General features: G+C 44.7%; 37 protein-coding genes (1 of these 37 running past the window's edge). 15 read left to right on the top strand and 22 right to left on the bottom strand.

Annotated elements, in window-relative coordinates:
• The 3 genes in view from BN161_RS10050 to BN161_RS10040 are tightly spaced (at most 52 nt apart) and all read right to left on the bottom strand, a layout consistent with a single transcriptional unit that may run on beyond the window.
• A protein-coding gene (locus BN161_RS10050) for a SusC/RagA family TonB-linked outer membrane protein (RefSeq protein WP_044265536.1) crosses the window boundary here: on the bottom strand, positions 1-611 show its start. The gene continues 2,584 nt to the left of window position 1, outside the view; only the first 611 of its 3,195 coding nucleotides appear in the window; the start codon lies at positions 609-611; its stop codon lies off the left edge, out of view.
• 42 nt (positions 612-653) lie between these two features.
• Complete coding sequence (locus BN161_RS10045; RefSeq protein ID WP_044265534.1) at positions 654-2,051, bottom strand: DUF5125 domain-containing protein; 1,398 nt, start codon at positions 2,049-2,051, stop codon at positions 654-656.
• Positions 2,052-2,103: 52 nt separating this feature from the next.
• Complete coding sequence (locus tag BN161_RS10040) at positions 2,104-3,528, bottom strand: glycoside hydrolase family 30 protein (protein ID WP_044265533.1); 1,425 nt, start codon at positions 3,526-3,528, stop codon at positions 2,104-2,106.
• Between the two features lie 263 nt (positions 3,529-3,791).
• On the opposite strand from BN161_RS10040, the gene BN161_RS10035 reads away from it, so the two are divergent.
• Positions 3,792-6,668 (top strand): ligand-binding sensor domain-containing protein, encoded by a 2,877-nt coding sequence (locus BN161_RS10035; RefSeq protein WP_044265531.1) that lies wholly within the window; start codon positions 3,792-3,794, stop codon positions 6,666-6,668.
• A 27-nt stretch (positions 6,669-6,695) separates the two neighbouring features.
• On the opposite strand, the gene BN161_RS10030 is transcribed toward BN161_RS10035, so the two are convergent.
• The 4 genes from BN161_RS10030 to dapB form a co-directional block, all read right to left on the bottom strand.
• Entirely contained in the window at positions 6,696-7,337 is a 642-nt protein-coding gene (locus BN161_RS10030; RefSeq protein ID WP_025831235.1) for a WbqC family protein, read from the bottom strand.
• Between the two features lie 32 nt (positions 7,338-7,369).
• On the bottom strand, positions 7,370-8,302 hold the full coding sequence (gene lepB, locus BN161_RS10025; RefSeq protein WP_044265553.1) for a signal peptidase I: 933 nt from the start codon (positions 8,300-8,302) through the stop codon (positions 7,370-7,372).
• Positions 8,303-8,316: 14 nt separating this feature from the next.
• Positions 8,317-9,789, bottom strand: a complete 1,473-nt coding sequence (locus BN161_RS10020; RefSeq protein ID WP_044265526.1) for a S26 family signal peptidase — start codon at positions 9,787-9,789, stop codon at positions 8,317-8,319.
• A gap of 83 nt (positions 9,790-9,872) precedes the next feature.
• On the bottom strand, positions 9,873-10,634 hold the full coding sequence (dapB, locus tag BN161_RS10015; protein ID WP_044265524.1) for a 4-hydroxy-tetrahydrodipicolinate reductase: 762 nt from the start codon (positions 10,632-10,634) through the stop codon (positions 9,873-9,875).
• A 96-nt stretch (positions 10,635-10,730) separates the two neighbouring features.
• Here dapB and BN161_RS10010 point away from each other — a divergent pair, with 96 nt between their 5' ends.
• From BN161_RS10010 to BN161_RS09990, 5 genes are all read left to right on the top strand, one after another.
• Positions 10,731-12,005, top strand: a complete 1,275-nt coding sequence (locus BN161_RS10010; protein WP_044265521.1) for a DUF2851 family protein — start codon at positions 10,731-10,733, stop codon at positions 12,003-12,005.
• A 341-nt stretch (positions 12,006-12,346) separates the two neighbouring features.
• On the top strand, positions 12,347-12,862 hold the full coding sequence (locus tag BN161_RS10005; protein ID WP_044265518.1) for a hypothetical protein: 516 nt from the start codon (positions 12,347-12,349) through the stop codon (positions 12,860-12,862).
• Positions 12,863-12,986: 124 nt separating this feature from the next.
• Positions 12,987-13,688, top strand: coding sequence for a DUF6250 domain-containing protein (locus BN161_RS10000; protein WP_044265516.1), 702 nt, complete (start codon positions 12,987-12,989; stop codon positions 13,686-13,688).
• A gap of 10 nt (positions 13,689-13,698) precedes the next feature.
• Positions 13,699-16,785: a chondroitinase family polysaccharide lyase gene (locus tag BN161_RS09995; RefSeq protein ID WP_044265514.1), complete on the top strand. Its 3,087-nt coding sequence runs from the start codon at positions 13,699-13,701 to the stop codon at positions 16,783-16,785.
• Positions 16,786-16,814: 29 nt separating this feature from the next.
• On the top strand, positions 16,815-18,182 hold the full coding sequence (locus BN161_RS09990) for a sulfatase family protein (RefSeq protein WP_044265512.1): 1,368 nt from the start codon (positions 16,815-16,817) through the stop codon (positions 18,180-18,182).
• Positions 18,183-18,191: 9 nt separating this feature from the next.
• Here the strand turns inward: BN161_RS09990 and BN161_RS09985 are convergent, their stop codons facing one another.
• Both BN161_RS09985 and BN161_RS09980 read right to left on the bottom strand, forming a co-directional pair.
• Positions 18,192-19,133, bottom strand: a complete 942-nt coding sequence (locus BN161_RS09985; RefSeq protein WP_044265510.1) for a tRNA-dihydrouridine synthase family protein — start codon at positions 19,131-19,133, stop codon at positions 18,192-18,194.
• Positions 19,134-19,167: 34 nt separating this feature from the next.
• On the bottom strand, positions 19,168-20,295 hold the full coding sequence (locus BN161_RS09980; RefSeq protein ID WP_044265508.1) for a glycoside hydrolase family protein: 1,128 nt from the start codon (positions 20,293-20,295) through the stop codon (positions 19,168-19,170).
• 339 nt (positions 20,296-20,634) lie between these two features.
• On the opposite strand from BN161_RS09980, the gene BN161_RS09975 reads away from it, so the two are divergent.
• Positions 20,635-23,112 (top strand): polysaccharide lyase family 8 super-sandwich domain-containing protein, encoded by a 2,478-nt coding sequence (locus tag BN161_RS09975; RefSeq protein WP_044265506.1) that lies wholly within the window; start codon positions 20,635-20,637, stop codon positions 23,110-23,112.
• A gap of 85 nt (positions 23,113-23,197) precedes the next feature.
• On the opposite strand, the gene BN161_RS09970 is transcribed toward BN161_RS09975, so the two are convergent.
• The 7 genes from BN161_RS09970 to BN161_RS09940 form a co-directional block, all read right to left on the bottom strand.
• On the bottom strand, positions 23,198-25,450 hold the full coding sequence (locus BN161_RS09970; RefSeq protein ID WP_044265504.1) for a glycosyl hydrolase family 95 catalytic domain-containing protein: 2,253 nt from the start codon (positions 25,448-25,450) through the stop codon (positions 23,198-23,200).
• A 12-nt stretch (positions 25,451-25,462) separates the two neighbouring features.
• Complete coding sequence (locus BN161_RS09965) at positions 25,463-28,357, bottom strand: chondroitinase family polysaccharide lyase (RefSeq protein WP_394332289.1); 2,895 nt, start codon at positions 28,355-28,357, stop codon at positions 25,463-25,465.
• Positions 28,358-28,486: 129 nt separating this feature from the next.
• A complete protein-coding gene (locus tag BN161_RS09960; protein ID WP_044265500.1) occupies positions 28,487-29,476 on the bottom strand; it encodes a DUF5017 domain-containing protein in 990 nt (329 codons plus the stop codon).
• Positions 29,477-29,518: 42 nt separating this feature from the next.
• Positions 29,519-31,213 (bottom strand): RagB/SusD family nutrient uptake outer membrane protein, encoded by a 1,695-nt coding sequence (locus tag BN161_RS09955; RefSeq protein ID WP_044265498.1) that lies wholly within the window; start codon positions 31,211-31,213, stop codon positions 29,519-29,521.
• 22 nt (positions 31,214-31,235) lie between these two features.
• Positions 31,236-34,394 carry a SusC/RagA family TonB-linked outer membrane protein gene (locus tag BN161_RS09950; RefSeq protein WP_044265496.1) on the bottom strand — a complete coding sequence of 1,053 codons (3,159 nt, stop codon included), beginning with the start codon at positions 34,392-34,394 and terminating at the stop codon, positions 31,236-31,238.
• A 165-nt stretch (positions 34,395-34,559) separates the two neighbouring features.
• Positions 34,560-36,119 carry a sulfatase-like hydrolase/transferase gene (locus BN161_RS09945; RefSeq protein ID WP_044265494.1) on the bottom strand — a complete coding sequence of 520 codons (1,560 nt, stop codon included), beginning with the start codon at positions 36,117-36,119 and terminating at the stop codon, positions 34,560-34,562.
• A gap of 246 nt (positions 36,120-36,365) precedes the next feature.
• Positions 36,366-40,439, bottom strand: coding sequence for a hybrid sensor histidine kinase/response regulator transcription factor (locus tag BN161_RS09940; protein ID WP_044265492.1), 4,074 nt, complete (start codon positions 40,437-40,439; stop codon positions 36,366-36,368).
• Positions 40,440-40,635: 196 nt separating this feature from the next.
• Between BN161_RS09940 and BN161_RS09935 the strand changes: the two genes are divergently transcribed.
• Both BN161_RS09935 and BN161_RS09930 read left to right on the top strand, forming a co-directional pair.
• Positions 40,636-41,721, top strand: coding sequence for a phosphotransferase enzyme family protein (locus BN161_RS09935; protein ID WP_044265489.1), 1,086 nt, complete (start codon positions 40,636-40,638; stop codon positions 41,719-41,721).
• Positions 41,722-42,077: 356 nt separating this feature from the next.
• The gene (locus BN161_RS09930; RefSeq protein ID WP_209441895.1) at positions 42,078-42,776 is read left to right on the top strand and encodes a carbohydrate-binding family 9-like protein; all 699 of its coding nucleotides are present in this window, start codon (positions 42,078-42,080) and stop codon (positions 42,774-42,776) included.
• Here the strand turns inward: BN161_RS09930 and BN161_RS09925 are convergent, their stop codons facing one another.
• Positions 42,777-43,628, bottom strand: a complete 852-nt coding sequence (locus tag BN161_RS09925) for a DNA/RNA non-specific endonuclease (RefSeq protein WP_044265485.1) — start codon at positions 43,626-43,628, stop codon at positions 42,777-42,779.
• 252 nt (positions 43,629-43,880) lie between these two features.
• On the opposite strand from BN161_RS09925, the gene BN161_RS09920 reads away from it, so the two are divergent.
• From BN161_RS09920 to BN161_RS09910, 3 genes are all read left to right on the top strand, one after another.
• Positions 43,881-44,714 carry a hypothetical protein gene (locus BN161_RS09920; protein ID WP_044265482.1) on the top strand — a complete coding sequence of 278 codons (834 nt, stop codon included), beginning with the start codon at positions 43,881-43,883 and terminating at the stop codon, positions 44,712-44,714.
• 232 nt (positions 44,715-44,946) lie between these two features.
• Entirely contained in the window at positions 44,947-45,324 is a 378-nt protein-coding gene (locus tag BN161_RS09915; RefSeq protein ID WP_125910790.1) for a hypothetical protein, read from the top strand.
• Positions 45,290-45,787, top strand: coding sequence for a hypothetical protein (locus tag BN161_RS09910; RefSeq protein WP_044265479.1), 498 nt, complete (start codon positions 45,290-45,292; stop codon positions 45,785-45,787). The genes BN161_RS09915 and BN161_RS09910 overlap by 35 nt, the downstream gene beginning before the upstream one ends.
• 121 nt (positions 45,788-45,908) lie before the next feature.
• On the opposite strand, the gene lpxA is transcribed toward BN161_RS09910, so the two are convergent.
• The 4 genes from lpxA to BN161_RS09890 form a co-directional block, all read right to left on the bottom strand.
• On the bottom strand, positions 45,909-46,676 hold the full coding sequence (gene lpxA / locus BN161_RS09905; RefSeq protein WP_044265551.1) for an acyl-ACP--UDP-N-acetylglucosamine O-acyltransferase: 768 nt from the start codon (positions 46,674-46,676) through the stop codon (positions 45,909-45,911).
• Between the two features lie 87 nt (positions 46,677-46,763).
• Positions 46,764-48,155, bottom strand: coding sequence for a TolC family protein (locus tag BN161_RS09900; protein ID WP_044265549.1), 1,392 nt, complete (start codon positions 48,153-48,155; stop codon positions 46,764-46,766).
• A 58-nt stretch (positions 48,156-48,213) separates the two neighbouring features.
• Entirely contained in the window at positions 48,214-51,426 is a 3,213-nt protein-coding gene (locus tag BN161_RS09895; protein ID WP_044265477.1) for an efflux RND transporter permease subunit, read from the bottom strand.
• Positions 51,427-51,513: 87 nt separating this feature from the next.
• Positions 51,514-52,686 carry an efflux RND transporter periplasmic adaptor subunit gene (locus tag BN161_RS09890; protein ID WP_044265475.1) on the bottom strand — a complete coding sequence of 391 codons (1,173 nt, stop codon included), beginning with the start codon at positions 52,684-52,686 and terminating at the stop codon, positions 51,514-51,516.
• Between the two features lie 766 nt (positions 52,687-53,452).
• Here BN161_RS09890 and BN161_RS09885 point away from each other — a divergent pair.
• Both BN161_RS09885 and BN161_RS09880 read left to right on the top strand, forming a co-directional pair.
• Positions 53,453-55,375, top strand: coding sequence for an Ig-like domain-containing protein (locus tag BN161_RS09885; RefSeq protein WP_044265473.1), 1,923 nt, complete (start codon positions 53,453-53,455; stop codon positions 55,373-55,375).
• 43 nt (positions 55,376-55,418) lie between these two features.
• Positions 55,419-56,201, top strand: coding sequence for a DUF3108 domain-containing protein (locus tag BN161_RS09880; RefSeq protein WP_449374815.1), 783 nt, complete (start codon positions 55,419-55,421; stop codon positions 56,199-56,201).
• A gap of 89 nt (positions 56,202-56,290) precedes the next feature.
• On the opposite strand, the gene BN161_RS09875 is transcribed toward BN161_RS09880, so the two are convergent.
• Positions 56,291-56,695, bottom strand: a complete 405-nt coding sequence (locus BN161_RS09875) for a PaaI family thioesterase (protein WP_044265469.1) — start codon at positions 56,693-56,695, stop codon at positions 56,291-56,293.
• A gap of 155 nt (positions 56,696-56,850) precedes the next feature.
• Between BN161_RS09875 and BN161_RS09870 the strand changes: the two genes are divergently transcribed.
• Positions 56,851-57,671: glycoside hydrolase family 88 protein (locus BN161_RS09870; protein ID WP_044265467.1), on the top strand; the 821-nt coding region annotated here is incomplete at its 3' end.

The raw sequence follows: 57,671 nt of genomic DNA, 5'->3' as shown, positions 1-57,671 counted from the left end.
GGCACACCGTCTACCAGTACCAGCGGGTCTGTTCCACCGGCATACGAGCTGATACCGCGGATAAAGAACTGAGCATCGTCCCAACCCGGTTCACCCGAACGCTGTACGGCAATCAGACCGGATAGCTTACCAGCGATGTTGTTGGTAAGGTTGGCGCTCTTTACGCTCAATTGAGCCGGTCCTACGGTTGACATGGAGCTTACTACACTCTCTTTCTTTTGCTTACCGTAACCCACAACCACTACTTCTTCCGTAGCGATGGCATCCATCTCCATTCGGAGGTTAAAAGTGGTTTCATCGGCTTTCACTCTGTGATCTACACTAACGAATCCGATATAGCTGAATTCCAGTACTTCGCCGGGAGCTGCTTCGATGGAGTATCGCCCCTCGACGTCACTGATGACACCGCGGTTGGTGGTACCTTGCACCCTGACGGTGGCACCAATAATGGGGTCACCATTGGAATCGGTCAACAAACCGCTGATGCGTTGTTTTTGTTGCTGTACGGCTTCAATACCGTTGGCTTCGTCAGCAGCGCTGGCACGTAGAGTGGCAGGTTGTGCTACCAAACCAAGGGCAAACATAGCTGCTATATAATATCTTTTTTTCATATATCTATACTTAATTGTTTATCTATACTTTAAGAAAGTTGGTCATTCGCCCATTTCGTATAAGGGGAGTTCGTCTAAGGCTTTTATCCAGAGTCCGTTCGGATTGGTGCTGGTTTCTACAGTCATCACCATGTATTTGCCGGATGGCCAAGTATCGTTGGCGTTGAAGTTACCGTCACTGGCGTATTTGATATAGTTGCCACCTTCTTTTGCACTATATGCTCCGGGGCCTTTCCATTCCAATCCCCATCCTTTCTGTCCGAAGAACTTGAAGTTGACGCCATTTACGTTTTGTCCTACAAGCATTATCAGTTCATACTTGGTGTCGGTGAGCGGAACCAGGTTGAATGCTTTGCCCGTGTTCCAGTTAATGTTGTTCTGAGCGTATGATGGGAATCCTATCTTATCGTTACCAATCACCCACATGGCAGTGGCATTCTGTGTGCTTGATGAAGAAGCGTTTTCCAACTGTTCCATCATGATTGCTTTCATACCTTTATCCAGCGTGAGTTTGTACTTACCGTCTCTTCCGCGGAAGTGGAGCAGAGTTTCGTCTCCATCTACGAGGTCGAACCAGGTGGGGTTCTTCCAAAGTTCGGCATACTCTTCTTTGATGCCGCTGATTTTGATGATGTCGTCCTTCTTGAATTCGGTTTCAACATAGAATACATTGCCCGATCCGTCGAATTCCATAAACTTGTTCTGTGTGTCGAAGCGTATACCGAATTTCGGGAATGGGGCACCTTCAAAAGTCAGGGTGTTGAATGTGATTTCATACTTGCCGTCTTCATCATAGCCTGTGGTTTCGAAGCCAATACCTTTGGGGGCATTGAGGGCTATCTTGCCATTGTCCATACCGAATTGCAATTTGTTGCCTTGCAGGTAGGGGTTGTCTGTCCCGTCAGAATAGGCCGGTGCTATGATAGATGCTTCCATGTCGGCCGGGAAAGCTTCACGTGCTTTGTATTCATACTCTTTGCCGGGAACAGGAGTCATGGTGTATTCTTTGCCATTGGCAGCCACCAACTTTAATGTTTGGTACTTGGGTCGTTCGATGGCAACGGTCATTTCTTTGCTGTCGTTGCTGAAACGCTCGTTCTGGATGCGCAAGATAACCTTTGCATCTCCGTCGGGTGTGTTTCTCTGGTAGGGGGCCAGTACTTTTCCGCTGTACTTTCCATCAGCTTTCAGGCTGTAGAAGGCTTCGGATACCATTTCTTCTCCATAGTAGAGTTGAACCTTGGCCTGGTTGATTTTCACGCCTCCGCTTTTCACCTCGAAGTCGAAGGTGATGCTATCGCCCATGTAAGCTTTTTCACTGCCTACAAAGGATACGATAGTCGAGCTGCCGTGATCATCGAACTGGTCAATCTCATCTTTGCACGATGTCATGCCGATAAGGCTGAGTGCCATCATGCCGAGCAAAAATCGATTTCTCATAATCTATAAATTTAAAATTAAAAAAAAGTGATGTATTATATTTAAGTCTCTGTTATTTCCATTTGAAAGAGTTTACCGAGCGTGGCTGCAAGTTGCAGTTTGCCGAGTGCTTCTTGCCTGCGGCGTCGGGGGCGGTGAGCACGATACTCTTGGCCGAACTGCTTTTGTTGATGATGACAAAGGCATAGCTTCCATCTGTATTCTTGAAGGCGCTGTAGGCAATGTCATTGTCGGTATATCCGCTTGTCCCGATTCGTACAGCATCGGGCTTTACCACTGCTGAGAGGTGACAGATCATGTAGTAGTGCGAATTCATGTAAATGGTCTTCAAGTCGCTCATGTTCAGGTCTACGGCTCCGAAGCAGATTTGGCATCCGCCGGGACGGTTGGGTTGCCCGCCGTTGTTGCTGGGTACGGCTCCGTTGAAGTCTGTCTCCAGCATCAGGTTCCAGATGGTCACTGCGCTGCAATAATTGTTGATGGTGCCTATACCGATGCTTTCCATATTGGAAAGGAGGGTTTTGGTCAGGTCGTGGCCGTTATTCCAAGTGCCGATGGAAGATTCTGTAAAGATCAGGTCTTTCTCGGGGGCACGCTGGTAGACGTTGAGCAGTTCGCTGCGGTTGCCTCCATAGTCATGGTAGGCGGCTCCGGCCAGATACTTGGCAGCTTCGGGATCGTTGTATATCTGGTAGGGATAACCGTTCTGGTCGCCTTTGTTGTCGTAGTTGTAGTTGTGGTCGTAGGCGTAGATTCTGGTGGAAAGTCCGGCTGCCTGGAATGCTTGTACCCACTTCACGAAGTAGGTGGCATAGTCGGCGTAGTATTCGGGTTTCAACTGCCCGGCGGTGTATTCCCGGTTTTGGTAGACAGGGTATTTCTGATAGTCTTTCATCCATAGGGGGCAGGTCCAGGGTGAAGCCAGTATGCGGATATTCGGATTGATGGCTATGATTTCCTTTAATATAGGTATCACGTAATCTGTTTCTTCCGAAGTCAGGGCGAAGTTCTCTATACCCGGTGTGTCGCAGCAGGTATATTCTCTTAAGGAGAAGTCGGAGCAGCCGATGGCAATGCGCACATAGCTACTTCCGTAGCCTTCGGTCTGCGAATAGGTCTTTTTAAGGAAGGCTGTCCGGTCTTCCTGTTTCATCAGTTTTAGGCAGAAAGCTGACGAGCCTGTGAGTGCAGCTCCGAATCCCTGCATGGTCTGGTAGGTCTGCTCTGGATTCAGCAGAATGTTTTTGGGTGACATACTGGCTTGGGGTTCGAATTCCACCCTAGATTCCTTTAGATCATAGGTACGAGTGTCAGTGGTGGTAAGCATATAGGCTTGTAGACCGACAGGGGGCTCCGGATTTTCACCACCGGGTGTTTCGGGGGGATTTGCTTCGTCGTTGTCCGACCCGCATGCACTGCCGCTGATGAGCAGACCGAATAGGAACACGCACGTGAATAGATAAGATGCTTTTTTCATGTTAGTATGACTTAATTAGGTTTAACAAAATGTTTTTTTCCGCTGCAAATATATGCGTGTAATGAGGTCGTTTCCTAAAAAAACGCTACTTCAAAACTTTCTCATTGATTAGTTTTGACTACATCAGAACTTTCTCTTGACTTAATTATTTAATTGATAATTAAATGTTTATTATAATAAATCAGCTACATCTAAAAATAATTCTTTTATTTATAGATAAAATACTCTATCTTTGTTTTTATAAGAATGAAACGTTAACTGCTATGAAACAAAAGCTCTCTTGTTTTTATATTCTTCTCATCTTTATATCTATTCCTGTAAGTGCTGGATGGCAACGTCCCGTGAGCAACTATACCCGCCATACTTATAAAGCCGGTAATCAGAATTGGAATATTCAGCAGCATGATAATGGCTGGATATATGCAGCAAATAATAAAGGACTATTGGAGTTTGATGGTGTAGAGTGGAATATTTACCCGATTCATAATGCTAAAACGCGTGCGGTAAAGGTGGGGTATGACGGACGGATTTATATCGGTGGAATGGAGCAATTTGGTTATTTTACGCCAAATCGTCTTGGCGGGTTGGAGTATACTTGCCTTTCTGATAGCTTATCTCCCAATGTGAATGTGGGAGTCATTTGGAATATTCTGCTGGATAGAGACCGGGTATATTTTCAATCGGATCGTCGTTTCTTTTATATAGAGAAAGATGTGGTGAATAGAATAGATTATTCTTCGGAGATCTATACTTCATTGATTGTACAGAACAAGCTATATATTGTTTCCGCTGAAGGGTTGTTGGTGTTAAACGGGACAGAATTCAGACGGGTATCGGATTCTTCGACAATAGGCGCTACGGTTAAGATTGGAGGACTATTACCCTATCAGGACAGCCTGCTGGTAGTGACCCGGGATAATGGTCTTTTCATTCATGATGGCACTTCTTTCACTAAATATCCCACCGTAGCCGAAGAGTTTTGCCGTAAAAACCGGATCTTTTGTGCGGCGTTGCAAGATTCATTGCTGGCATTGGGCAGCATTCAAGGTGGAGTTTGTCTTTTAAATCTGAAGACGAATGAAATGGAGGTGATATCTACGGAGAATGGTTTGCAAAACAAAACGGTGTTAAGTATGATGTTTGATAAGGCTGGTAGTCTCTGGTTAGGTTTGGATAATGGTATCGATTGCATTCATTTAAATGCACGGCTTGCTTCACTCTATGGGGGTAAACCGGTGATCGGTTCGGGGTATGCCTCATGTAGTTATCGCGATAAATTCTATTTTGCAACGAATCAAGGTTTGTATTGCTCTACTCTCCCGGAGCAGTTGAGTCAGAGAAATCCTATTAACTTTGTACCGGGTACGGGTGGTCAGATGTGGTCGCTTCACCAGTACGACGATAAGCTTTTCTGTTGTTCGGATAATGGCATCTTTATAATAGACGGAGATTGTATGGAGTATCTTAATAATCCTAAAGGTGTATGGGGGGTAGTTCCGGTAGATGCTCGGAAAGACGTGCTGATTGCGGGAACTTATAGCGGGTTGTATTTGCTTACAAAAAAAGGAGCAGATTGGACGGTAGAAAGTTATATAGAAGGTTTCAGCCGTTCATGTAAGGATATGCTGATGGAAAATTCTACCCATATTCTATGGATAGGAAATAAAGAGAATGGAGTTTCCCGTTTGACTTTGACAGACGACTTACGAAAGGTAGAAAAGATTAAGGATTACAATAATATAAACTTTCCACGTGGTTATGATGCATGCTTGCTGCGGGTGAAGGATGAAGTAACTATAGCTTCCCATTATGGTTTATGGCACTATGACCAGAGTCGTGACTGTCTGGAAGCATGTACCTGGCTTGAGCAATTATTGGAGGGCAAGGCAGCATATACCTATATGAAGATAGATTCATTGCAGAATATCTGGTACGTAGTGGATGGTGCATTGAAAGTGTTGCATTATGATGCCGTTAAGCGGGAATATCGTCGGGTGAATAATGAATTGTTTTTAAAGGGGGCATTGATAGAGAACTTTGAAGATGTGCATCTTTATAAAGCTAATCAGGCAATTGTCGGAACAGAAGAGGGCTTTTCATTGATAAAAATGGATAGTTCGCAGACGCAGCGCTCACCGTTGACTTTGCAAATCAGAAAAGTGTATCTGACGGGATTACGTGATTCTCTTATTTATGGTCGCAGTTATTTGTATGATACGGCTCCAATAGTGATTCCTTATTCTCAGAATTCGATGAGGATAAAATATAGTGTGAATAATTATAATAAGGCACAGACGGTCTTATATTCATATCAGTTAAGTGTAGGCGGTGAGAAAGAAGCCTGGAGCGAATACAGTGAGAATAATGTGAAAGAATTCACTGGTTTGCATGAAGGCAAGTATGTGTTTAGTGTGAAGTTGTTGACTGATGGGGACCAGGAACCGGTGGAGACTTCTTTTGCTTTTGAAATCCTGCCGCCCTGGTATCGTACATGGTGGAGCTATCTGGTGTATTCGGTAGTTGTAGTATTGTTGTTTTACTATATGTATTATCGTATTTCAGAAGGTCGTAAGCGTTTGTTGATGCAAAAAGAACTGGAACTTTACCGGCAAGAACAGAAATTCCAGAAGGAGAGTGATTTGAAAGATAAGAAGATTGATATACTGAAGGAAGAAAATTTGCAGTCAGAGTTACGCCATAAATCAGAAGAATTGATTCGTACTACACTCAATATCGTGCGTAAGAATGAAATCCTGTTGGATATCAAGAAAGAGGTGCTGGGCATTTCCCATTCCATCAGTGAAGAGAATCTTGTCTCCCTTCGCCGGAAGACGCTCCGGCTGTTGGGACAGATTGATACGAACATTGAGCATGATGACGATTTGCAGGCTTTTCAGAGTACTTTTGATTCGGTTCATCATGATTTCTTCAAAAAACTGGAAGAGACATTCCCCGAACTGAATAATAAAGAAAAATTGCTTTGTGCTTATATCAAGATGAACCTGCTTTCTAAGGAGATTGCTCCGCTGCTGAATATCTCTTTGCGCGGAGTCGAAATCAGCCGTTACCGTCTGCGCAAAAAGTTAGGTATAGAAGAAGGGGGAAATCTTGCGGAGTTCCTGCAAAAATTCTCAAAATGACACCTGAAAGTTCTGGTGGTTACAATTTTATCTGTTGCAAATAGATTGTTGTAACACCAGCAGGCTTTCCGGACCCATATTGAATAATAAGTCAACGATGCTGAGATTGGGCAGGAAACCGAGACGTTCCTGAAAAACCTGATAATAAGGTTGTGCCGTGAACTCCGGATCTTCCTTACGGAAATCTTTCTTCGGATGGATGCGATCACGGAAATCGTCTTCATTGACGGTGAAAGTGGTCTTATATTCTGTGGTGCGCTCCATGTCAGGCTGTATGTCTATCAGCGAACAGATGAGGCGGCACAATTCCTCGTTGAAATCGGCTAAGAACTCATACTTCTTTTCATAGAAAGGACGGAAGTCATCTTTGTAATATTCAAAAAAGGGGGTGTGGTTGTAGGAAGAAGACAAGGCATTCCAGTGAAGGTGCCGCCAGTTTCCGTGGTCGGAGATGCGGATATCGCGGAAGGGACATTTCAGGGTATCGGGCTTTACAGTGGGGATGGAAAGAGCTAACTCACCGTCGGGTGCTGCAATGGTGCAACGGTTGCGGTAGGTTTGTTTCACATAGTGGTCATGCTGTTCGATAAAAACTTTATCATATGCCAATAGTTTGGCGTAATATTCTACAGGTGCCAGATAGGCGGAAGAAAGATATATTGTTTTCATTTCATTCAATACTTTTAGTGATTGTTCCTCCCTTATTTTATGTGATTGAAAAAGCGCTTCCAACGGTAACCTCTGAACCATCTGGTTCCTTTTTCTTTGGAGAACCAGATGAGAGAGGCTTTGCCGATGACATGGTCTTTCGGTACGAAGCCGAACAACCGGGAGTCGGAGAGGTTGATGGAATTATTGGCGCCTACCCAATAATAATCTTTGGAAAAATAGCAATGCTGCACAGGCTTGCCTTCTATGTACAGGGTATCATTCTTGATTTCAGCCTGTTTGTTTTCATGTAATACAAGTGTGTTGCGCAACAATGTCCGGTTCCATGGATATACGCGTATCGCTTTGCCTTTGCCGGGAATAATGAGTGGCCGCAGGGCTTCTACAGAATCTTCTTTGTTTAGTAATTCTATCCAGCAGTTTCCGTTCATGGCCTGTTCCAACAGATAAAATTCATAACGGCTGAAACTGCGTACATTTCTGATACTGTCCTGTCCCATCAGACGATTGTTTTGTATGGATAGGAGAGCGAGTAATGAATCGAGTTGCTTCTCTTTCTCCCGGGGATAGGTGTACAGGAACTTCTGGTCGGGTGCATTCTTTTCCGATGGAATGACGGAAAACAGAGAGTCTATCAGCAACGTATCTCCCGGTACACCGATGCAACGGCTGATAAAGACTTCACGCCGGTCTATGGCGGACTCTGAAAGATTGGCGGGATTATTAAAAACGATGATATCCTCCTTTTGCACAGGACTGTCTCCCCAACGATGGTAATTCCATAGAGACATGAAAGGAAGACGCAGTCCGTAGCTCCATTTGTTCACCAGAATGCGTTCTCCCTGAAACAAGGAATTCTCCATGCCCGAAGAGGGGATAAGATAGGAAGTTACGACACAGCCCCGGAGTAATACTATAACGAGTATTATTCCAATGACTGTTCCCGCTATCTTCCAATTATTCATTCTTTCATTTGGCATCATCCGACCCACTTGAATAGGCGGTTCCATCGAATTTTGCCGTCAAACCAACCACGGTCCTTGTCAAGTGACAACCATACGACGAGCGGTTTACCTACCACGTGGTCTTCCGGTACAAATCCCCACGAACGGGCATCGGCCGAGTTGTGACGGTTGTCACCCATCATCCAGTAATAATCCATTTTGAAGGTATATTCGTCGGTCTTCTTGTCATTGATGTAAATGCCGTCTTCTTTTACTTCCAGTTTGTTACCCTCATAGGCTCTGATGGGGCGTTCGTAGATGGGCAGGTTATCTTCGGTCAGCTTGATGGTAGCGCCCTTTTTCGGTATCCAGATAGGTCCATAGTTGTTGCGGTCCCATTTGGTATAAAGGTTCAGCGGATACATTTGACCGGAGAATATTTCCGGTTCCATGACGATATGGCTGACGAGCTTTTTATTAGCTGAGAGAGTTTCGTACATTTTCTTTGTTAATGGCAAATCGTAGGTAGGGGCGAGGCGGCCTTGCGCATCACGTTGGGTTAATCCCATTTCCATTAACAGGCCTTCGTTGCTTATGAGTGCCTGGTCGTCTTTGCTGATGCCGAGTTCGCGGAACATATCTTCGGTGATGTATGGGCCGGTGGTCTGTACCAGATAGTTGAGCTGCATCTCTTCGGGGTTCTCGATGGGTTTACCGTCAATATAAACCTGGGTATCTCTGATTTCCAACGTGTCACCCGGCAATCCGACACAACGCTTCACGTAGTTTTCGCGACGGTCTACGGGGCGGACGACGATATCGCCGTACATCTTCGGATTGGAACGTATCAGGTTTCTTCCGGCATTATAGTACAGGTCGTAAACAGCGCGTTGTTGCTTGCGTGTCAGGCTGTCCATATTCACGGGGTTCGGATACAGGCGTTGTCCTTCGTTGTAAGCAAGGGTATAGAAGTCTGTCTGCTGGAAGTTGGTGGCTACGGTATCTCCGGCGGGGAAGTTGAATACGACGATATCATTCCGTTTCACTTTTCCCAGACCCGGAACCCGTTTGTAGTCCCATTGGGGCCATTCGATGTATGATTTGGTGTTTACCAGCGGCAAAGTGTGTTGGGCCAGCGGCATGGACAAAGGTGTGTTCGGCACGCGCGGACCGTAGCTCAGTTTGCTTACGTAGAGGTAATCGCCTACCAGCAAAGATTTCTCTAAAGAAGAGGACGGTATCTGATAGTTCTGAAATACATAGATGTTGACGAAATAAACGGCTACCAGTGCAAACACGATAGCATCTACCCAACTCATAACACTGCGTACAGCCGGATTCTCTGATTTCTTCCAGAAGCCCCAGGGAATTTTCTTGCTGATGTAGATGTCGAAGATGAAAGGTACGACAATCAGTCCCAACCAGCTTTTTACCCATACCAGGAAAGCGAGGTAAAGTACGGTGACGATTGCGAATTTAACCCATTGGGCGCGAGTTGCTTTTCTCATTTTAGTTTGATATTTATAGTTTGTTTGCCAGACTATCTCAGTTCTCCTCCTCCCAGGAGGAGAACTGAGATAGTCCGTGTTTCTTATTTTAAGAACGGGAACAAATCGCTCATTCCCAGATAACCTTCCTTATCAGCTGTATATTCGGCGGCAAGAACAGCACCCAGCGCAAAACCTTTACGGTTCTTGGCATCATGGGTCAGGATGATGCTGTCGGCTTCTGATTCGTAGCGGATGACATGAATACCCGGCACTTCACCTTCGCGGATAGAACTTACCGGCAGTTCGTCTGCGGCACATTCTGTAGTACCGGAAACGGTTCCGTCTGGTGCCTGCAAAGTTCCTTTCACCCAGCGGTCTTTACGGTCCAGGTTTTCCAGGATCTCTTCGGCAAGCGTGATGGCGGTGCCGCTTGGCGCATCCAGTTTATGGATGTGATGTGTTTCGCTCATTGTCACGTCGTAGGCGGGGAATTGGTTCATTATCTTTGCCAGGTACTTGTTCACAGCGGAGAAGATGGTGACACCCAGACTGAAATTAGATGCCCAGAATAAAGTCTTTCCTCCTGTGGTGCAGAGTTCTTTAATCTCGTCTCCGTGTTCATTCATCCAGCCCGTACTGCCGGAAACTACCTTCACGCCAGCCTTGAAAGCTTTCATGTAGTTGTCATACGCTACCATAGGGTTCGTGAATTCTATTGCCACGTCAGCGCTTTTGAACGCATCCGAGTTGAAATCTTCCTGGTTATTGACGTCGATGATGCTTACAATCTCATGTCCGCGGCTGAGGGCGATCTTCTCAATTTCCTTGCCCATCTTTCCGTAGCCGATTAGTGCTATTTTCATTGTTTCTTTTGTTTTTTATTCAGTTTATCAACAAACTATAGGTCGCAAAGGTAATGTTTTTCTTACATTTGCGGGCAATATTAACGTCTTGTTAACATGGAACAACTACTGCACTACGTTTGGAAACATAAAATATTCCCTTTAAAGATGCTCCAAACCACCACCGGCGAACCGGTTGAAGTGATAGATGCCGGACTACCGAACACAAACGCAGGCCCCGACTTCTTCAATGCCAAACTGAAAATAGGCGGTACCCACTGGGTGGGGAACGTCGAGATACATACGCTGTCGTCCGACTGGCTGAAGCATGGGCATGATAAGGATGAAGCTTATAACAACGTCATCCTGCACGTGGCGGAAACGATAGACTGCGAAGTATTCCGCCTCAACGGAGAAAAGGTATTGCAATTACAACTTTCCTGTCCCGAAACAGTTCTCCGGCATTATGAGGAATTGCGTCATGCGGAGATTTATCCTCCTTGTTATTCCATATTATCTTCTCTTCCGAAACTGACCGTTCATTCCTGGCTTTCCGCCTTGCAGGTGGAGCGCTTCGAACAGAAAGCCCGTGCCATTACCGCCCGGTTGGAACGGTTCAATCGCAATTGGGAAGATGTATTCTTTATCACCCTGTCCCGCAACTTCGGCTTCGGGCTGAATGGGGATGCTTTTGAGGCGTGGGCCAGTCATCTGCCTTTCCGTGCGGTAGACAAGCATCGGGATGATCTTTTCCAAATAGAAGCTTTCTTTTTCGGCCAGGCGGGATTGTTGGACGAGGAGTTGCCGGATGCGGATGAGTATTATCTGAAGTTGCAGAAAGAATTCCGCTATTTGCAGCATAAGTTTGAATTGGCTGCTCCGATGGCTGTCGGCCAATGGCGTTTTCTTCGTTTGCGTCCCGGCAATTTTCCCCATGTCCGGCTGGCACAGTTGGCGAATCTTTATCATAAAGAACACTCCCTCTTTTCCCGCATTATGGAAGCGGAAACCCTGGAAGCTGTTCAGAAGATACTGGCTGTCGCAGCTTCTCCTTATTGGAAGGAACACTTCAATTTTAGCAAAGCTTCTCCCTCACAGGAAAAGCAGGTGGGAAAGAATGCTCTGAATCTGATTGTTATCAACACTGTTATTCCTTTTCTTTATGCCTACGGGCTGCACAAAGCGGATGAGATGCTCTGTGACCGTGCCACGCGTTTCCTCGAAGGCTTGAAAGCGGAAGACAATCACATCATCCGGCATTGGAGTGGGGCAGGGCTGCATGTTTCTACGGCTGCTGATTCCCAGGCTTTGTTGCAACTGCAAAAAGAGTATTGTGATAGGAAAGATTGTCTGCGTTGCCGCTTCGGGTTTGAGTATCTGAGGCAGAAGTGAAATACATGATAAAATGTTACATGAAAAGATATTGGTAAAGTTCTATATTTCATTCTGATCCCTGCCTGGAGTACTTCCGAGGGCTATTTCGCAGGGCTACACCTTATTTGTCGGATGGCTACACCCTTTGCATGTGATGGCTACACCATCCGGGGGAAAGGGTGTAGCCCTGCAAGATGGATGTTTTATATGTTTAGATATGAATTATTATTATTTGACATATGCATCCTATAGAAGATTAGCCATATTTTGGCATTAAAAATAAGCCCGCTTATTTTGTATTACCTTCGGTTTGCATTATCTTTGCCGCTGATTTATAAACCCTTTGACATTGTAAATAGATGAAGGCAATTCACTTTGTATTTTGTCTTTTCGCGGTGCTTATGCTGACAACCACCGGTGGTCAGGCTGCCGCAGCTAATGAGGACTTCCAGGCATTCCTCAAGAAATTCACTTCCAGTGCCTCTTTCCAGTATTCCCGTATTAAGTTTCCGTTGAAAACTCCCATTGCTCTGTTAGAGGAAGATGGCGAGACGGAAAAGACTTTTCCGTTTACACGCGAAAAGTGGGCATTGCTGGGCGAAGACGTATTTAAGGAAGAACGTATAACGGACGAAGAGGGTGGTGTCTATGTCTCCCGCTTCACGGTGAACAATCCCAAGCACAAAGAATTTGAAGCCGGTTATGATGAATCGGAGGCTTCCCTTCGCGTGGTGTTCGAACAGATTGACGGGAAGTGGTATGTCACCGATTGCTATACCGATTGGTATAACTTCGACCTTCCTATCAGTGAACTGCCGGAAACCATCAGCACGATAGCGGAAGAAAATAAGGCGTTTGAGGAGATGCATCCTTAGTGAACGTTTTCCTGCCGGTCAATTACTAAAATATACCTTTTTTGTACGATTTATGTGCCATTTCCTCTAAAAAGTGCCGTTTCTTTGCAGTGTGGAAATATTGTGAACGAAACTAATACCGGAAATGACACATTCATCTTTCATACAAATTCTGTGGAAATTCCTTTTCCTTTTCTTACCCTGCACTTTGCTGGCGCAGGAGCGTACGTCATTGGGTCATTGGGTAGCTGAAGATCAGTCGGGACTGATGGACTTTACTATCCGTGAAGATACCCTGGAACTCATCGTCCCCGAGGGACTTACCCTATGGTATAAAGATCGTCTGACAGGTGATTACGAAATCAGTTACCACATTTGTACCGTAATGAACGGTGGTAAACACGACCGCCTCAGCGATATGAACTGTTTTTGGGCGGCAAATGACCCGAAGCATCCCGGTAAGCTCTTTGCCCGTGCCACCTGGCGCAACGGAATCTTTCGCAACTACAATACCCTGAATCTTTTTTATGTAGGATATGGAGGTAATGATAATACCACCACCCGTTTCCGCCGCTACTACGGAGAATTTTACGAAGTGGATGAGGCACGCGTCAAACCCCTTATTAGAGAATATACCGATCCGGTTCATCTGCTGAATCCTAACCAATGGTATCATATCCAAATCCGCGTTCAGAATAACTGTACTACCTTCAGTGTAGACGGTGAAGAACTCTTTCGCCTGTCCATTGAACCCGGTGCAGGCGACGGACATTTCGGTCTCCGTCTTCTGCAAAATCATGTCCGTTTCACGGGCTTCCGTATCGAACACTTAAATTCAACCTATTAATACCCATACCATGATAACGAAACCTAAGTTAATGAAACCTATCCTTGCCACTGCATGTGTCTTGCTGTTCTCGTTCAGTCTGTCGGCACAAGTCGTGAAAAACGAACGGTTACTTTCTTTTGAAGGCCCGGAACTACCTGTCGGACTGGACGTAACGAGAGCCACCCTTGGCATTAGTGATCAACATTATAAAGACGGTACACATAGCTTGCGCTGGACCTTTGAACCCGGCTCCGTGCTTTCCCTCCGCCGCGATCTGCAATTTGAACAAAAAGACCCTACGGGAAAAGATACTTATCTTTCCGCTTTTATCGTATGGGTGTATAATGCACAGGCACAGGACACCACCATTCAATTTGAGTTTTTGAAAGATGGCAAGAAATGTACTTCTTTTCCTTTCGGTATCAACTTCACCGGTTGGCGTGCCGCCTGGGTATGTTACGAGCGTGATATGCAAGGCACTCCCGAACTCGGAATGAACGAACTGCGTATCGTGGCTCCGGATGTGAAAGGTGAATTGTTCATTGACCATCTGATAACTGCCAGCAAAGTAGATGCCCGCCAGCAAACAGCTGATGTGCAGGTGCCTTTCGTCAATAAAGGAACCACCAACCACTGGCTTGTGATTTATGAGCACTCCTTGTGGAAACCGGAAATCGCTCTGACTCCGGTTACTGAAAAGAACAAGGAAGATATGAAACTGATGGAAAAACGTTTCCGTGATATGCTCTATACTCCTTCCAAACTATCGGAAAAGGAACTGGAAACCATCCGTAAGAAGTATGACTTCTATGGAATAACGTATAAAAATGGAGTTGTAAGCGGTTTGCCCATCTTTATGGTGCGGCAGGCGGAAGCCTACGAACGTATGTACCCCAATTGGGATAAAGGTATGTTCACCAAACTGGGCATGGAAATGAACGAGTACTTCAACCTGATGCGCCGGATAGCTTATGCTTACAATAATGCCTCGGAGGCAACAGTGAAGGACGAACTGAAACAGAAGTTTCTGGCGATGTACGACCATATCACCGATCAGGGTGTGGCATACGGCAGTTGCTGGGGAAATATTCATCATTACGGATATAGTATGCGCGGCCTGTATGTGGCGTATTTTCTGATGAAAGACGTTTTGCGTGAAACGGGTAAACTGGATGAGGCTGAGCGCACCTTGCGTTGGTATGCCATCACCAATGAGGTTTATCCCAAACCTACGGTCAACGGTATTGACATCGACTCCTTCAATACGCAGACGCAGGGCCGCATGGCAAGCATCCTGATTATGGAAGATACTCCCGAGAAGCTGCAATACCTCCGTTCTTTCTCCCGCTGGATAGACTACGGTTGCCGTCCGGCATTGGGACTGGCAGGTTCTTTCAAGAAAGACGGAGCTTGTTTCCATCACCGTAATAACTATCCGGCTTATGCTGTAGGCGGCCTGGATGGTGCTACGAATATGATTTATCTGTTGAGCGGAACGGAATTCAAAGTTTCCGAACTGGCGCACGAGGCAGTGAAGAAGGTGTTGCTCACCATGCGTTTCTACTGCAACTTCAAGCAATGGGCGCTCTCCATGTCGGGACGTCATCCTAACGGGAAGGGACAATTGATTCCCGTGCAATACGCTACTCTGGCCTTGGCGGGTACTCCTGACGGGAAACAAAAGTATGATCCGGAACTGGCTGCGGCCTATCTGCGCCTGGTTTCTCGTACGGAAACTCCAGATAAAAATGCTCCGGATTATCTTCCGAAGTCGTCCACTACCCGCGAACTGGAATTGAAGAAACTGTTTGAGGCGCAAGGCTTCCGTCCTGAATCCGATCCACAAGGTAATCTGGCTTTAGGTTACGGCTGCGTTTCAGTGCAGCGCCGGGATAACTGGGCAGCTGTGGTGCGTGGACATTCCCGTTACCTTTGGGCAGCGGAACACTATCTGGACGCCAACTTTTACGGCCGTTATCTTGCCCACGGAAGTATGCAGATATTAACCGGGAAGCCCGATGAAATGGTCACTTTCGCAACCAGTGGCTGGCAGGAAGCCGGTTTTGACTGGAATCGTTTCCCCGGTACGACAACCATTCATTTACCCTACGATCAACTCCGCGCAAAAGTGATGAACGTGGATACTTTCTCCGGTATGGAAGAGATGCTCTATTCTGATGAAGCATTTGCCGGAGGTTTGTCGCAGGCACGGCTGAACGGTAACTTCGGGATGAAGCTGCACGAACATGATAAGTACAATGGCTCACATCGCGCCCGTAAGTCCTATCACTTCTTGAACGGAACAATTGTTTGTCTGGGCACGGATATTGAGAATACGAACGAAAAGTTCCCCACGGAGACTACCGTCTTCCAATTGGCTGCCATCACTCCCGAAATGCATAAGTACTGGGAGGCTTATAAAAGCGATGGTCAAACGTATATAGACCCTAATGGCGTAGGCTATTATCTATCGAAAAACTCGATGAAAACGGCGAAATATGAGAAAAACTTTCCACAGGTTTCCGTAGGAGAGCGTAATCCGAAGCCTACTTCCGGCGACTGGGTTTCGTTGGTGCTGGAACATGGAAAGGCTCCGAAGGGTGCTTCTTATGAATATGCTGTCCTGCCGCGTACGGATGAGGCGGCTCTGAAAGCGTTTGCCCGTAAACCTACTTATAAAGTCTTGCAGCAAGACGGCAATGCGCATATTGTCCGTTCCCTGACGGATAACTTAACGTCTTATGTACTCTTTGAAACTCCGCAGGTGTTGCCGAAAGAGGGTTTGTTGCAGAAGGCCGATACTTCCTGTCTTGTGATGATACGCGAGGATAAAGGGAAACTCTTGTTGACCGTTTCCCAACCGGACCTGGCCCTTTATCGGGGTCCGAGCGATGAAGCCTTTGATAAGGATGGCAAGCGCAAGGAACGTAGTATCTATTCCCGTCCCTGGATTGACAATGATAGTGGTGAGATACCTGTGACGGTTACGCTGAGAGGCGAATGGAAGGTTGCTGAGACTCCTTATTGCAAGGTAATTTCTAAGGATAAGCATCAGACGGTTTTGCGTTTTGAATGTAAGGATGCTGCCAGCTTTGATGTGGAGTTGAAGAAATAGATGAAGTTAATCCTTAAAATAAAACTGTGATGAAAGTAAAGAATTTAATGTTGTGTGCAACGGCTGTCGCTCCTTCCTTGGTTTGGGCAAAAGAGTTGCCTAATATCATCTACATTGTAACCGATCAGCAGACTGCCTCTGCGATGAGTTGTATGGGAAATGATGACTTGCATACTCCCAATATGGATAAACTGGCACAGTCAGGTGTCCTGTTTCATAATGCCTATTGCTCTACGCCTTTGAGTGGACCTGCCAGGGCAGCTATGTTTACAGGCTATACTTCGCACGAAGTAGGACTTGCCCGAAACGGTACACCGATACCGGACTCATTGCGTACCCGGACTTTGGGAACATTGATGCAGGATGCCGGTTATGATTGTATTTATGCCGGTAAATGGCATGTACATACAGCCTCCATGCCGGATAAAGAGTTCGGTTTTACTACTATCCATCCGCATAGTGATAATGGGTTGGCAGAAGCCTGTGTCGATTTTCTGGAACAAGAACATACCAACCCCTTTTTCCTTGTGGCAGGGTTCGATAATCCGCATAATATCTGTGAGTACGCACGTAGCCAGAATTTGCCTTGGGGAAATCTAAAAGACTTGCCGCAGAGTGAGTGGCCGGGACTACCTCTTAATTTCGCTAAGAATCCCTATGACGCTGATGTTATCAGTTATGAGCAGAGCCTGAATTATTCGGCTTATCCTACCCGTAACTACACTCCGGATGATTGGCGTCGTTACCGGAGCCTCTATTATCGTCTGGTTGAAAAGGTGGATGCAGAAATCGGTAAGATTCTGAATGCTATGGACAAACAGGATTTATGGAAGAATACAGTCGTGATATTTACCAGTGATCATGGCGACGGAGTGGGAGCACACCACTGGAACCAGAAATCGGCTTTATATGAAGAGGTGGTAAATATACCTTTTATTGTAACTCTGCCGGGGAAAAAGAATGCCGGCAAGGAGATGCCTCAACTCGTGAATAATGGTGTGGATTTCTTTGCAGCAGTTTGCGACTGGGCAGACATCCGGCTTCCTGAAGGGCTGCATGGGGTCTCTTTCAGACCGTTGGTAGAGAAAGCTGATCCGTCATTGAAGCATCAAGACTACATTGTGACCGAAACCACATTCGATAAAGGCGAGAACACACGTGGCTGGGCTTTACGTACTTCTCGATATAAGTATGTGCTGTATGACAAAGGCCGTTACCGTGAGCAACTCTTTGATATGGAAAAAGACCGTGGTGAAATGCGGAACCTCGCCATTGAGGAGAAATACAAAGAAATCCTACTACAACACCGTGAGTATCTGCACAATTGGATGAAACTGCATCATGTAGCGCAGATACGTAAAGATGTACATACAATTCCGGAAGTAAATCCGGAATAAGATCAATGATTATCCCAACAAGCTGCGGACTGCCGCCTGGTAAGTTTCCAGCTTGTTGGACTTATGAATCGCTTTTTTTGCCTTCCGGTCTCCGTCCGGCATCAGATATTCCCAGAAGTTTTTCATTTTCGTCAGCAGTTGTTTGTCTCCCCCTTCCAGAAGATTGCCATACTGGGCAAATATGTCAGCATGGAACAATTTGAGTCTTTCCTGCATATCCTTTTCGGAAAGCGGATGTCCCTGTTGATACTCTAAAGCTAAGGCGGGATTGGCAAGCAGTCCACGACCTATCATGATACCTGCCAGCTGTGGAAAGCGTTCGCTGATAGTCTGTATATCTTCTACTGTAAGTAAATCACCGTTATAAATAAGCGGATGACGGCATTCGTTGTAGAAGGCTTCAAAACCTTTAAAATCCACTTCCCCCTTATATTGCTGTTTTCCCAATCGGGGATGCATAATGATATGTGTCAGTGGCAGCTCATTCAGAAAGGGTAGCAAAACCAGACTTTCTTCCGGGTTCTCCCAACCCAACCTCATCTTGACAGAGAACTGAAGGTCGGGGTGATTCTTTATGGCAGCAGTGAGCAACTCCCGTACCTCTTCGGGATGAGGAAGCATTCCTGAACCGTTGTGCCGTTTAGCCAAAAGAGGGAAAGGACATCCCAGGTTTATGTTCACATTCTTATATCCTTTTTCGATGAATAGGGCAATTATTTGCTCCATTTTGTCCACATCGGGAGCAATGAGTTGCGGAATAAGTTGCACGCCACGATTGTTCTCCAGAGTAATCTCTCGCATGTCTTTTTTTCGGATTTCTCCGTGCTCCACACGTACAAAAGGGGTATAATAGCTCTCTACACCGCCGAATATGCGGGCATGCGCTTGTCGGTAAATAGCCTCGGTGTAACCTTGCAGCGGGGCAAAATGAATGGGGAGGGTACTCTGCATATCAATCAGTTATTCAATATTTCTGCAAAGGTAACTATTTTAGCGGAATAACCATGTTCCAGGAACGCGTCCCGTTTTCAAATTCGCCCGGACCATCCATCGTTGCAAAGAATATGAATGTCGGCTTGCCATCCTCAAAAAGGATGAATGGACGTTCCAATTGTCCTTGTTTGGCTATTGTGCCGTTTTCCCACTCTACTGTTTTTGAGTATGCTTTCGGGTCTTTATCAACGGTCCAGTTAATGCCATCTTTAGAATGTGCCATAACACCACCTCCTTTTTCACCTGTAAATTTAGCTACATGATCTTTGAAGATGGCATGGTATCCTTTGTCGTCTTTCCAAAGAAAAGGATCTTCTGCTTCTCCTTGCCCGTTTACTTGGAAAATGGGCTGCTCATTGTTTAATACTTGGTAAGGACCTTCGATGGTCGGAGCATGGGCGATTCCTAAAGCCATATTTGAATACTTACCGTCTTCCAGATGCCTGCGACCTTTAAAAATCATCATGATAGAGCCATCTTCCTGTACGACTGGTGAGGGATTGGAGGTCAGAAAACTAAAGAAAGTATTGGGTTTTGTTTTCAGGATAGGTTCATCTAGGCGCTTCCATGGTCCGTATGGTGAATCGGCAACAGCGAGTCCGATGCGCTTGTTGGAACGCGCTACCGTACACCAAGGACTGTCGAGCGTCAACTGGTCATACGTTGGATCTGCGAAGGGGTGGGTGGAACCCATATAAATCAGATAGTATTTATGATTGTATTTCACTATTCGTGGATTATGTGTAGAACGTCCGTCCCAATACTGTGCACCACGTGCGGGCAGGGCTATTTCACTGAACCGATAAGGTCCTTGCGGCGTGTCTGATACAGCGTGGACGATCTCCGAAGCCACCATCCAACCCGGATGGAAAGGCAGTGACTTCGGAAAGCGGGATACGAACATATGATACTTGCCATCGTCTCCTTTTACCACGGAACTTCCCCAACTCCAATAACCTTCGCTTTCAAAGGCAGGTATTTCTATTGCTTTGCCTAACCGATGGAATAATGGGTTCTGTGATTTCTGCTTTAACTCTGTCAGGTTATCAATCTTCTGTGCACGAAGTAGGCTGATTGAAGAGAAAAGTACCAGCGCGAATAAGAAATAACTCTTTTTCATGGTTGTATGCTTGTTTAATATTATAATTTAAGTTCTATTACTCTCTTGAATATCTGTTGACTGGTCTCATAGTCTCTTTAACCCCCTTTGGAAGGTATGGTTTCGGGTATGGAGCAGATATACTGCAGAAGCAGAATCTACTGTATGAAAACCGGAAAAAGATAACCAATGCTTTTTATGAATGTGGCAAAGATAATCTTTATATTATTTCGTGATACTCTTCTTATAAGCTCTTGTACAATAATATACGCTTTATTGTATAATTTATATCGTTTCTTCTTTCTCTTTTTCTCTACTTTTGTTTAACTAACCTTTATTGATAAAACTGAATAAGTAACCATGAAAAAAGAATTATTTTGCATTATGTTGATCACATGTACCGGATTTTTGCTCCGTGCACAAGAGACGGAAAGAAAATATGCTTTTGACAATTATCAACGCTACTATCAGGATGGACAACGAGTTCATAACCAGGAGAAGGAGAAAGCCTTGGAGCGTCTGCGGCATTCATTTGCAGAACATCCGTATCGTTATCATTCATTGAAGACTTCATTCAGTGGCAAAGAATGCTTGGAACAATTGACAGATAATGGTATATTTATCCCCTTGCAGGCGCAGGAAGTAGAATTTCGGAAAGATAATGGTTTCCAAAAGCCTTACTCCACAGTACAGGGGGAGATCGGTATCTTTTTGACCGATGCATTCAATTGTATCTGGAAAATAGCTGATGCCTATCGCAAGAAAGAGCTTCCGCTGAAGAAGGCTTTGAGTGATAAAGTGCTGAAAGCGATATTACACTATGGAAATATAGAGTTGGGACGTCCTAATGATGGACCGCGTTTTCATGCTTCTTGTTTTGCCATCCCAACGGCGGCTGTTAATATCTATTATGCTTATCTCGTTCAAATGGAGGAAGCGGAGATTGGGCAGGGAAAAGCATTGTTGAGAGAGGCTTGTGATATGTTGAAAGCCTTGGGGCTTCAAGCTTGGACACAGCCCCTTCGACACGATGAAACGGATGAAAATGTCGTTTCTATTTCGCGTTTCCGTAATCATGTGTGGTGGGTTGGAGGAAATGCTTTGGCTTATCGTTCCCTGCTTCCGGTGGCAGCCATGTATCGCTCTATTCCTATGGTTGACTTGCTGGCTGAAGTTTGCCAACGGGGCGTCAGTATGACTTCGCAGAAAACTTATTCGGAAGCTTTCTGGACAGAGGGGTTTACGGCCGACGGAGCCGGATGGGGACATGGTAAACAATGTCTGATATGGGGCTATCCTATTGATGGAACATCCAATGCACTTAGTATCTTGAATTTGTTGAAAGGTACTCCCTGGTCGAAAGCACTGAATCGTGGTAATGCTGAGGCTATCTTGAATTTCTTACGTGGTGGTAGTTGGTATTACTATAAAGGTTATCGTTTGCCTTGTCTCGACCGTGGATCGTATGTATATAATTCTACGGAGCAATCTATTCCTTATGCAAAGATGCTCGATAATATTGTAACGAATTGGATAGACTCTTTTACTCTCGAAGAACAGAAAGAATTGCAGCTCTTACAGGCGGAAGTCAAGAAGAACCGCATAAATATGGATAGTTATGCGCCAGGGGTATACAATGGTACCCGATGGTTCTTTAATAACGATGATTTGATCAAGAAAACTTCCGATTATCACATAACCGTAAATATGGCTTCTGTCCGTTGTGACGGTCTGGAAAGTGCGGTGAATATGGCGGATGAATATAATTTCTATCCTACGGACGGATTGACCCTCTTTCAGCGTACAGGCGATGAATACTTTCGTATAATGGGAGGCTGGGATGTCACAGCCTCTCCGGGTGTTACGGCACGTGAAGGGATGAACAAGCTTACACCTGTGACTAATTGGCGTGGATATTGCAGTAAATATAACTATGCGGTAGGCACTACCGATGGAGGCGAGAATGCTGTAACCGGTTATATCTTTGAAAAAATGAATGCATCTGATAAAGATGATGTGAATGATCGTGGTAACAGTAAGGGACTGAATGCGCTACTTTATGACTTTAAGGCCTATAAGGCAAATTTTATTTTGGGAGATTATTTTGTAGCATTGGGTGCAGGCATCACTAATGCGAAACCGGCTATGGAAGGAGGCATTCGTACGACTATAGACCAAACAGCTCACATCGGAGCAGTTACTGTGATGGAAAAGGGAAAAGAGAAGCCTTTACAGGAAGGTTCTCAATCTTTGTTGACTTCTGAAGGACAATCTGTATGGGTAATGCAGGAAGGTAAGTTTGCTTATTGTGTGTTGCCTGAATTTACCCATAAGGCTTTTGTTCTGACGGAGACTTGTCCAACTAATTGGATAAAGCGAAATAAAGGAAATGCAAAGAAGGGAGATTTGCCTCAGACGGTTGATATTTTGCGTTTGTGGGTTGATCATGGACAAGTACCGGTAAATGATACTTATGGTTATGTGGTCTATACAGGTAAGGGACGGCCTGCTGATACTTTGCCTTTTCAAGTTTTGCGGAACGATACATTGGTACAGGCTGTACGTTCTGTAGATGGTAAACTGACCGAAGTTGTATTTTATCCCGGCAATAAGGGTATAGACGTTAATAATTTGTCTCTCTCCGCTTCTTCTCCTTGTGCAGTGTTGATTCAAAAGGAAAAGGGTAAATACAAACTATCCGTAACGGATGCCTGTATGAATCCCGCATTAAACGAAATAACTCTCGTAATTAATGGACGAACCGTAATTGTTCCAATGGAACAGGGAGTGCTTAGCGGGAAACCATCTGTTATAGAAATTGAAATAAGTCCTAATTGAAATGTCTGTAAAAAGGGGAGGGAAGGACCGTAAAATTCTTCCCCCCCCCCTGTATACGTATCAAATTGATTAAGGCTTATTTTAGTTAGATAGTGTTTGGAGTTATTTTTATGATTTCTCCTGATTGGGTTTGCCTCTCCTCTATTTGACCGGTGAACGGATTTAGTACTTTCAGTATTCCTCCTTTCTCGGATTGTATTGTTATACTCTGTACTTTACCATTTTGATAATTGGCACTGACTAGAAATCCTCCTATAGCTCTCATTTTATCAAAACTAGCTTCTCTCCACCCTTCAGGGATAGCAGGGAAGACACGTATGATTCCTGTATGGCTCTGCATAAGCATTTCTTGTATAGCCGAGGCGAATGCAAAGTTTCCTTCTAAAGTGAAAGGGCGATAAGTGAAAGAAGTATATCCTTTTTTTAACTGGTCACCGTTAAGATGAAAGCTGTTAGGTGAACAGAATGCTTTAATGAAAATGTGCAGATTACGTGCGGCGGCATCTCCATCGAATATACGAGCTTGCATATTGGCCAACCAGGTATAGGTATAGCCAATCCAGAATTCATTGCCCAATTCTTCCACATGATGTATGGAACGTTTGATCAAACTTTCAACCTCTTTACCTTGTGATATATCGAGTAGTCCGAAGGGATGAAAAGCTAACATATGTGAGAGATGTCGGTGAGATTCTGCCAATGGGTATCCGGGGGCGATAGTCAGCCCTGTACTGTCTGAGGCGAAATCAGGCCATTCTTCCAGTTGTTTGCGCCAGTGGGTAGCGTCTTCCTTCAGCCCTAATGCATCTGCCATTTCTACTGCGGCTGTATAAGTGAAACGTATATTGGCTAAATCGTAATTGGTGGTTTTCTGGAACCATGCATCCAGTTCATTATCGTTGATTTCCGGAGAAGTGGACAAGGGTAGTTTGCGTTTGTTATCCGTCGTTTTCATGGAGATATTTTCAAAATAGCGGGCTACCTCTTTAACCCAAGGATATGCTTGGTTTTCCAGGAAATCGGCATCTGCTTCATACTTCCATTGTTGGTAAAAATGGTGAGCGAGCCAACCGCTTGTGGTGGGCTGGTGAGAATAAGGGCTCCATCCTCCGATAGCTTTTCCTTCTAATGTGGCTATGCAAGGTACATTCAGGCCTTCTACCTTAAAGAAACGACGGGTAAAATCTTCTCCGTTATCTTTTATTTTCCAGAGCCAGTCGGTAAATACACGTGATTCTTCCAGATGATTGGCACTGTATCCCGGCCAATAGCTAAGTTGTGTGTTCAAGTCATTGTGAAAATCACCACGCCACGGAGGAGTCTGCCCGTTGTCAGCAGTCCATACGGCCTGTAGGCAGATAGGAGGGGCGTCTTTTCTAGAGGCAGCACCAAACTTATACATTTCTAAGTACCATTGAGTCTCTAAGATGGGATCGGGTAAATGAATCTGGCATTTCTCCCAATACGCATTCCACCAGTCGGTATGCTCAGCCAATGCCGTATGGAAGTCTTTTGCGTATTCCTTCATGAAATTAGCAGCCTGCACAGTTTCGCTGTACCAGGTACCTTGAGTGGTGATGCAATAGCTTCCTTCCAAGATTTGCTGAGCAGGAGCATCCCATTTCAATGCTACTTCATAACTTACTCTTCCATAAGCTTTCTGGCGATAAACAATGCTATTATTACGTCGGGTCATTTTACCATTCTTATATCCTAACCGGGTGAGCAGATGAGTACGGGGAGCACTGACTCTTTGTATACTGGAACCGTCATCTTCAAAACGTGGTGCCTGTAATTCGATAGAAAGCATTTCAGGCAAATTCTCAAATCGGAAATGGCCTGTTTTGTCGATGGCACTGGTAAAGAATTTACCAATGGCTCCACATTCCCAAGTGATGGTACAAACAGCCGTGTGTACATCTAGTTCAACATTCTTTACTTTTCCTAATTTATCTATCGGGAATTCGATGGCTCCTACCGGGATTTTTGTGGGAGCACAGTCTTTTCTGCTACGGTCGTCGATCAAAGCGCGAACTTTAGAAAGATCTTTGTTGCGGATTACCTCATTGCAAACAAACTGATAGGAGTAAGAAGGAGACTCAAATTCTTTGACAGGGCGTAAATCCCACAGATCTGCCCTGTCCAATGCTAAACGCAAATTTCCGTCTTTCTCCCAAATAAGATTTCCTATGATGCCGTTTCCCAAAGGAATTGCTTCGTCCCAGATAGTGGGGATGGTGTTGAACTGCAGTCCGTGAAATGTTGGAGTCTTGGCTTGCAGGTGGCTGATGTTTAGTATCATCCCCACGAGGAGGATAAGAAGTTTTTTTGTATTCATAAATATAAGGTTCTAATGAATTGTTTTCAGTGTGAATTCTACAGGTTGTCCATGTTGGCAAATAACGGTCAATTGCGTATTCTCCCCAACAGAGGATAGGGATACTTTTTCGCTAGGATTGTCCATTTCCCATTTCCCTTTTAAAAGTAGTTTCTTTTCAATAGGCTGACTAGCTTCTTTGGTTGTGAAACTTTTCTCCGTAATATGCAGATTAGGATCGCATATACTGACTAATATTTGCTTTTTATCTACTTTTCTCTGCATTACCATTGTTTCTGCAGGAACTTGGAGGAGAAGTCTGTCAGTTAGGGGAGTGTAATCTTCGAAAACCGCATAAGCTGTAATACCGGTCTCTTCATCAAAGACGATGTGTGCCGTATGATCTTTTTGTACTATTTGGTATGTTTGTTTACGCCGGGCAATATCCAGTTCATCCGAACTCGGTTGTATCAGTACCATATATTCGTATTCAGCATCTCGCGGTGCTTTGCCGTGATTAATCCATGCTGACGAAAATGTACCATATGTTTGTACCCGTGTTTTTTCATGGCGGGAGTCTTGTCGGGCGATCTGTACTTCTATATTTCCTTTGACGAAATAGTGATTGTTGTATCCATCTTGTATCCAATGTAACTTTCCATCATTCAGTTCTTTATAAAACATCTTATTTCGTTTTTTTCCATCGACAAATATGCTTGTACTGTCTTTTCGGAAGGTGCTTTGGAAAAGAGTAGTTTCTGTAGGGTAAGAGAAGTTGCTATTATTGATTCCAGTTCCTAAACATATCATTCTGTTACCGAAACAGAAGACGGACTTACGGGCGACAAAGTCCGGAGTAAAGTTTTTGAGGCTACGTTCCATCAGTTTCATGGCAAACATTCCGTTCTTTCCTTCTAGTGAACTGCTTCCGGAGAAATTCTCTTTCGAACGTGCCATCGTGGTTCCAGGCAGTGGACTGTCCAGTAATTCAAATGGCAGGTGGATGGTTGTGGTGCCGGGTAGGCGGTTCCAGTCCCAACCATTCTCATCATATCCGCTGGCAAGGCGTGAAGGTTGCCCCATGATTTGTACCGAGCCGTAGCTTTGGTAACGTCCATATCTGTTATCCTTCGTATAAATCTCAGCTCCCCATACGTCAGTGGTATATCCTTTAAGAGTAACCATCCAGTCTGCACGGCGGAAAATACCGGCTGAGCCATAGTTGTAGACAAAAAATCCCTGCGGTGCATCAGCGGGGTGTATGCCTTGTTCTTTGAAGTAGCGTGCTTCCGGTGTGTTCTTCTGGCAAAGGCGAAGATAATCGGCTGCCAGATGCCGGTCGAAATCATTCTTTTCTCCAGAAAGATCGCCGGAGAGGGCAAGATAGGCGAAAGCAGCGACGTCGTCTTCTTTCATTGACCCTCTGAAAGGATGTCTTCCGCTGATGCCAATCCCCCATTCGTATTTGTTGCAATAGTTGCGCATGGAGATAAAGGCCGACTTTAATGTCTGCCGGGCCTCTTCGGTCGGTTCATATTCCGTTTGGTTGGTAAATGCGATAAACTGTCCTACCATGGCGAGTACTCCGGTAGTATAAGCAGGGTAGAAACCTCCATGATGGAATGTGGTACCATCTACCTTGATGCCGCCAATGGTTCCGGGAGTATAGTGAAGTGAGGTCGAAACCCAGCGAGAAAGCCCTTTAAGAGCACGTGCCCGTTCCCGTTCGTCGATAAAGAGCAGAGCGGATACGGTTTTCGCCATCAGCAAAGTGTGCCAGCTGTCTAACAATTCGTCTCTTCCGTATTGATAGGGTTTACGGGTCTCGGACAGGGCAGACCAGAAGATGAGGGCTGATAAGATATTATCACGGTTGGGAGCTTTCCAAATGGCATCACGCATCAGCCAGGCTGTGGTATAGATTTTCCGTACTTGATAGCCATAGTGATGATTGGTTCCCATTCCGCTGCCATAGGCGAATCCCTGGTTAATGGCAAAATCCCATACTGTGAGGTAATTTTCTAGGCCTGTTGAAGAATGGTTGTAATAAGCGTCGTAAGCAAATCCGGAAAGCATGGTTTCCAAATCGTTCCAGGATATTTCTCCTGCTTTGCGATTTATTTCGTCGGGGGCTACAATCGGAGCACCAATGAAGCCGGTGCCTGAATGTTGTATATTTGCTTTTTTGAAGACTGTATATGCTTTGGCTATAACTTCCGAGGGAGCTTTCTTTATGTCTAAAGTAGTTGTCAGACGTTGCTCTATCGTGCGGAGATCTTCTATTTCTTTCTTATTCAGAGAATTGGGCAAAGGCAGGTCATAGTCATATTGTTCCCATTGCCATACACGGCACCAATGCCAGAGGTCACGGTATGAGAGGGAATTATTGTAAGGCATTTGCAGGTCGGGAGTGGTGCGGTCATTTATCTTCTTCACAGGGAAAGTGAGGCGGTCTAAGAAGATACGTCCTTTACGGTTGGGAGCTACTAATCGGTAGCTTGCTATTTCTTTATTCAGTTTGTCTCCTTTCATGTGCTGGAAACCTATCCAGCAGGCACGCCAACCTGCCGATGCCAACCGAAAGCTAAACCAGTAGGATATATGCCCCTGAGGCGAGAGAAATTCAAAGCGGATGGAATCTTGCTGAGGCTTTTCGTTATAAATCCATAAAGTGATACCTGCTGAGGTTTCTGTTTGTTCAGTCAATGTAATAGGGTTTTCTGTTTTGATAAGGAGGGTGGAACCCGGGCGGAAATTCCACTCAAGGCTTTTGTGTCCTTCTTTATAATATAAGGAGGATAAAGCTAGTGCATGTTTGTCAGAAGGCTGAAAGTTCTGGGGAATTTTCTCTTCGAAGCCTATATGTTGGGCAGATAGCCGGTAGCTCACACATAACAAGATTAGGAATAATATATTGTATCTTGACATTAGCATTTATTTTTAGATTAGTACAGGTAGGAAAAAAGTACAGCCACCTTCATGTATTCCTTTTTGGGGAGGAGATATATGGAAGGTGACTGCACATCACGAAATTGATTAAGGTCAGAAATTGTGGTATTATTGTTGTTGGGGCTTTTCTTTTACTTCAATAGTCAGTTCTTTAGTCATTACTTTAAAACCTTCTACATTACTGTTTCCGGCAAGGAAAGTGACAGTATAAGTACCGGCCTGATTGAAAATATAAGAGTAGCTGTTTACGCGCCGATTGATATCTTTGATATTTTCTCCGGTATCGGGTGAGCAAGAGTTCAGTTTGATGGTGTTGGCTATGAGCCAGTCGTCATTGTCAGCCCAAGTTGCCTGTCCGTCCTTACCTCCCTGCATAATGATTTTGTTGTCTTTCAGGTTGATGAGGCTCCATGTTCCTTGTATGACACTACCGGAAGTGACTGTTTTGTAACAGTTGTTTTCCAGGTTGGAGGGATTGATGTCAAAACAGGAAAAGTTCATATTAGGCCCGGTTACTTCTGTAATACTACCATTGGTCAGAGTATTTTTGACTACCAGATCTGTGATTGTAATAGTGCGTTGTGGGGTTGTTTTGGTGTCTCCCATAAAGCGGAAAGCTAAAGTCAACCCTCCCTGGTAGGCACTCAGATCAAAATCTTTAACGGTAACTGTCTTACCATCTGCACCGGCCAAACCACAGGCTTCTGTAATCTCATCCCAAGCGTGTTCTTGAATCAGTTTACGGTCGGCAACTGTATCTTTTTTAGTCAGTCCGGGGAAGTCTTTCGAAAGATATACATGGAAAGCGTCAGTCTGTTTACCGTATTGTGATTGTACCTTGAACGACAATGTAGATGCTTTTATATCACTTGGATCCAACTCTATGCGGTCACGGTTGACATATTTGTGACCGTCTTCGCCAGAAAAGAAAGTGATAAAGTTTGGATTTCCATCAAAGTTGAAGGTAACAGGCTCACCTGCGACGGTTACCATCTTATCGGCTATAACGTCGAATTTTACATCTTCGGGATCCAAGTCATTGCAAGCTGTAAACATTGCGAGAGCGGCCAAAGTGTAGATATATTTTTTTGTTTTCATACTCAAAAGCTATTTAATGTTTAATTATTTTCTAGTAGAACATTATTTCCATGCATTGTTCTGTTCCAGAAGTTTATTCAATCCAAGTTCACGGTTAGGAATGGGTAACCATTTATAACGGTCGGTAGCATTGTTTGCATAGCTTGCTGCAAATTTCTTGCCATTGTCCCAGCGTGAGTCGTTTGTATTGGCGGCTACGGCACGCATATTATGTTGGTAATCGTCTCCCCAACGGATGAGGTCGTATTTGCGTGTACCTTCAAAGCAGAGTTCGCGGGCACGTTCGTCTTTTACCAGTTGTTTAAAGGTTGCATAGTCCATATTGGTGACTTCCTTTACACCTTCAATACTACGTTTGCGCACTTCATTGATGGCATCGTAGGCTGCTTTTGTCGGGCCTTGGTTCACTTCATTCTCAGCTTCAGCAATCATTAGCAGTACATCAGCATAACGCAGAATAGGATAGTTGATAGGCGTCTGGTTCTTGTCACGCGGAGTGATGACTTCGTATTCGCGGCGGTACTTGCCGGCATTACGCTGAACATATTGTGTGGCTGTAAAAACACCTTTGTCTTCACCATCGACATTGATATTCTTAACTCCTTTATATCCCCAGTTCAACTTAATGTATTCTCCTGTTGCCTTTTTGGCAAAACGATACGGAGCAATGTTCCAATCGCGGCGTGCATCTGGATGTTCCCGTTCGTTGACACTACCTTCCGAGAATCCTTCATCTACCATTCCGTCACCGTCTATATCATTATACATATCCCATAAATTGATGGTACAAGAGATGAAGCCATAAGAATAACCCTCGGAACTTAAAGAATTGTCACCGTTTGAGATACCTATGGTATTTCCTATACGTCCTGAGCCTTGATGTGCATCTTGGCGGTTTCCTTTGAACTCGGCTTCCCAGATAGATTCACGATATTTGGTGTCTACTTCATCCGAAGCAAGATTAATGAATATCTGCTTGTAATCAGGATTCAGTTGATGTTTTTTGTCCTTATTCACTTCTTTAGCCCAATAAGCGGCTTTCTCATACATCGGTTTTCCGCCGTTTACGGGCCACCCGGCCAATTTGAGATAAACACGTGCCAAGATACCTCTTACTGCTGATTTGTTGATACGCCCGGCAGGTACTTCATCTATTTCGCCTACCATTCTTTCTGCTTCTTCCATTTCGGCCACCACATTTTCGAGCACTTCTTTTTGTGGGGTTTTGGCAAGATCTACATCTATTGCCGATTGTTGGGATGCAGTACGGTAAGGTACATCTCCCCAACATTGTGCTAAGAGAAAGTAGCAGTATGCACGGAGGAATTTTGCTTCACCAACATAAAGAGTTTTAACGTCGGCGTTCATGTCGGGGACATTGTCGATGTTTTCTAGCAGGAAGTTGGCATTGTTGATGCCGTCATATAAGTACTTCCAAAGGTTCAGCACGTCAGGATCACTGGTACTGTAATTATTATTGTAGATACCAACGGGGATTGTGTTTCGATCATAATATCCCAAATCGTCGGTTCCAACTACCATCAGCGGATAGACGTTACCATATACCTCTTGGCGTGTGAGGCGGTTGTATACAGTGGTCAACGACATGAATGCTTCATCTTGGTTCTTGAAGAAATTTTCAGGAGCCACAAAGTCTTGTGGAACAGTATCCAGAAAGTTGCATGAGCCTAAAGTAAAGCTGAATGCAAGGGCTGTTATGATTTTATTGAATTTCATTGTTATTTCGTATTTAAAGTTATTAAAAACCGATGTTTAATCCCACAGAGAAATTGTATGCACGCGGATATGCAGAATAATCAAATCCGGGAGTTAATGCGGAGTTACGTACAGATACTTCCGGGTCGTATCCTGAATAAGATGTGAATGTTAACAGATTTTCACCAGATATGAAGATACGGGCAGAAGAGAGCGAGCATTTTTTCAAAGCTTTAGCAGGAACATTATATCCCAGGGATATTGTTTTCAGACGAAGGTATGAACCATCTTCAATTACACGTGAAGAGAATACTTTCGGACCTTGTCCGCGTACAGCTGGAATATCGCTGTTCGGATTTTCAGGAGTCCAGCGATTTATATAAGATGCAAACATATTGGTTTCTTTGCGAGGCTCACCGTTTTCAAAGATCAGACGGTTGGCATTGATAATATTGTTACCATAGCTCCATTGGAAGAAGATGGATAAATCAAAATCTTTATATGTGAAGTTATTGGTGAAACCACCTGTGTGTATCGGATGTCCACGACCGATAATTGTGCGGTCATTATCGTTTACTACACCGTCTCCGTTGATATCTTTATATTTGGCTGTACCCGGTTTGATAGCTGTACGGTCGCCGCCATTGTTGGGTATATTTGCCTTCAGGATATAATCTCCGGATGCAGTCTTGTCAAAATCTTCATATTTATAAGTACCATCATATACGAATCCGTACATCAACCCTACTGGTTTTCCTACTTGTGCGATGTAAGAGGGAGTCTGGTAACCATTGTCAAATGAAACTGTGCTGAGAAGAGTTTCCTGACCTGCATTCAGTTCTTTAATCTTACCACGGTTAAAAGAGATATTAAAGTTGGTATTCCACGTGAAATCTTTTGTTTTGATGTTTTGGGTCTCAAGAGTGATTTCAAGACCACGGTTCTGCATCTTTCCGATATTCTTATAAGCGGATGAGAAACCGGTAGAATAAGGAAGGTCTGCATTCAGCAACAGATCACGGGTTAATTTGTGATAGACATCGACCGTGAGGTTGATTCTGTCATCGAAGAAACCGAGGTCGAAACCTAAGTTCACCTGATCTGTAGTTTCCCATTTCAAATCTTTGTTTGCCAAAGCGCTCAAAGCATATCCTGGATAATAGCTGTTGTTAAAAACATATTCGGTTGTGACGCTTGAATAGAGTTTGGCCAGTGCGGCAAAGTCGCCTACACGGTTGTTACCTGTCATACCCCAACTTAAACGTAACTTACCATTACTCAGCCAGCTAGATGCTTTTTCGAGGAATGCTTCACGATTGAAGTTCCAAGCTACAGATGCAGAAGGGAAATATCCCCAACGGTTATTACCTACGAATTTGGAAGATCCGTCCGCACGGAAAGAAGCGGTAAGGTAGTACTTGCTATCATAGTTATAGTTTACACGTGCCAAATAAGACATCAGTTTGGATTCGGATAAGGAAGACTCTACTTTACTGGGAGTACCTTCGTCCATACCACTCATGCCAAGGGCTTCGTTCGTGATTTGCTGTACTTTCATGTAATAGTACTTGTAATAGTCACCTTGGAAAGTGATACCTGCCAGTGCATTGAGATTATGCTTCTTATTGAAAGTCTTTACGTATGTCAAGGTATTCTCATTCAGCCATGAGCGGTTTTCCGTTGTACCCATAGAGGCGTTTACACCTTCAGAACGGGTGGGATTACCGTAACGAGTCTTTGAGTTATTGAACTGTTCGTTTGTAACATTCTTGAGTCTGTAACCGGCAGAAACTTTGGCTTTGAATCCCGGCAAAATGGTATATTCGACAAATGTATTGGCTACAAGATTATCTTCAATGCGTTTTCTATATTCTTCGCGTTGATTAAGGATAGGATTGAAACGATAGTCGTTTGAGCTATCTACCGCAGGGTCGAAGAGTGAGTTTTCCAGGTCTGCGTTGTCATAAGTAACCGGACGATATCCCCATACGCTATACATTAAGCTGCTGGTAGCACTGGATACGGTACTTGAAGGTGATGTACCGTTTGTAATGGCACGCGTATAGTTAGCATTAAGATTTACTTTGAACTTATCACTTATCCTTTGATCGAGACTGACACGGCCTTGATAACGTTCGAAATCAGAGTTCGTGATAATACCTTCTTGATTCATATAAGATAAAGATGCACTGTAGCGTGTTCCTTCTTTACCGCCATTGAGCGATGCATAATGATTGTGAGTAAGCGCCGAACGGAAAATCTTGTCTTGCCAGTCGTATTGCTTTACGTCTGCAGGCAAATTGCGATAGAATTCAAGATCACGTTTTACGCCATTATCATCTTTCCATGGATAGTTGCTGAACCATGTACTTTCCATTTCAGCTTTGGAACGGACTTCACCTTGCAATTTTACGAATTCATAGGCGTCCATCATATCAATAGTATTGATAATCTTCTGTACGCTGAAACTGCCGTTATAGGTTACGGTAGCTTTGCCTGCCGTGCCTTTTTTAGTAGTAATGATCACTACACCGTTGGCGCCACGGGCACCATAGATAGCTGTGGCGGAAGCATCTTTCAGGATATCCAAAGATTCTATATCGGCGGGGTTGATGGAAGCTGCATTGGCATCTTCAACCGGGAAACCGTCGATTACATAAAGTGGTGAGTTGGATTGAGTCAATGAGTTGTTACCACGTACTACAATGTTGAATGTAGATCCAGGCATACCTTCGTTAGATGAAACTTGCACACCGGCTATACGTCCGGCCAGTGCCTGGTCGAAACTTGCAATCGGCGCTTTCATCATGTCTCCCATATTGGCTTTACCAGCTGCACCGGTGAAGTCTTTGCGTTTGATGTCTCCGTAACCGGCAGTGATTACAACCTCTCCAAGGGCTTGTGCATCCTCCTGTAAGGTTATATTGAATACTTTCTGGTTACCGACTTTTATTTCCTGGGTTTTATAACCGATAAAAGAGAATTGTATTATATCGGCAGGTTTTACGTTCTCTAATTTGAAGTTACCGTCCAGTCCGGTTACTGTTCCGTTGGTAGTTCCTTTCACAACGACGCTAACTCCGGGAAGTTCTCCCATAGCATCGACAATTTTACCTGTAATTTGACTACCTGTCTGTGCTTGTACGCCTGATACGAAGCAAAGAAAAGCGGCCAATAGCATTAAGGTTACTTTCTGTTTCATAAATATTAAATTAATTAGTTATTAAAAAGGTTGTTTTTTCTCGTTAAACGACTCGAATCACATTGCAAATGTACGTGATGGATATATCAGATGTATTAGTCAATAGTTCGCAAAAAGTACGAATTTGTACATTCTTGATAAAGAACCCCCGTTCTGTACGATTCCTTACTTTATTCCTTGGTTCTTTCCGGCCTTCACCTGTTCCAGTAGTGCTGAAAGCTCTTTTACCATCTCCGGATGTGCTGCTGCAACGTTATTTTTCTCCGATGGATCTATGGAAATATTGTACAGTTGGGGCTTTGGATCATTCCCTAACTCCATTTTAGTCCAGTGTTCGATGGCGGGCTTATCACTTGGTTCGATGTACTTCCATGTTCCTTGAATAATCGATAAAGTATTGTTCAAATTCTGTTGCACTACATAGTCGCATCCGGTATTATCTTTCCCTAAGAAAGTGGCCAATTGGTCACGGCTGTCAGGAGCAACAGTTGCAGGTGTTAGCGGATGATTCAACAACGTAGCTAAAGAAGCATACACGTCGATCATAGAGAATAGAGCTTGCTGTTTGCAAGGCTGAATACCGGCAGGCCAACGTACAATGAATGGAATACGTGTTCCGGCTTCATAGGCACTGTACTTTCCACCACGGTATTGCTTCATAGGAGTGTGACCGTTCAGCAGTTCGAGGGCCTGATCCTGATAACCGTCGTCAATGACAGGGCCATTATCACTACAGAATACAAAGATGGTGTTATCCGCAAGGTTCAGACTGTCCAGAGTATTCATAATCTCACCCACAGTCCAGTCCAGTTGCAGGATTACGTCACCACGGGTTCCCATACCGCTCTTTCCGGCGAAACGGGCGTGGGGGACGCGTGGAACATGTACATCTTGCGTACCCATGTACATAAAGAAAGGTTCGTCTTTATGCTTGATAATAAAATCTTTTGCTTTGCCTGTGATGACATCTGCAATGTCCTCATCCACCCAAAGAGCAGATTTACCACCGGTCATCCAACCAATGCGGGGAATACCATTCACAATCGTATTGTTATGCCCCTGGCTGGGTTTCAGCTTTACAAGTTCCGGATTCTCCAATCCGGTAGGCCAGTCACCCACTTTGTGGTTATAGTTGACGGTAATGGGGTCGTTGGGATCTAAACCTACTACATGTCCGTTTTCAACGAATACGCAAGGTACACGGTCAACCGTGGCGGGAATGATGTATTCGTAATCAAAGCCTATATCCTGGGTATTAGGCTTTATCAGATGATTGAAGTCCGTACCACCTTTGGGGCCGAGTCCCAGATGCCATTTGCCTACGGCACCGGTGGCATAGCCTTCTGCCTTGAACATATCGGCCATAGTGACACAGGCTGTGTCGATAATCAGTTCAGAGTTACCCGGAGCGATTCCCGTATTCTCCTGTCGCCAGGGATACATGCCCGTCAACAGACCGAAGCGGGAAGGTGTACTGGTAGAGGAAGTGGCATAGGCATTGGTAAACTGTACACCTTGTCCGGCAAGACGGTCGATATTAGGAGTACTTATCTTGGTAGCGCCATAGCAACTCAAGTCACCGATGCCCAGGTCGTCGGCAATCAGATATATTACATTCGGTTTCTGACGGGCGTGGTCGGTGGCTTCCTTTTTCGATGGATTTCCGCATCCGGCTATCAGGGCTGCGCCCGGGAGGAGAGACCATAAGGGGGAAAATTGTTTCATAGCTCTTTGACTTTAGATTGTTATTTCTGAGGTCAAAGGTAGTGGCTTTCTCTGGATTATGTGTATAATGAAGTACAGTAGAAGGGCGAAAATGTACAAAGTATAGTGACATTTCCGTTCCACCGTATTGGAACGTTTGTTTCTCAGGTAAGAAACTCTTCTTCCTTAGGAAAGGAAGTTTTGTTTCTCAGGGAAGAAAGTTTTGTTTCAATTCGGTGGAACGGAGTGGAATGTTTAAGCGGTTCGTCAGCCCTCTTCGTCTTCCTCGTTTTTCTCCTCTTTGTCGGCGTCTTCCCCTTTGCGGTAGGCAAGCGGACTGACGTGATATACATCCTTGAAACACTTTGAGAAGTAGCGCGAAGAGCTGAAACCTATCTTGTCCGATATCTCGGTGATGTTCAGTTCCGGGTTGTTCCGCAACATCAGGGCGCCTTTTTTCAGGCGGATGGTCAGGATGAAGTCATTCGGTGTTTGTCCGGTGATGGCTTTCAGTTTGGTGAACAGGTTGGTGCGTGCCATAGCCATTTCGCGGGCGAAGATGTTGACATTAAATTCCGTATTATCCAGATTCTTTTCGATGATGCTGATGGCGCGGTCCAGGATTTCCTTATCTATCGGGTTGGTGGCAAGCATCTGCGCATAAGCCTGTGGTTGTTTACTGAACTTTTCCTGCAAGAGAATGCGTGAATTTACCAGGTTGTTACAACGCGAAATCAACAGATTCGTATTGAATGGTTTGGTGATGTAATCGTCCGCACCGATGCGCAGTCCTTCTATGTTCTGCTCTACGGCAGTTCGTGCGGTAAGCAGTACTACCGGTATGTGGCAGGTATTGAAATCATTCTTAATCAGTTTGCAGAGTTCGGTACCGGACATTTTGGGCATAACGACGTCGCTTACCACAATATTCGGCATTTCCTTCTGTATCAGTTCCAGACCTTCTTCACCGTCTGCGGCTGTCAGCACCTGATAGAATGGGCGGAAGATGTTTTCCAACATCTCACGAATGGAGGCGTTGTCTTCCACGATAACCATCTTGACATCAGGCATACGCTTAATCGGGGCATTTTCTTCCAGTTCGGCTTTGAGTGAAGCGTCTATTTCGGAAGTTTGCGGTTGCTCTATTTGCTGTACGTCTTCGTTCTTCTTGCTGATTTCCTCGGCATTGAAGTGGGCGTTGCCCAAGCGGAGGCGGACGATGAAGCTGCTACCTTTGCCCAGTTCGCTTTCTACCTTGATGGTGCCGTGGTGCAGTTCGACGATACCTTTGGTCAAAGCCAGACCGATACCGGTACCTACGCCGGTGGTGAGACTGTCCATCTGCTCTGTCTGATAGAAGCGGTCGAATATCTTATCTACTTCTTTGGCGTCGATGCCGCTGCCTGTATCAGTCACGCGAATTACGGCTTCATTGCCTTCGGTGGTGATGCTGAGTGTGATGGTATCTTCGGCTTGGGTATGCTTGATGGCATTGGATAACAGGTTGTTGATTACCTTCTGCATTTGCTTCTGGTCATACCACACTTCCAGACCTTCACTGTCTTTCTCGAAGTTGAAATTGATCTGCTTGCTGCTTGCATATTCCATGAAGATGAGGTAATTCTCATAAAGGAAATGCACGATGTTGTGCGGGCTGACTTTTACCTTCATGTGCCCTTGTTCCTGTTTGCGGAAGTCTAGGAGCTCGGTGATGAGCTCGCGCAGCTGGATGCTGTTCTGGTAAATGCTCAGTATCTTATTATAAATGGTGGGTGTGAAGTTCTGTAATTGCATCAGGGTTTCCACCTGCGACACGATGAGCGTAAGCGGTGTGCGGAACTCGTGAGAGATGTTGGTGAAGAAGCGTAATTTCGATTGGTTCAGCGCTTCCACGTCTTGTATATGCTTCTGTTCGTACTTCAACGATTCACGCAGCTTGATTCTTGATTTGTATGTCTTCACCAGATACCACAAAAGGATGCCGGTCACTATCAGATAAATAAGATAGGCGAGTGGGGTTTTATAATAAGGTGGCAGTACATGAATCGTAAGATGCACCTGCGGACAGATGGATTCTTCTTTTCCTTTAGGCTTAATCAGCAGATTGTATGTTCCGGCGTTCAGGTTTGTGTAGGTGATGACAGGTTGGCCGCGCGTGCTGTTCCAGTCGTCGGAGAAACCTTCCAGCTTGTAGATGATTTCATCCTTATTGGCTGCCACGTAGTTGGAGGTGGCAAATTCGATGCTGAACATGGTTTGGTTAGCATTCAGGGTGATTTCCCGTGTATGGCATAGGGATTGCGTTAAAATGCCCGTTTCATCGCTCACTTTTACTTCGGCGCCGTTTACGATGAGGCGGGAAAGGATGATCTTGTAAGGCTTCGGGGTGAAATTAAGTTCCAGTTCATTGAATGAGAGCATACCTTGCGTACCGCCAAGAAAGATTTCTCCGTCGCGTGTCACGCAAAGCGCGTTTTCATTGACAGCCGTCAGTGGGAAACCATTCTCCACGCTGTAGTTCTGGAATTTTTCCGCTTTCTGATCGAAGATGGAGAAACCCTGATTGGTAATCAGTATCAGTTTACCGCTGACGGGGGATTCTTGTGTATCGTAGATGCAATCGCTGACAAGTCCGTTTTTGCCCTTGTCGAAGTTTTCGAAATCGTTGGTAGCGGGACGGTACAGATCGAGGCCGCTTCCCGAAGTGGAGAACCACAAGTTACCCTTGCTGTCCTGCATAATGTTGTTCACATTATTGTTGCTGAGGCTGTGCGCTTGCGTCCCGTCGTGACGGTAATTGGTCAGTTTGTTGGTGTCGAAGCGGTAGGAGAAGATACCTTCGCCTGTGGCGGCAATCCAGAGCGTGCCGTTATTGTCTACCTCTACATCTGCAACCATAGCTATCTTACGCCCTTCTTTGCTGTCTTTAAAGAGTTGTTGGCATTTCCCGGTCTGAGGATTGAACAGGCATATACCGTTTTGGGTAGCAACAATCAACTGGTCCTGGTAGGGGGCTATGTCGCGAACGATATTGGACGGAAGAGTTTCCGGATTTCCTTCTTCCATCAGATAATGCGTGAATGCGCCTGTGCGGATATCCAGTTTGTTCAGTCCGCCAAGATGGGTTCCTATCCAGATGATTTCCTTTGCTGGGTCATAATAAAGGGCTTTCACGTTGCTGTGGGAGATGCTGTTGCGTCCCTGTCCGGCAAGATACCATTTGAACTCACGTGTCCGGCGGTTGTAGAAGTTCAGTCCGCCTCCTTCCGTGCCAATCCACAGATTTCCGTTCTTATCTTCAATGGTGCGTCCGACTACGGGGCTGCTTAATCCCTCTTTTTCATGGATGGAGGCTTTGTACCGGGTATAGATTTCATATTCGGGATTGAAGTAATTGACGCCGCCGAAGTAAGTACCCAGCCATAAGGTACCCTGATTATCTTTTACGATGCACCAGATGGACGAGTGTGTAAGTCCTTCATTCTGCATCTCGTTGGAGGTATGGTTTTGGAAAAGTCCTGTTGTTTTGTTGTACCGGTTCAGACCGTTGAAGGTTCCTATCCAGATATTGCCAAGATTATCCTCACAGCAGGCTCTCACGAAATCGGAAGATATGCTGTGCGGGTTCTTCGGGTCGTTTCGCAGGTTCTCGATGCTTCCGTCTGTTTTCACCCGGAAGAGTCCCTTTTCCCAGCTTCCGATCCACAGTTCGCCTGCATTGTCCTGGTAAATACTGGTGATATTTCCTTTCTCGATGGGGTGGGTTAGCAGATGCTCGTCTATTTTCAGATTGAACACACCTTCGCTGGTGGTTCCTATCCACATGTGTCCTTTGTCTTCGAACATGCAGGATATTTCGATGTTTTCTCCTGCCATCTGGTAATAAAGATCGAAGTTGTCGGTTTGCTCATTGTAGCGGTATATTTCGTTCTTTTTTCCGATGAAAAGGCCGTTTTTATAATATATGCTATTGATATTTCCTTGCAGGAGGGTGGTGAAGCGTTGGGTAGTCAGGTCGAACTGGGCAACCCCTTCGGTACAGAGCAGGTAGATTTTCCCGTTCTGGTCGCCTGCCATGCGGAGCACGGTGTTGCAGAAAAGGCTGTAGGGATCGTTTTTGTTCAGTTTGTAAGTCTGTATATCGTTTCCATTGTAGCGGTTTAAACCTTCGCGCGTACCAATCCATAAGATACCATTTTCATCAATATACAAACTGTTGACACTAAACTGAGATAGGCCGTCGTCGGTGGTCAGATGATTGAAAGTGATATTCTGGCTGTGTACGTTTGCCGTAACTATGCTTACTAAAACAAGAAACAGCGTTCTGATAAACTTTTGCACTTTTCCTCCGGTATTTTAAGGTTTCAAACACAAATATAAGACGTTTTGCTCAAAAGGAGGATGTTTATTGGCTGATTTTTATGGTTATGTCTGTCGAAATGTATATTTTTGGGCGTTTGTCGGACGAATTTTGACTTTTGCTTTCATTCGGAAGGCGTATATTTGCATACCAATTTTAAATCTATTATAAAATATCATGAATAACCTCCAATCCATTGTATCCCATTTCAATACGAAGGGTACAGTAAACGAAATCCAGCCTTTGGGCAGCGGACTGATCAATGACACGTACAAAGTGACTACTCTGGAAGCCGACGCGCCCGACTATGTATTGCAACGTATCAACCACGCTATCTTCCAGAATGTGGAGATGTTGCAGGCAAACATTGAAGCCGTTACCCGGCATATCCGCAAGAAACTTACGGAACAGGGAGCGGATGATATAGACCGCAAGGTGCTTTCTTTTATTCCTGCCGATACGGGAAAAACGTATTGGTACGATGGCGAAAACTATTGGCGTATCATGACTTTCATCCCCAATGCGAAGACTTATGAAACGGTGGATGCGGAATATTCTTATTATGCCGGCGTTGCTTTTGGCAATTTCCAGGCGATGCTTGCGGATATTCCGGATACGCTGGGAGAGACGATCCCTGACTTCCATAATATGGAGTTTCGTCTGAAACAGCTTCGGGATGCAGTGGCTGCGGATGCGGCAGGCCGGGTGAAAGAAGTGCAGTATTATCTGGATGAGATTGAAAAGCGTGCGGACGAAATGTGTAAAGGTGAACGCTTGTATCGTGAGGGTAAATTGCCTAAACGCGTATGCCACTGCGATACGAAGGTGAACAATATGATGTTCGATGAAGAAGGGAAGGTGCTTTGCGTGATTGATCTCGACACCGTAATGCCCAATTTTATCTTTTCCGATTTCGGTGACTTTCTTCGTTCGGCAGCCAATACGGGCGCTGAGGATGATAAAGATCTGGATAATGTGAATTTCAATATGGCAATTTTTAAGGCGTTTGCAAAAGGCTATCTGGAGTCTGCAAAAGTCTTTTTGCTTCCGATAGAGATTGAGAACTTGCCGTATGCTGCTGCGTTGTTCCCCTATATGCAGTGTGTTCGTTTTTTGGCAGATTATATTAATGGTGATACTTATTATAAGATTAAATATCCGGAACACAACCTTGTACGTACAAAAGCGCAGTTCAAATTGCTTCAGAGTGCCGAGGAACATACACCGGAGATGAAGGAGTTTATAAAGGAGTCATTGGTATAAGGTCTGTTTATAACCGGGAAGAAATGAGTTAAATGATAATTTAGCGGTGAGAATGAATAGGCAGAACTATCTCAATTCTCCTCCTCCTTGGAGGAGGAGTACCCGTAGGGGGAGGTGGTAGGTAAAATAATAAATACCTATTAATAAGAATATTAAGGAATTCTTTCCCACCTACCACCCCGCCCTCTGGGCACCCCTCCTCCGAGGAGGAGGGGAATTGAGATACTCCGACATCTCACCGCTAAATTCCCATTTAGCTCATAACCCGAAAGAAATGAATTCTTTAATGCAATCAAAATATGAATAAAAGAACCCCTGCATACTTGGTGTTGAAATCAGTAGCTTTGTTAGTAGCTATGCTCTGTTTTTATCCCTTGTCTGCAACTAACCCCCAAAAGAAAGAAATGAAAGAGTTGAATGTAAAGAAAGTGAGTCTGGCTAATGTGGCGGTGGAGAATGTTCCTGCCTTGCTGGACAAAGAAAAGGTAGATTTTCAGTCGATCAATACGGTGAATTGGGAAACATTTCCTTATCAGCCGGAAGTACAGTTCCGTATTGCCCATACAGACGATGCGATTTTGGTTCATTATAAAGTAAAGGAAGCCAGTGTACGTGCTGTAGCTGCCGGAGATAACGGTGCTGTATGGGAAGATGCTTGCGTAGAGTTCTTTTCTATTCCTGCGGGAGACGGCATTTATTATAATGTAGAGTGTAACTGTGCGGGGACTTTGCTGATCGGTGCAGGTGCCGGACGTAGCAATCGCGAACATGCTCCGCAGGAAGTAATGGACAAAGTGCAGCGTTGGTCTTCTCTGGGACGCGAATCTTTTGAGGAACGGGTAGGAGAGTGTAGCTGGGAATTGGCATTAGTCGTTCCTTATTCTGCTTTTTTCAAACATCAAATCACCAGTCTTGACGGAAAGGCGGTTCGTGCCAATTTCTACAAATGCGGTGATAAGTTACAAACGCCTCATTTCCTCTCATGGAATCCCATTAATCTGGAAAAGCCTAATTTCCACTGTCCCGAATTCTTCGGTACATTGAATTTTGAGTAACTATTTCCAGTCTTTCAAATTATAGCTTGCTTCTACCGTCTTTTCTATATCATCGGGAAGGGCGGGGAAGAAGTCTATCCCTGTTATCCGCTCCACTTCATCCACAGTGTTTACATAAGAGTCCAGTGGATTATTCCCTTCGTTGTTTTTATAGATAAATCCGATGGCTTTCGGTTTTTTGTGCAGAGAAAGTATCACTTTAAAGAAAGCATCCGGTATGGCCACTTTATGCTCGCCTATGGTCTGTGGCTTACGGTCATAGAAGATAGGACCGGCTACAATGTAAAGACAACTGTCTTTTTTCACCCACTTGCGGCATTTTTGTTCCAGTTCGTTCCAGTCGCCCCGGTTTAGATTGTGGTGCTGGGGACAGATGTTGGTCATGTAGAAACTTTCTATCATGGCTTCACGGTCCCATTTGTTGTCACCTGCCGGACAAAGGTGCCCACGGTCCCAGCCACTACCTTTATAGTCTTGCGTGGTGACGGCTTTACTTTTGGGCAGGTCGGGGTCGGGACGGAAGTTATTGGTTCGCTCGGTATTTTCCTTTAAACGTTCGGGAGTCAGTTGCCAGGCTACCCAGTTGGCAATGCGGGTGTTGGAGTTATAGGATACGAGGTATCCGGTACGTTGCAGAAGTATTTCGGGAGTACTTGGGGCAGTTGTTTGCTTGATGTATATATCGGAATTTTGAGGAGTACTCTGAACGGTGATTTCTGTCTGTTCAGGGGCAGTAGTCTTTTCTTTGGAGTTCGTTGTCTGATAAGCGGTGATGATGCCGCATATGATCAGGACAATCAAGAGCGTCAGTTGTTTCTTGCTATTCGTTTGTTTTTTCTTCTTCTTTCTCATAATTTGATTACGTAAGATGATACAAAGATACTGAAACGGAACTTTAAAAGCTAAAAAGTCGAGTTTGTTTCTATGTTTTATAACACTCCTTATAGCGGTCCTTTCTTGTTTCTTGAGTTGTATTATTCATATATGCATGTTTGTTTCACTTAAAATGTAATGCTTATGAAGAACTTACTTTATTTTGTTATTTTGTTTTGTTGTCCTTTAATTTTTATTGCTTGTTCCGATTCAAAAGAAGAATTTGACAGTATGCCGTATTCCTTTCGTCTTGGAGGAGAAATCTGGAATGAAACTGATGGCTTGAAAGCTGATGAGACTGCACTTTATGGTATTGAGGTACTTTATGCTGATGGTAGCCCTTATGCTTACGGATTGTTTGATGATCTTAGTAAGGCAAAGATTAAGTTGCTGAAAGAAAAGCAATTCACTTTCCGTGTAGTGGTGGTTCCCAATGGTCAGAAGCTTTGTCATGACATTCATTCAGCTGCAACAGAACGTTATTTGGACCGTTTCAAAGAAATATATACTTTGACTTCTGATGACTATTGTTTTTTGGGTAATGAATTTGTCTATGACACTCATGTTCATTTCCGCTATTTTCGTGTTCCTGAAAAATCATATTACTATCGAATATTTACAGGTTATTGTTCGGATTTCGACAGAAATGCCGGTAATGAAATCGTGATAGACATGAAAGCCATGTTCGGTGAGATAGTCTATAGATTGAATGCTGATATCGGAGACTATGTCAAAGAACTGCGCGTTATCGGTCGTTTAGTTTCTGATACTGATCCAATGGATGCGGAGCCTATTCCTTCTTTTGACGAACTGAAAGGTCGGTTAGGCTATTCTGTCGATGGCTTTTACATGGAGTCTGGTTTTAGAGATGCAGAAGGCTTCTATTATTCGTTTCGCGATTGGGATGATTGCTTTGTCCGGATACCTGATGATTATGAGATGAATATTAGGATTATATTTCAATATCAGAATATGAAGAAGGATATACTTGGTGAGCGTGCCTCTCCGGTTCTCTCCATGAAGCGACATGAAACGTTGGTTTTTAATGTGTTGCCTTTGGAATGATTGTTTAATTAAAAAATGACTGATATGAAATTTAAAGATGGAAGTTTAACGAAAGTTTTGGTAGGTTATCCGGTTAGCTATACGGTTGAATTTGGGAAAGCTTTGAGTAAAGGAAGGAACTTGGGAATTTCATGATTCTCGCGATACAACGAGCTATTTTCAGGAGTTTTATTACTTTGACGAGCAGGGACAGGAAGTACGTACATTGGAAGAAAATAATATTTATTATATTATGACTTTGAAGAAACCCACACTGTTACTTGTTCATTCTGCTGGTTCTAAGACTTCTACTGAAGTTCATATTATGCAGGGGGAACCTTATCATTGGAAAGTTCTTTATCATGAAAGAGGGAGTTCTTTAGATTACTTGGCAATAAAGGAAGATCCGGATATACCACAAGAAGTGAAAGATAAGATATATGAAGGACAAACCTGTTTCAAACGGATTTTTGAGCCTGGGGAATACAGATTTGTCTTTAATGCAGCTAAGTTGACAAATGGAGGTGTACACAATGGTTTGGTTTGTGTTAATATTCTCCCATATTCGGTGCAAGGAACATCATTTGCAAATGCCTATGAACTTGGAATTTTTACAAGTAGATTCATATGATAGCTTGACACTGAATTTAGAAGGGTTTTTTCGTGGAAACAGTCCAATAAATCGTTCTTATAATATAGGTAATTATGCTACGGATTTCTCTTTTACGGATAGTGTGGATACTTCTGTGTCAAGGTATTATGAACCATTTAGATATAATGATGGAACCTCTGATGATCATTATCCTATTATTACTCCTGAGGCTAATCATATCTATTATTCAATAACCTTGTTGAAAGCTATGGAGATAGAACTTGAAATGCCGGGGGATTATGGTTATGTGGAATACCATATCATGATAGGTGAACCTTATGAGTGGAGGCCGTTTGTAAAGGGTACTACCTATAATACAAGAAAGCATATAATGAAGGTACCGGCAGGTGAGTATAAACTTGTATTTAATTTTATCAAGTTAACTAATGGAAGTGCTTGGAATGGACTCATTAACTTGAATATAACAGGTAGGGTTGTTTGATTCTAAAAGCTGTTCTGTTTAACAAAATCACCCGCATTACAATCTTAGACGTAGTGCGGGTGATTAAGCAAGTTGGGTTATGTCTTTTCCCTTTCAGTTACTTTTCGAGGTAACTTTTGTTTTATTTCACAATCCCTTTAGACTCCCGTACGAAGTTAAGGATATTATGTATCTCATCACTCATCGGCACCTGGTCCTCAATCTTTTGCAAAGCATCCTGTATGCTGAAGTTACCTTGGTAAATCAGTCGGTAAGCATTTACAATATGACGCAGAATACGGTCTGTTACCTGGTGCTTGTGCTGTAGCACAACAGCATTAATGCCATGATAACCTGCCGGATTACCATTCATAATAACATAAGGAGGAACGTCTTTCGCAATGCGGCATCCTGACTGGATCAATACCCAGCTTCCGATGTGGCATTGTTGTTGCAAAATGACGTTACTGCTCAGAATGGTAAAGTCACTGATACGACAGTCACCGGCTATGATAGTCTTAAGTCCCAGTACGCAGTGGTTACCTATCTGCACATCATGGCAAAGGTGTACACCATCCATCAGGAAGTTCTCGCTCCCGATATGTGTGGCATTTCCTTCATGTGTAGCGCGGCTTACAACTACGTTTTCGCGAATGTCATTCTCATCGCCGATGATCAGCAAACTCTTCTCACCCGTATAATGGAAATCTTGTGGGGTGGTACCGAGTACGGCGCCATGATGCACTTTGTTCTTTTGCCCTAAGCGTGTACCGTCGAGGATACGCGCACCGGACATGATAATACAGTCATCTCCAATCTCTACATCGCCTTCGATATATGCAAAAGGCTGAACCGTTACATTCTTGCCGAGCTTTGCGGCAGGATCTACAAATGCTAATGGACTTATCATAATATTTAAATTAAGGAATGAAAAAATGAAAGAATGAAAAGGCAATACCCGCGGCTGACTTTCATTTTTTCATTCTTTCATTGTTCATTATTTATTTCTGCCTCCTCCGAGCGCCTGGTACAGGCTGATAACAGCTTGCATACGGTCGAAAGTGTCCGATACCTCGGAGGTTTGTGCACTGAGGTAAGATTGCTCAGCAGACAGAACTTCCAGATACGTTGACGTGCCTAAGTTAAACAATTCTTTTGTATCTTCCGCAGCTTTGCGGGCAGAATTTACCTGAATCTCGCGAGAAATGGCTTTTTCGGAGGTCATTTGGTATTGATACAAGGCATTGCTCACTTCATTTCCGGCATTCAGAAGAGTAGTCTGGAACTGAATTTTGGATTGTTCTTCCTGTGCTTTAGCCTGTTTCAGACGGGCGATATTAGCACCGCGATAGAACAACGGTTGTGTCAGCGATCCTATGGCGGAAGCCAGTAACTTACCCGGATTTACAATTGCAGAACCCGCACTGTTAGTCCATCCAGCCGAACCGCTTAATGTAATCTGCGGATAGAAAGCTGCACGCGCGCTGTTAGTATTGTAATAACTTGCAGCAAGAGACATCTCAGCAGCCTTTACATCGGGGCGGTTAGACAACAGTTGCAAAGGAATGCCGGCTGAGAATTCTGTCGGTAATTGCTGGTTTTCCAATACTCCACGTTCTATTTCCTGTGCCGGTTGATTCAGCATCAGGCAAAGAGCATTTTCAGTTTCACGAATGCTTTGACGCATACCGGGCAGAGATGCCAGCACCTGTGCGTAGGCGGCACGGGTTTGTTCTACTCCGGCAGAAGTCGTGTTGTATATACCCGCATCTTTCATTGCTTCTACGGTTTCCACATTCTTTTTCAGGATATCGGCAGTGGATTCTGTTATCTGCAACTGGCGGTCGAGCATCAACAATGTGTAGTACATATTGGCCACATTGGCGATTACCTGAGTTTGTACGGCTTGTTCATAGAACTGTGTCTGTTTCAGCGAAACCTGTGCACCACGTTTCGGGTTTAGTATCTGGCCGAACAAGTCAATCTGCCAGCTTGCTGTAACAGGAAGCGAATAAGTCTGTGTAGCTTTTCCTTTATCCCAGCTACTTACGGTTCCTTGCGGAGACAGTGCAAGTGTGGGGGCATAAGCCAAGCGTGCAGACATAAGGGCGGCTTCTGCCTTTTTCACATTCAGAGCGGCGCTGCGCAAGTCAGGATTATTGGCAAGTGCTTGCTCGATGAGTGCTTGCAACTGAGGGTCGGTAAATACTTCCCTCCAAGGCAGATTACCGAAATTTGCTGTATCCGCAGCCAGTGTATCGTTCACAGCTGTTGTGTCGCGATACAGTCCGGCAGCCGTAATGTCTTCGGGTCTGTCGTATGATTTGTAGATATGGCAGCTGCTCAGAAGGGCAGTTGCACACATCAGGGTTATAATCTGTTTCTTCATATTCATTTGTTTTAATGAAGAATGATGAATTAAGAATTCTTCATTCATCATTCTTAATTTACTTCGTGTATTGTTCAATTTCTGGTTCTGCGTCAGAGTTGTCTACATCTGCCCATTCCATCGGTTTAATCTTCTCTTGCAGATATTGGAATGCAACGAACAGGGCCGGTACAATAAAGATCTGAAGGATCATACCGATTAACATACCGCCGATAGCGGAAGTACCCAGTGTACGGTTACCGTTGGCACCTGCACCGGATGCTATCATCAGCGGAATCAAACCGACGATCATAGCCAATGATGTCATCAGGATAGGACGTAGACGGGCTGCGGCACCCAGTACGGCTGCCCATGTGATACTCATACCCATCTTACGACGGTCAAGGGCAAACTCAATAATCAAGATGGCATTCTTTGCCAACAGACCCATCAACATGATCAATGCGATCTGCATATAAATGTCGTTGGACATGGATCCCATTATCATCTTCAGAATGGAAATATTACCGATAGCGCTCATACCGTTGACGAACAGGAAGCTACCCAACAGACCGAACGGAATAGACAACAGTACAGCAAGCGGCAGAATGTAACTTTCATACTGCGCACTCAACAACAGGTAAACGAATACGAAACAGAGTACGAAGATCAATCCTGTGGTGCTACCACTGGTCTCGGCCTCTTCACGTGCCATACCTCCCAACTCGTAAGCGAAACCGGCAGGCAAGTTCTCTTTGGCAACCTCGGAGATGGCAGCCAGCGCCTGACCGGAAGTATATCCGGAAGCAGGAGCAACCATCACCTTCATGGAAGTATACAGGTTGAAACGGCTGATAATGTCAGGTCCGTATACCTTCTTGATGGAAACGAACTGGGTAATCGGAGCCATCTCATTGCCGTTGCGCACTTTGATGCTGGCCAACGATTCCAGATTCTTGGTTGCTTCGGGTTCTGCCTGAACCATTACACGGTACATCTTACCGAAACTGTTGAAGTTGGAAGCATACAGACCGCCGAAGTATCCCTGCATAGTGCCGAGGATGTCGCTCGGACTGATGCCTGCCTTCTTACAAGCAGCGGCATCAATATCCAGCATATACTGCGGGAAGTTCGGGTTAAAGCTTGTCTTTGCGGAGTTGATTTCCGGACGCGCCTCCAATGCGGCGGTATAGTCATTCACTACATCGAAGAAGTGATTCAAGTCACCACCGGTCTTATCCTGCATGTTCAATTCGATATCGCTGGATGCAGAGTAACCCGGAATCATAGGAGGAGCGAAGAACAGTACCTGCGCTTCCTTGATAATCTTCTGTGCACGCATGAAAAGCGTGATATAAACAACATTGGAGTTCTGCATAGTGGAACGCTCTTCCCAGTTCTTCAGTTTGATGATGATAGAACCGTAAGAAGGTCCTTGTCCGCCGATGAAGCTGTAACCGGAAATTACCGTACGGGATGCAACGGCAGGTTCGGCAGCTACCAGGCTGTCTACTCGGTTCAGCACTTCTTGGGCTCGTTCCTGCGAAGTACCCGGAGGCAAGGTTACCACACCCATGATGGTACCCGTATCTTCATTAGGGACCATACCCGTCGGAGTAATCTTCATGAAGAAAACCAGTAATACGATGGAAGCTACCACAAGGCCGAAACTCAGCCATTTCTTCTGTATGAAGAACAAGACGTTATTCTTATACTTCTTCAGCATTTTGTCGTAAGCCACATTGAAGCCTGTATGGAAGCGGCTAATGAAGGTCGATTTCTTTTCACCGTGTTCATCGTGTGGTTTCAGGAAGATGGCACACAATGCCGGACTCAATGTCAAGGCGTTCAATGCGGAAAAACCGATGGCGATGGCCATTGTCAGACCGAACTGCCGGTAGAATGTACCTGCCGTACCACCCATGAAACTTACGGGGATAAATACAGACATCATGACCAACGTAATGGAAACGATAGCTCCGCCCAGTTCACTCATGGCGTCGATGGAAGCGGTACGGGCAGACTTGTATCCCTGGTCCAGCTTCGCATGGACACCCTCGACGACGACTATGGCGTCGTCGACCACTATCGCAATGGCGAGCACCATGGCCGAGAGGGTAAGCAAGTTGATGCTAAAGCCGATCAGCTTCAGTACGAAGAACGTTGCAATCAAAGCTACCGGGATAGCGATGGCGGGGATTAATGTGGAGCGGAAATCTTGCAGGAAGATATATACCACGATGAACACAAGGATGAAGGCCTCGATTAAAGTCTTGATTACCTCATGGATAGAGGCGAACAAGAAGTCGTTGGCACTCTGCGCGATATTGATTTGCAAGCCCGAAGGCAGTTTGTTGGAATAATCGTTCAACAATGTTTCCAGGTCGCTGATGGTTTGTGTAGCGTTACTTCCAGCCATCTGGAATACGATACAGCTGACGGCTTTATGGCCGTTTACGGTATTGTTGAAGCTATAAGTCAGACGTCCCAGCTCAATCTCGGCAACATCTTTCAGGCGGAGTACTTCGCCGTTTTCCATCGCTTTGATGACGATGTTTTCAAACTCTTCCGGTTGTTGCAGACGTCCTTTGTAACGTATCGTATATTGGAATGTCTGGTTACCACGTTCGCCAAATTGTCCCGGGGCAGCCTCGATATTCTGTTCTGCCAGAACTGCCGCTACGTCATTAGGCACTAATTTGTATTGAGCCATCACGTCAGGCTTCAGCCAGATGCGCATGGAGTAGTCGGTACCCAATACCATCGCGTCACCTACACCGGCAACACGTTTTACTTCGGGGATAAGGTTGATGTTGGCGTAGTTCTCAAGGAATTCAATATTGTACGAGTCTGTCTCATCATAAATAGAGAATACCATCAACATGGAGGTCTGTCTCTTTTGTGTCGTCACACCCACCTTGGTTACTTCGGCGGGCAGCAGACCTTGTGCCATAGATACACGGTTCTGTACGTTTACGGCAGCCATATCCGGGTCGGTTCCTTGCTTGAAGTAAACGGAAATATCGGCAGAACCGCTGTTGGTGGCGTTGGAAGTCATGTACATCATGTTCTCCACACCGTTGATCTGATCTTCCAGCGGTGCGATGACAGAGTTCAATACCGTCTGGGCGTTGGCGCCTGTATAGGTAGCGCGCACCGATACGGTTGGTGGTGCAATGTCCGGGTATTGGGTGATAGGCAAGGTTGCCAGACCAATAAGACCCAGGATCACTATCAATACGGAGATTACCGTAGATAGTACCGGACGATTAATAAATCTATCTAATTTCATATTATTTAGTGATTAGGGGTTAGTGATTAGTGATAAGTATCTGCGATATAGCGCAGCTGCTTATCACTAATCATTAACCGTTAAACGTTAATTGAACGCAGTTTGAATATTACCTTCTTTCTGGTCTTTCAGGGCTTTCTGATATTCAGCTTCTTTTTCTGCAGGAGTGATAGGAGTGATAGATGCTCCGTCTCTCAGGTTCTGCACGCCTTCCATTACTACTTTATCACCGGCTTTCAAACCTTCGGTTACATAGTAATACTTACCGTCGTTCAGCTTGAACACTTGGATTTCCGTATTCTTCAGGGTGTTGTCTGGTTGCACTACGAATACGAATTTCTTGTCCTGTATTTCTGTAGTGGCTGATTGGGGTATCATAATAACATTTGTCATCGGGTTGGGGAATACCACATTACCGGTACTTCCGCTACGCAGCACATTGTGCTTGTTGGGGAAGAGGGCACGCATAGTTACCGAACCGGTAGTCTGGTCGATAACGCCGCTGATGGTTTCTACGCGACCGCTGTCGGCATACATGGTTCCGTCGATAAGTTGTAACTGTACATCGGGCATTCTTTCCAGAATTTCTTTAGTGCTGCCACCCTCGCGAATCTGCGACAGCAACTGTCTCTCGGTCATGGAGAAGTAAGCATACATTTCAGAAATATCGGCTACGGTAGTTAACGGGCTGGCAACGGAAGGGCTGACCAAACTGCCTACACGGTAGGGGATGCTACCTACTACACCATCGCTGGGGCTGGTTACACTGGTATACGACAGATTGTTCTTGGCGTTTACTAATTGTGCTTCAGCTTGTGCCAATTGTGCTTTTGTTTGTGCCAGTTGATTCTCTGCCATCTGCAAATCGTAGTTGCTGATGATATTTTTCTTGTTCAGCTCACGCTTGTTGTTTACGGTAAGTTCTTGCGTATTCACGGCAGCTTTGGCTGTTTCAACAGCAGCTTTGGCTGAGTTCACGGCAGCTTGATACTGTACGGGGTCAATGCTGAACAACACTTGTCCCTTGCGTACTACTGAACCTTCGTCTACATGCAGTTTGGTGATGAAACCGCTTACCATGGGGCGGATTTCTACATCTTGTTTACCTCTGATTGTAGCCGGATAACTGTTCGTTAAGTTGGCAGTGGTCGTTTCCACTGTAATCACTGCAAATTCGGGTGCTTTACCCGTAGTTTTGTCACTTTGTCCGCAACCGAACAGTGACAGGCAACATGCCAATAAAATCAATCTACTCTTCATACTTGTAATTATTCTCTGTCTTTTGGTTTATTTTTTCATTTGGTAAATACAGGCTTCTTCTGTCTTGTCATAGTTTGGATAATACGGAGGACAAAGGGGAAAACTTAAAGCACTCTTCGGGTTTTCCGGCTGCAAAATTATCTATTTTTGAACAGATTAGTTCTATTTGCGTCTATTTTTAACTATGTTTCATACATATCTTATATATAAGTCCCCAACATGCTATTCCAATCTGCTCTTATCCCTCCGGCTTCTATTTATAGGGATCATTAAAAAATAAGTTGGTACAAAAATGATAATTAGCGGCGTAGTGCTGGAGTAAGATTTAGCTTCGCTGACCGTTGGTTCCTTTCGGCGTGCAAGTGATTTTTCATCCGCGGATGAAAAATGAAAATCCGCTAAATTATCATTTTTGTACCAACTTATTTTTAAAGCGTTGCATAGTAGGTACAGAAAGGAGTGATATTCCCACTAGGACTGAGGGTACTTCCCACTACTACTGAACTGGTTTCCCACTACTACTGAACTCGTGTTCCACTACGACTGATTGTTGTGGAACACCAAGTGTATTACTACACAGATAGTTACCCGTTTCGCTGGGCCTTGCTGAAGTACCTTCCCTTTCATGCCCCCGATTGAACCTTTCCTCTATTTTATCTGTTTTTACTGTCTTCTTGCTCTTTTTTGATTAAAATACTGTAAAGCATTCTGTTTATTAAGGGATAACCTTTATTTTTGCAGCGCATTACGTAATAAATATTTAGATATGAAGTCTCTTTTCAATCGTCTGGCAGGTGTTGCCGTTGTTGGTGTCGTGCTTTATTCTTGCGCCAGCATCGGTCGTCCGGAAGGTGGTGCTATTGATGAAACCCCTCCACGCTTCGTAGGTAGTACGCCTGCGCCGGGCGCGCTTAATAATAACCGGAAGAAAGTTACGATTGAATTCGATGAATTCATCAAGCTTGAGAAACCCGGGGAGAAGATTGTGATTTCTCCACCCCAGGTGCAACAACCGGAGATAAAGGCGAATGGGAAGAAGGTGGTAATCACCTTAAAGGATACTCTCAAGCTGAATACTACTTATTCGATAGACTTCTCGGATGCTATTCAGGACAATAATGAAGGTAATCCGTTGCCCGATTTCGGGTTTACTTTCTCCACGGGTTCCGTTATCGACTCGATGGTGGTTTCCGGTACCGTGCTGAATGCAGCCAATCTGGAACCGGTGAAAGGTATGCTGGTAGGTATGCATTCCAATTTAGCTGACTCGGCCTTTACTACGATACCTTTTGAACGTGTAGGTCGTACCGATAGTCGCGGACGTTTCACAATTCGGGGTGTTGCTCCGGGCGAATACCGCATCTACGGATTGCAAGATGCTGACCAAAACTTCTATTATAGTCAGCCCACTGAAATGATTGCTTTCGAAGACTCCCTGATTATTCCTGCCATGGATGAACGGATACGTCTTGATACACTCTGGAAAGATTCTCTGACGATAGATACGATCATGGAGAGAACTTATACTCATTACTCTCCGGATGACGTCATATTGCGTTGTTTCAAAGAACGGGTTTTGTCGCAACGTCTCATCAGGAGCGAACGTCCTGAATCCCGTAAATTCTCTTTCTATTTCTCTACCCAGGCTGACAGCCTGCCGTTGTTGAAGGGACTGAATTTCGATGAAACCAACGCTTTCATCGTAGAGAAGCCAACCGGACGCATTGATACGCTTCATTATTGGATAAGAGACTCTCTGATTTATAAGATGGATACTTTGAAGATGAGTCTCACTTACCTCTATACGGATACGCTCAACCAGTTGGTACCGCGTACGGATACTCTGAGACTTGTATCGAAGATTCGGCCTAAGTCCGAGAAAGAACTTGAGAAGGAACGTGAGAAGAAAGAAAAGGAACTGGAAAAAGCCAAAAAGAAAGCGGAGAAAGAGGGTAAGGAGTATGTAGAACCGACGGTGTTCTTGCCTGTAGATGTATATGCACCGGGTGCGATGGATATCTACGACTATATATCTCTTACATTTACTGAACCGCTGGCAACTGTTGCTGATGGTGCCATTCATCTGAAACAGAAAGTAGACAGTTTGTGGAATGATGTCCCTTACGACTTTGTTCCGGACTCTCTGAACCTGATGCGCTATAATGTTTATGCAGATTGGGTGCCCGGTGAAAGCTATGCTTTTGAAGTCGACTCGACGGCTTTCCATGGAATATATGGCCTTTTCACCGATAAGATAAAGAAAGAATTTAAGGTGAAGAAACCTGAAGAGTACGGGCAAATATTCTATAATGTGACGGGAGCAGATTCAATTGCTTTTGTAGAATTGCTGGACGCACAGGATAAAGTGGTACGTACAGTGCCGGTTGTCGACGGTAAGGCAGATTTCTACTTCCTGAATCCCGGCAAATATAGTGCACGCCTTATAAATGATACGAATGGAAACGGTGTGTGGGACACCGGAAAATACGAAGACAAACGGCAACCGGAGAAAGTGTATTATTATCCTCAGGTGATAGAACTGAAAGCTAATTTCGACTTGACCCAGGATTGGAATATACATGAAAAGCCGCTGGATAAACAGAAACCGGATGAACTCAAAAAACAAAAACCAGATGAAGACAAGAAAAAGAGAAACCAGAATAACCGCGGCTCCGGCAATAACCGGTAAGCGCGGATGGGTGTTCTGCCTGTTGGGAGCACTGTTGCTTACGATGATGTTCACGCCTGCCAAGGCACAATGTACGGCTCAAAACACCGCATTTCAGTCCGGCGAGCACGTGATGTACGATTTATATTTTAACTGGAAGTTTATCTGGAAGAAGGTGGGGCTGGCAAGTCTGACCACCTTCTCCACTACTTTTCAGTTACAACCTGCCTACCGCTTCAACTTGCTTTCGGTAGGAAGTAAAAAGACCGATTTCTTCTTTAAGATGCGTGATACGCTGACTTGCTATGTCAGTGAAAAGCTGGAGCCGCTCTACTTCCGTAAAGCGGCCGAAGAGGGTGACCGCTATACGGTGGATGAAGCTTGGTTTTCATATAAGGATGGCGTATCCAACGTGAAGCAGAGGCGTATCTGGCACAATCCGGTCCGCGATCCGCAAGAGATGGAATACAGTGACAGCCGTTGCATCTTCGATATGTTGAGTATCCTGGCGCAGGCGCGTTCTTACGATCCGGCAGATTATAAAATAGGCGACCGGATTCTTTTCCCTATGGCCACCGGACGTAAGGTAGAAGAACAGACGCTGATTTACCGGGGCAAAGAAGATGTAAAAGCCAATAATGATACGATTTATCGTTGCCTCGTATTCTCTTTTGTAGAATATAAAAAAGGAAAGGAAAAAGAAGTGATTACTTTTTTTATCTCAGATGATAAGAATCATCTCCCGATTCGCTTGGATATGTATCTTAACTTCGGGTCGGCAAAGGCTTTCCTGAAGAGCGTACAAGGAAATCGTTATCCGATGACGTCGGTGGTAAAGAAGAAATGAGAAAGCTACGAGTTACGAGCTACAAGCTACGAGTGCCTTTCGGAATGATAGTGCAGCCACTTGTAGCTCGTAGCTCGTAACTTGTAGCTCTATACCTTGAACGGCAGCGGATCCCCTTTTCTGAATACGCTGGACTCGAATGTAGCAATCAGTTTTCCGTCCTGGTTCGTGATATCTATCTGATAATATCCGGTAGTACGTCCGATGTACCGTTCGCGTGCTTCGGCATACAGCGTGTCACCCGGTCCGCTGGCGCGCAAAAAGGTGATATTGGAAGACAGGGAGAAAGCCAGTGCACCATGTGAATTGGCAGCGGCGGCCAGTGCCAGGTCTGCAAGAGTGAAGATGGCTCCGCCTTGGGTGCGGTGTCCTGCGTTAAGGTGATTCTCCGTGATAACGAGACGTGCTTTACTATATCCTTCGCGTACTTCCAGTAGTTCTACGCCGGTTTGTTCTGCAAAGAGATCTTTTTTGAAAAATTCTTGTGGAGTCATGTTCTCAATATGATTAAAAAGTTCAATCGGTATGATTTATGTGCAAATGTAACAATTTTGCCCTTTTCCTGTATAATTTAGGAGGGTCTTTTCTGTAAACCTGCGCTACTTTTGCTGACGAAAGAATACGAAACTTTAATAAACAAATCATTATTATGAAAACAATCCTCACGACATTGGGAATATCCCTCCTTGTTTTGGCGGGTTGCACAAGTCAGAAGCAGACCGAGAGCAACTTTATCCAAGAGAATATTGATAATGCGGTGGCGCAGGAGACCATTCAGACCGACATTATCGAAAAGTCAGGGAAAATTCTGAATCCAAGAACTATCAACAAAGATGGTAGCATTGTTTATGTACCCATTGATGACTGGTGTTCCGGTTTCTTCCCCGGTAATATTTGGTATACATATGAGTTGACCGGTGATAAAAAATGGTTGCCGCTGGCTGAGAAGTATACAGAAGCGCTGGATTCCGTGCAATACCTGACCTGGCATCATGATGTGGGCTTTATGATTGGTTGCAGCTATCTGAACGGATATCGTTTTGCCGGTAAAGAAGCGTACAAGCCTGTGATTATTCAGACGGCTAAGTCTCTTTCTACCCGTTTCCGTCCGGCGGCAGGCGTACTTCAGTCCTGGGATGCCGATAAGGGCTGGCAGGCAGAACGTGGTTGGAAATGCCCGGTTATTATAGATAATATGATGAATCTGGAACTATTGTTCGAAGCTTCCAAGCTTTCAGGCGATTCTACTTATTATAATGTTGCCGTGAAGCATGCCGATACCACCATGAAGAACCATTTTCGTGCCAATAACAGCTGTTATCACGTAGTGGATTATGATCCCGTAACCGGTGAGGTACGTAAGAAACAAACCGCACAGGGGTATGCTGACGAATCTGCCTGGGCGCGCGGACAGGCATGGGCTATTTACGGATACACCATGTGCTACCGTTATACCCACGATCAGAAGTA

This window comes from Bacteroides timonensis (assembly GCF_000513195.1).
GTDB lineage: Bacteria > Bacteroidota > Bacteroidia > Bacteroidales > Bacteroidaceae > Bacteroides > Bacteroides timonensis.
Note: the sequence above shows the minus strand (reverse complement) of the source record. Positions and strands in the feature narration are given on the sequence as shown.

Excerpts from the sequence above, each read along its gene's own strand:
- BN161_RS09875 (WP_044265469.1), bottom strand. The coding sequence starts at position 56,695 with ATGACTCCACAAGAATTTTTCAAAAAAGATCTCTTTGCAGAACAAACC.
- BN161_RS09965 (WP_394332289.1), bottom strand. The coding sequence starts at position 28,357 with ATGTCAAGATACAATATATTATTCCTAATCTTGTTATGTGTGAGCTAC.
- BN161_RS09970 (WP_044265504.1), bottom strand. The coding sequence starts at position 25,450 with ATGAATACAAAAAAACTTCTTATCCTCCTCGTGGGGATGATACTAAAC.
- BN161_RS09975 (WP_044265506.1), top strand. The coding sequence starts at position 20,635 with ATGAAAAAAGAATTATTTTGCATTATGTTGATCACATGTACCGGATTT.
- BN161_RS10010 (WP_044265521.1), top strand. The coding sequence starts at position 10,731 with ATGGAACAACTACTGCACTACGTTTGGAAACATAAAATATTCCCTTTA.
- BN161_RS09950 (WP_044265496.1), bottom strand. The coding sequence starts at position 34,394 with ATGAAACAGAAAGTAACCTTAATGCTATTGGCCGCTTTTCTTTGCTTC.
- BN161_RS09925 (WP_044265485.1), bottom strand. The coding sequence starts at position 43,628 with ATGAGAAAGAAGAAGAAAAAACAAACGAATAGCAAGAAACAACTGACG.
- BN161_RS09985 (WP_044265510.1), bottom strand. The coding sequence starts at position 19,133 with ATGCAGAGTACCCTCCCCATTCATTTTGCCCCGCTGCAAGGTTACACC.
- BN161_RS09935 (WP_044265489.1), top strand. The coding sequence starts at position 40,636 with ATGAATAACCTCCAATCCATTGTATCCCATTTCAATACGAAGGGTACA.
- BN161_RS09980 (WP_044265508.1), bottom strand. The coding sequence starts at position 20,295 with ATGAAAAAGAGTTATTTCTTATTCGCGCTGGTACTTTTCTCTTCAATC.
- BN161_RS09900 (WP_044265549.1), bottom strand. The coding sequence starts at position 48,155 with ATGAAGAAACAGATTATAACCCTGATGTGTGCAACTGCCCTTCTGAGC.
- BN161_RS10000 (WP_044265516.1), top strand. The coding sequence starts at position 12,987 with ATGACACATTCATCTTTCATACAAATTCTGTGGAAATTCCTTTTCCTT.
- lepB (WP_044265553.1), bottom strand. The coding sequence starts at position 8,302 with ATGAATAATTGGAAGATAGCGGGAACAGTCATTGGAATAATACTCGTT.
- BN161_RS09915 (WP_125910790.1), top strand. The coding sequence starts at position 44,947 with ATGACTTTGAAGAAACCCACACTGTTACTTGTTCATTCTGCTGGTTCT.
- BN161_RS09990 (WP_044265512.1), top strand. The coding sequence starts at position 16,815 with ATGAAAGTAAAGAATTTAATGTTGTGTGCAACGGCTGTCGCTCCTTCC.
- BN161_RS09955 (WP_044265498.1), bottom strand. The coding sequence starts at position 31,213 with ATGAAATTCAATAAAATCATAACAGCCCTTGCATTCAGCTTTACTTTA.
- BN161_RS09880 (WP_449374815.1), top strand. The coding sequence starts at position 55,419 with ATGATGTTCACGCCTGCCAAGGCACAATGTACGGCTCAAAACACCGCA.
- BN161_RS09910 (WP_044265479.1), top strand. The coding sequence starts at position 45,290 with ATGAACTTGGAATTTTTACAAGTAGATTCATATGATAGCTTGACACTG.
- BN161_RS09920 (WP_044265482.1), top strand. The coding sequence starts at position 43,881 with ATGCCGTATTCCTTTCGTCTTGGAGGAGAAATCTGGAATGAAACTGAT.
- BN161_RS09960 (WP_044265500.1), bottom strand. The coding sequence starts at position 29,476 with ATGAAAACAAAAAAATATATCTACACTTTGGCCGCTCTCGCAATGTTT.
- BN161_RS10005 (WP_044265518.1), top strand. The coding sequence starts at position 12,347 with ATGAAGGCAATTCACTTTGTATTTTGTCTTTTCGCGGTGCTTATGCTG.
- lpxA (WP_044265551.1), bottom strand. The coding sequence starts at position 46,676 with ATGATAAGTCCATTAGCATTTGTAGATCCTGCCGCAAAGCTCGGCAAG.
- BN161_RS10035 (WP_044265531.1), top strand. The coding sequence starts at position 3,792 with ATGAAACAAAAGCTCTCTTGTTTTTATATTCTTCTCATCTTTATATCT.
- BN161_RS10045 (WP_044265534.1), bottom strand. The coding sequence starts at position 2,051 with ATGAGAAATCGATTTTTGCTCGGCATGATGGCACTCAGCCTTATCGGC.
- BN161_RS09930 (WP_209441895.1), top strand. The coding sequence starts at position 42,078 with ATGCTCTGTTTTTATCCCTTGTCTGCAACTAACCCCCAAAAGAAAGAA.
- BN161_RS10040 (WP_044265533.1), bottom strand. The coding sequence starts at position 3,528 with ATGAAAAAAGCATCTTATCTATTCACGTGCGTGTTCCTATTCGGTCTG.
- BN161_RS09885 (WP_044265473.1), top strand. The coding sequence starts at position 53,453 with ATGAAGTCTCTTTTCAATCGTCTGGCAGGTGTTGCCGTTGTTGGTGTC.
- BN161_RS10020 (WP_044265526.1), bottom strand. The coding sequence starts at position 9,789 with ATGAGAAAAGCAACTCGCGCCCAATGGGTTAAATTCGCAATCGTCACC.
- BN161_RS10030 (WP_025831235.1), bottom strand. The coding sequence starts at position 7,337 with ATGAAAACAATATATCTTTCTTCCGCCTATCTGGCACCTGTAGAATAT.
- dapB (WP_044265524.1), bottom strand. The coding sequence starts at position 10,634 with ATGAAAATAGCACTAATCGGCTACGGAAAGATGGGCAAGGAAATTGAG.
- BN161_RS09895 (WP_044265477.1), bottom strand. The coding sequence starts at position 51,426 with ATGAAATTAGATAGATTTATTAATCGTCCGGTACTATCTACGGTAATC.
- BN161_RS09890 (WP_044265475.1), bottom strand. The coding sequence starts at position 52,686 with ATGAAGAGTAGATTGATTTTATTGGCATGTTGCCTGTCACTGTTCGGT.
- BN161_RS09945 (WP_044265494.1), bottom strand. The coding sequence starts at position 36,119 with ATGAAACAATTTTCCCCCTTATGGTCTCTCCTCCCGGGCGCAGCCCTG.
- BN161_RS09995 (WP_044265514.1), top strand. The coding sequence starts at position 13,699 with ATGATAACGAAACCTAAGTTAATGAAACCTATCCTTGCCACTGCATGT.